The sequence below is a fragment of the Streptomyces sp. NPDC001903 genome (assembly GCF_042891345.1).
GTDB lineage: Bacteria > Actinomycetota > Actinomycetes > Streptomycetales > Streptomycetaceae > Streptomyces.
On record NZ_JBIASZ010000010.1, the window covers coordinates 168,509 to 225,246 of the forward strand.

The 56,738-nt window shown below is 71.8% G+C and carries 50 protein-coding genes and 1 riboswitch (1 of these 51 cut by a window edge); of the genes, 32 read left to right on the forward strand and 18 right to left on the reverse strand.

The genetic code is table 11. The annotated features are described in order from the left end of the window. Together lpdA and ACFYZS_RS22915 are read right to left on the reverse strand one after the other, a co-directional pair. A protein-coding gene (lpdA, locus tag ACFYZS_RS22910; protein WP_030863427.1) for a dihydrolipoyl dehydrogenase crosses the window boundary here: on the reverse strand, nucleotides 1–309 show its start. It extends 1,080 nt beyond the left edge of the window; 309 of the gene's 1,389 nt are visible here — the first part of the coding sequence; the start codon lies at nucleotides 307–309; the stop codon falls past the left edge of the window. 310 nt (nucleotides 310–619) lie between these two features. Continuing rightward, nucleotides 620–2,152, reverse strand: a complete 1,533-nt coding sequence (locus ACFYZS_RS22915; RefSeq protein WP_385191246.1) for a leucyl aminopeptidase — start codon at nucleotides 2,150–2,152, stop codon at nucleotides 620–622. Nucleotides 2,153–2,498: 346 nt separating this feature from the next. Between ACFYZS_RS22915 and ACFYZS_RS22920 the strand changes: the two genes are divergently transcribed. The 5 genes from ACFYZS_RS22920 to ACFYZS_RS22940 all read left to right on the forward strand — a co-directional run bounded on the left by ACFYZS_RS22920 (nucleotide 2,499) and on the right by ACFYZS_RS22940 (nucleotide 9,271). Next, nucleotides 2,499–4,529, forward strand: a complete 2,031-nt coding sequence (locus ACFYZS_RS22920; RefSeq protein ID WP_389015552.1) for a hypothetical protein — start codon at nucleotides 2,499–2,501, stop codon at nucleotides 4,527–4,529. 91 nt (nucleotides 4,530–4,620) lie between these two features. Beyond that, nucleotides 4,621–6,162, forward strand: a complete 1,542-nt coding sequence (gene pelF, locus ACFYZS_RS22925; protein ID WP_389015555.1) for a GT4 family glycosyltransferase PelF — start codon at nucleotides 4,621–4,623, stop codon at nucleotides 6,160–6,162. Beyond that, nucleotides 6,159–7,697 (forward strand): hypothetical protein, encoded by a 1,539-nt coding sequence (locus ACFYZS_RS22930; protein ID WP_389015558.1) that lies wholly within the window; start codon nucleotides 6,159–6,161, stop codon nucleotides 7,695–7,697. Before pelF ends, ACFYZS_RS22930 begins: the two co-directional genes overlap by 4 nt. An 87-nt stretch (nucleotides 7,698–7,784) precedes the next feature. After that, nucleotides 7,785–8,432: a spherulation-specific family 4 protein gene (locus ACFYZS_RS22935; RefSeq protein WP_389015560.1), complete on the forward strand. Its 648-nt coding sequence runs from the start codon at nucleotides 7,785–7,787 to the stop codon at nucleotides 8,430–8,432. Then, complete coding sequence (locus ACFYZS_RS22940; RefSeq protein ID WP_389015563.1) at nucleotides 8,429–9,271, forward strand: endo alpha-1,4 polygalactosaminidase; 843 nt, start codon at nucleotides 8,429–8,431, stop codon at nucleotides 9,269–9,271. Before ACFYZS_RS22935 ends, ACFYZS_RS22940 begins: the two co-directional genes overlap by 4 nt. A gap of 4 nt (nucleotides 9,272–9,275) precedes the next feature. Here the strand turns inward: ACFYZS_RS22940 and ACFYZS_RS22945 are convergent, their stop codons facing one another. From ACFYZS_RS22945 to ACFYZS_RS22965, 5 genes are all read right to left on the reverse strand, one after another. Beyond that, nucleotides 9,276–10,448: a sensor histidine kinase gene (locus tag ACFYZS_RS22945; RefSeq protein WP_389015854.1), complete on the reverse strand. Its 1,173-nt coding sequence runs from the start codon at nucleotides 10,446–10,448 to the stop codon at nucleotides 9,276–9,278. 85 nt (nucleotides 10,449–10,533) lie between these two features. Then, entirely contained in the window at nucleotides 10,534–11,268 is a 735-nt protein-coding gene (locus tag ACFYZS_RS22950; protein ID WP_389015566.1) for a hypothetical protein, read from the reverse strand. Next, nucleotides 11,265–12,980: a phosphatidylglycerol lysyltransferase domain-containing protein gene (locus ACFYZS_RS22955; protein ID WP_389015857.1), complete on the reverse strand. Its 1,716-nt coding sequence runs from the start codon at nucleotides 12,978–12,980 to the stop codon at nucleotides 11,265–11,267. The genes ACFYZS_RS22950 and ACFYZS_RS22955 overlap by 4 nt, the downstream gene beginning before the upstream one ends. Nucleotides 12,981–13,202: 222 nt before the next feature. Then, the gene (cobT, locus tag ACFYZS_RS22960) at nucleotides 13,203–14,285 is read right to left on the reverse strand and encodes a nicotinate-nucleotide--dimethylbenzimidazole phosphoribosyltransferase (RefSeq protein ID WP_389015568.1); all 1,083 of its coding nucleotides are present in this window, start codon (nucleotides 14,283–14,285) and stop codon (nucleotides 13,203–13,205) included. Nucleotides 14,286–14,356: 71 nt separating this feature from the next. Beyond that, a complete protein-coding gene (locus ACFYZS_RS22965) occupies nucleotides 14,357–15,586 on the reverse strand; it encodes a bifunctional adenosylcobinamide kinase/adenosylcobinamide-phosphate guanylyltransferase (protein WP_389015571.1) in 1,230 nt (409 codons plus the stop codon). A gap of 114 nt (nucleotides 15,587–15,700) precedes the next feature. Here ACFYZS_RS22965 and ACFYZS_RS22970 point away from each other — a divergent pair, with 114 nt between their 5' ends. Continuing rightward, nucleotides 15,701–15,913, forward strand: coding sequence for a hypothetical protein (locus tag ACFYZS_RS22970; protein ID WP_389015573.1), 213 nt, complete (start codon nucleotides 15,701–15,703; stop codon nucleotides 15,911–15,913). 86 nt (nucleotides 15,914–15,999) lie between these two features. Here the strand turns inward: ACFYZS_RS22970 and ACFYZS_RS22975 are convergent, their stop codons facing one another. Together ACFYZS_RS22975 and ACFYZS_RS22980 are read right to left on the reverse strand one after the other, a co-directional pair. Further along, nucleotides 16,000–16,758 carry a class I SAM-dependent methyltransferase gene (locus ACFYZS_RS22975; RefSeq protein WP_389015860.1) on the reverse strand — a complete coding sequence of 253 codons (759 nt, stop codon included), beginning with the start codon at nucleotides 16,756–16,758 and terminating at the stop codon, nucleotides 16,000–16,002. A 50-nt stretch (nucleotides 16,759–16,808) separates the two neighbouring features. Then, the gene (locus tag ACFYZS_RS22980; protein ID WP_389015576.1) at nucleotides 16,809–17,417 is read right to left on the reverse strand and encodes a DUF3043 domain-containing protein; all 609 of its coding nucleotides are present in this window, start codon (nucleotides 17,415–17,417) and stop codon (nucleotides 16,809–16,811) included. Between the two features lie 260 nt (nucleotides 17,418–17,677). Between ACFYZS_RS22980 and ACFYZS_RS22985 the strand changes: the two genes are divergently transcribed. Both ACFYZS_RS22985 and ACFYZS_RS22990 read left to right on the forward strand, forming a co-directional pair. After that, nucleotides 17,678–18,475, forward strand: a complete 798-nt coding sequence (locus tag ACFYZS_RS22985) for a PspA/IM30 family protein (protein WP_389015579.1) — start codon at nucleotides 17,678–17,680, stop codon at nucleotides 18,473–18,475. Nucleotides 18,476–18,488: 13 nt separating this feature from the next. Continuing rightward, on the forward strand, nucleotides 18,489–18,767 hold the full coding sequence (locus ACFYZS_RS22990; RefSeq protein WP_389015582.1) for a hypothetical protein: 279 nt from the start codon (nucleotides 18,489–18,491) through the stop codon (nucleotides 18,765–18,767). Between the two features lie 106 nt (nucleotides 18,768–18,873). Here ACFYZS_RS22990 and ACFYZS_RS22995 read toward each other — a convergent pair whose 3' ends face one another. Beyond that, a complete protein-coding gene (locus ACFYZS_RS22995) occupies nucleotides 18,874–19,644 on the reverse strand; it encodes a hypothetical protein (RefSeq protein ID WP_389015584.1) in 771 nt (256 codons plus the stop codon). An 87-nt stretch (nucleotides 19,645–19,731) separates the two neighbouring features. Here ACFYZS_RS22995 and ACFYZS_RS23000 point away from each other — a divergent pair, with 87 nt between their 5' ends. The 3 genes from ACFYZS_RS23000 (at nucleotide 19,732) to ACFYZS_RS23010 (ending at nucleotide 24,610) form a co-directional block, all read left to right on the forward strand. After that, nucleotides 19,732–20,565 (forward strand): adenosylcobinamide-GDP ribazoletransferase, encoded by an 834-nt coding sequence (locus tag ACFYZS_RS23000; protein WP_389015587.1) that lies wholly within the window; start codon nucleotides 19,732–19,734, stop codon nucleotides 20,563–20,565. Nucleotides 20,566–20,603: 38 nt separating this feature from the next. Continuing rightward, a complete protein-coding gene (locus ACFYZS_RS23005) occupies nucleotides 20,604–21,302 on the forward strand; it encodes a response regulator (protein ID WP_389015590.1) in 699 nt (232 codons plus the stop codon). Between the two features lie 164 nt (nucleotides 21,303–21,466). After that, nucleotides 21,467–24,610, forward strand: coding sequence for an efflux RND transporter permease subunit (locus ACFYZS_RS23010; protein ID WP_389015592.1), 3,144 nt, complete (start codon nucleotides 21,467–21,469; stop codon nucleotides 24,608–24,610). Between the two features lie 78 nt (nucleotides 24,611–24,688). Here ACFYZS_RS23010 and nadA read toward each other — a convergent pair whose 3' ends face one another. Continuing rightward, nucleotides 24,689–25,876: a quinolinate synthase NadA gene (gene nadA / locus ACFYZS_RS23015; protein WP_389015595.1), complete on the reverse strand. Its 1,188-nt coding sequence runs from the start codon at nucleotides 25,874–25,876 to the stop codon at nucleotides 24,689–24,691. A gap of 318 nt (nucleotides 25,877–26,194) precedes the next feature. Here nadA and erpA point away from each other — a divergent pair, with 318 nt between their 5' ends. Next, a complete protein-coding gene (gene erpA / locus ACFYZS_RS23020) occupies nucleotides 26,195–26,551 on the forward strand; it encodes an iron-sulfur cluster insertion protein ErpA (protein ID WP_030010511.1) in 357 nt (118 codons plus the stop codon). Between the two features lie 75 nt (nucleotides 26,552–26,626). Here the strand turns inward: erpA and ACFYZS_RS23025 are convergent, their stop codons facing one another. Further along, the gene (locus ACFYZS_RS23025) at nucleotides 26,627–28,093 is read right to left on the reverse strand and encodes a hypothetical protein (RefSeq protein ID WP_389015598.1); all 1,467 of its coding nucleotides are present in this window, start codon (nucleotides 28,091–28,093) and stop codon (nucleotides 26,627–26,629) included. 98 nt (nucleotides 28,094–28,191) lie between these two features. After that, nucleotides 28,192–28,398 (reverse strand): hypothetical protein, encoded by a 207-nt coding sequence (locus ACFYZS_RS23030; RefSeq protein ID WP_389015863.1) that lies wholly within the window; start codon nucleotides 28,396–28,398, stop codon nucleotides 28,192–28,194. A 166-nt stretch (nucleotides 28,399–28,564) separates the two neighbouring features. Here ACFYZS_RS23030 and ACFYZS_RS23035 point away from each other — a divergent pair, with 166 nt between their 5' ends. Continuing rightward, entirely contained in the window at nucleotides 28,565–29,542 is a 978-nt protein-coding gene (locus ACFYZS_RS23035) for a carbohydrate kinase family protein (protein WP_389015601.1), read from the forward strand. A gap of 33 nt (nucleotides 29,543–29,575) precedes the next feature. Here ACFYZS_RS23035 and ACFYZS_RS23040 read toward each other — a convergent pair whose 3' ends face one another. After that, on the reverse strand, nucleotides 29,576–30,955 hold the full coding sequence (locus ACFYZS_RS23040; protein WP_389015604.1) for a cysteine desulfurase/sulfurtransferase TusA family protein: 1,380 nt from the start codon (nucleotides 30,953–30,955) through the stop codon (nucleotides 29,576–29,578). Between the two features lie 283 nt (nucleotides 30,956–31,238). Here ACFYZS_RS23040 and coxB point away from each other — a divergent pair, with 283 nt between their 5' ends. From coxB to ACFYZS_RS23060, 4 genes are all read left to right on the forward strand, one after another. Next, nucleotides 31,239–32,228, forward strand: coding sequence for a cytochrome c oxidase subunit II (coxB, locus tag ACFYZS_RS23045; RefSeq protein ID WP_389015607.1), 990 nt, complete (start codon nucleotides 31,239–31,241; stop codon nucleotides 32,226–32,228). After that, on the forward strand, nucleotides 32,225–33,955 hold the full coding sequence (gene ctaD / locus ACFYZS_RS23050; protein WP_389015611.1) for a cytochrome c oxidase subunit I: 1,731 nt from the start codon (nucleotides 32,225–32,227) through the stop codon (nucleotides 33,953–33,955). The genes coxB and ctaD overlap by 4 nt, the downstream gene beginning before the upstream one ends. Further along, nucleotides 33,952–34,350, forward strand: coding sequence for a cytochrome c oxidase subunit 4 (locus ACFYZS_RS23055; protein WP_383343959.1), 399 nt, complete (start codon nucleotides 33,952–33,954; stop codon nucleotides 34,348–34,350). The genes ctaD and ACFYZS_RS23055 overlap by 4 nt, the downstream gene beginning before the upstream one ends. A 116-nt stretch (nucleotides 34,351–34,466) precedes the next feature. After that, the gene (locus tag ACFYZS_RS23060; protein WP_389015614.1) at nucleotides 34,467–35,714 is read left to right on the forward strand and encodes an Ig-like domain-containing protein; all 1,248 of its coding nucleotides are present in this window, start codon (nucleotides 34,467–34,469) and stop codon (nucleotides 35,712–35,714) included. Between the two features lie 109 nt (nucleotides 35,715–35,823). On the opposite strand, the gene ACFYZS_RS23065 is transcribed toward ACFYZS_RS23060, so the two are convergent. Beyond that, nucleotides 35,824–36,225, reverse strand: coding sequence for a hypothetical protein (locus tag ACFYZS_RS23065; protein ID WP_030863504.1), 402 nt, complete (start codon nucleotides 36,223–36,225; stop codon nucleotides 35,824–35,826). A 199-nt stretch (nucleotides 36,226–36,424) separates the two neighbouring features. On the opposite strand from ACFYZS_RS23065, the gene ACFYZS_RS23070 reads away from it, so the two are divergent. The 7 genes from ACFYZS_RS23070 (at nucleotide 36,425) to ACFYZS_RS23100 (ending at nucleotide 44,278) form a co-directional block, all read left to right on the forward strand. After that, complete coding sequence (locus ACFYZS_RS23070) at nucleotides 36,425–37,045, forward strand: heme-copper oxidase subunit III (RefSeq protein ID WP_030863506.1); 621 nt, start codon at nucleotides 36,425–36,427, stop codon at nucleotides 37,043–37,045. Between the two features lie 76 nt (nucleotides 37,046–37,121). Further along, nucleotides 37,122–37,931: a c-type cytochrome gene (locus ACFYZS_RS23075; RefSeq protein ID WP_389015618.1), complete on the forward strand. Its 810-nt coding sequence runs from the start codon at nucleotides 37,122–37,124 to the stop codon at nucleotides 37,929–37,931. Next, nucleotides 37,928–38,986 (forward strand): Rieske 2Fe-2S domain-containing protein, encoded by a 1,059-nt coding sequence (locus ACFYZS_RS23080; RefSeq protein ID WP_389015621.1) that lies wholly within the window; start codon nucleotides 37,928–37,930, stop codon nucleotides 38,984–38,986. Before ACFYZS_RS23075 ends, ACFYZS_RS23080 begins: the two co-directional genes overlap by 4 nt. Next, nucleotides 38,983–40,611: a cytochrome bc complex cytochrome b subunit gene (locus tag ACFYZS_RS23085; RefSeq protein ID WP_389015624.1), complete on the forward strand. Its 1,629-nt coding sequence runs from the start codon at nucleotides 38,983–38,985 to the stop codon at nucleotides 40,609–40,611. The genes ACFYZS_RS23080 and ACFYZS_RS23085 overlap by 4 nt, the downstream gene beginning before the upstream one ends. 167 nt (nucleotides 40,612–40,778) lie before the next feature. Next, nucleotides 40,779–41,843: an anthranilate phosphoribosyltransferase gene (gene trpD, locus ACFYZS_RS23090; protein ID WP_389015626.1), complete on the forward strand. Its 1,065-nt coding sequence runs from the start codon at nucleotides 40,779–40,781 to the stop codon at nucleotides 41,841–41,843. Nucleotides 41,844–41,937: 94 nt separating this feature from the next. Further along, nucleotides 41,938–42,054: riboswitch (SAM riboswitch) on the forward strand. Between the two features lie 231 nt (nucleotides 42,055–42,285). Further along, the gene (locus tag ACFYZS_RS23095) at nucleotides 42,286–43,683 is read left to right on the forward strand and encodes an aminotransferase class V-fold PLP-dependent enzyme (RefSeq protein ID WP_389015629.1); all 1,398 of its coding nucleotides are present in this window, start codon (nucleotides 42,286–42,288) and stop codon (nucleotides 43,681–43,683) included. Between the two features lie 13 nt (nucleotides 43,684–43,696). Next, a complete protein-coding gene (locus ACFYZS_RS23100; RefSeq protein WP_389015632.1) occupies nucleotides 43,697–44,278 on the forward strand; it encodes a ferredoxin in 582 nt (193 codons plus the stop codon). A gap of 15 nt (nucleotides 44,279–44,293) precedes the next feature. On the opposite strand, the gene ACFYZS_RS23105 is transcribed toward ACFYZS_RS23100, so the two are convergent. Continuing rightward, entirely contained in the window at nucleotides 44,294–44,575 is a 282-nt protein-coding gene (locus ACFYZS_RS23105) for an Lrp/AsnC ligand binding domain-containing protein (RefSeq protein WP_030291798.1), read from the reverse strand. Continuing rightward, on the reverse strand, nucleotides 44,572–45,294 hold the full coding sequence (locus ACFYZS_RS23110) for a rhomboid family intramembrane serine protease (RefSeq protein ID WP_389015635.1): 723 nt from the start codon (nucleotides 45,292–45,294) through the stop codon (nucleotides 44,572–44,574). The genes ACFYZS_RS23105 and ACFYZS_RS23110 overlap by 4 nt, the downstream gene beginning before the upstream one ends. A gap of 127 nt (nucleotides 45,295–45,421) precedes the next feature. Here ACFYZS_RS23110 and ACFYZS_RS23115 point away from each other — a divergent pair, with 127 nt between their 5' ends. The 8 genes from ACFYZS_RS23115 (at nucleotide 45,422) to ACFYZS_RS23150 (ending at nucleotide 54,709) form a co-directional block, all read left to right on the forward strand. After that, on the forward strand, nucleotides 45,422–45,661 hold the full coding sequence (locus ACFYZS_RS23115; RefSeq protein WP_008738811.1) for a hypothetical protein: 240 nt from the start codon (nucleotides 45,422–45,424) through the stop codon (nucleotides 45,659–45,661). A 40-nt stretch (nucleotides 45,662–45,701) separates the two neighbouring features. Next, nucleotides 45,702–47,066, forward strand: coding sequence for an NYN domain-containing protein (locus tag ACFYZS_RS23120; protein WP_389015866.1), 1,365 nt, complete (start codon nucleotides 45,702–45,704; stop codon nucleotides 47,064–47,066). A 254-nt stretch (nucleotides 47,067–47,320) separates the two neighbouring features. After that, nucleotides 47,321–48,349 (forward strand): NlpC/P60 family protein, encoded by a 1,029-nt coding sequence (locus tag ACFYZS_RS23125; protein WP_389015638.1) that lies wholly within the window; start codon nucleotides 47,321–47,323, stop codon nucleotides 48,347–48,349. Nucleotides 48,350–48,600: 251 nt separating this feature from the next. After that, entirely contained in the window at nucleotides 48,601–49,644 is a 1,044-nt protein-coding gene (locus tag ACFYZS_RS23130) for an NlpC/P60 family protein (protein ID WP_389015641.1), read from the forward strand. A gap of 36 nt (nucleotides 49,645–49,680) precedes the next feature. After that, entirely contained in the window at nucleotides 49,681–50,814 is a 1,134-nt protein-coding gene (locus tag ACFYZS_RS23135; RefSeq protein ID WP_389015643.1) for a hypothetical protein, read from the forward strand. Between the two features lie 135 nt (nucleotides 50,815–50,949). After that, entirely contained in the window at nucleotides 50,950–52,092 is a 1,143-nt protein-coding gene (locus ACFYZS_RS23140; protein ID WP_389015646.1) for a glycosyltransferase family 4 protein, read from the forward strand. Between the two features lie 129 nt (nucleotides 52,093–52,221). Continuing rightward, entirely contained in the window at nucleotides 52,222–52,983 is a 762-nt protein-coding gene (locus ACFYZS_RS23145) for an SDR family NAD(P)-dependent oxidoreductase (RefSeq protein WP_389015869.1), read from the forward strand. Nucleotides 52,984–53,092: 109 nt separating this feature from the next. Further along, nucleotides 53,093–54,709, forward strand: a complete 1,617-nt coding sequence (locus ACFYZS_RS23150) for a GMC oxidoreductase (protein ID WP_389015648.1) — start codon at nucleotides 53,093–53,095, stop codon at nucleotides 54,707–54,709. A gap of 13 nt (nucleotides 54,710–54,722) precedes the next feature. Here the strand turns inward: ACFYZS_RS23150 and ACFYZS_RS23155 are convergent, their stop codons facing one another. Continuing rightward, on the reverse strand, nucleotides 54,723–56,519 hold the full coding sequence (locus ACFYZS_RS23155) for an AMP-dependent synthetase/ligase (protein WP_389015650.1): 1,797 nt from the start codon (nucleotides 56,517–56,519) through the stop codon (nucleotides 54,723–54,725). Nucleotides 56,520–56,738: the final 219 nt, after the last annotated feature.

Sequence of the window (56,738 nt, forward strand, 5' to 3'; positions counted from 1 at the left end):
CTGCAGGCCCTTGTACAGGCCCGAGATGACCTCGTCCTTGTACTTCTGCACACCCGCGATGTCGATGCCCTCGAAGGTGGCCTTCACGCCGAACTGGGCGGCTTCGCGCGCCTGGTCCGCGATCTCGCCCGCGTGGAGCAGTGCCTTCGTCGGGATGCAGCCGTTGTGCAGGCAGGTGCCGCCGAGCTTGTTCTTCTCGATCAGGGCAACGTCCAGACCCAGCTGGGATGCGCGCAGAGCCGCGGCGTAACCGCCACTGCCACCGCCGAGGATCACTAGGTCGAAAACGGTGCTGGCGTCGTTCGCCACGTCACGTCCTCCATGCATGTGCGCCGGGCACCGGTCCTCTGTGACCGGGCGGCGGCTGGTAATCGGCCGCTAGTTGTTCGGCCCTGTGGTGGGGGCCCTGTCCTGCCGAGAACCCATCTTCGCATTTGTCGGGGGAACGCGGGACGCCGGGCCCATGATGTGGCAGGTCGTTCTGCCCGAAGTAGGGGTTACCAGTGCGTAGAAACCTACGGATTTCGTTGTCAGTGAACATGCCTCAAGCCTTGATCGAGTGCTCGACCAAGGCTTGAGGCATGTCACACAGGGCGCTGCGGGGCCCGCGGGGGGCGGGTCAGCCCAGGTCGCCGGTGGCCGTGCGCTCGGCCAGCCGCACCAGGGTGCGCACGGCGGAGCCGGTGCCGCCCTTGGGGGTGTAGCCGTACGGGGCGCCCTCGTGGAAGGCCGGGCCCGCGATGTCGAGGTGGGCCCAGGTGATGCCCTCGCCGACGAACTCCTGGAGGAAGAGGCCGGCCACCAGGCCGCCGCCCATCCGGACACCCATGTTCGCGATGTCGGCGGTGGGGGAGTCCATGGTCTTGCGCAGGTCCTCGGGGAGCGGCATCGGCCAGGAGGCCTCGCCGACCTCCTCCGCGATCTCGTGGATCGCGGTGCGGAAGGCGTCGTCGTTGGCCATGATCCCGAAGGTGCGGTCGCCCAGGGCCAGCACCATGGCGCCGGTCAGGGTGGCGACGTCGACGATCGCGTCGGGGTTCTCCTCGGAGGCCTTGGTCAGCGCGTCGCCCAGGACCAGGCGGCCCTCGGCGTCCGTGTTCAGGACCTCGACGGTCTTGCCGCTGTACATGCGCAGCACGTCGCCGGGCTTGGTGGCGGAGCCGGAGGGCATGTTCTCGGCGAGCGCGAGCCAGCCGGTGACGTTGACCTGGAGGCCCAGCTTGGCGGCGGCGATGACGGCGGCGAAGACGGCGGCAGCGCCGGACATGTCGCACTTCATCGTCTCGTTGTGGCCGGCCGGCTTGAGGGAGATGCCGCCCGAGTCGTAGGTGATGCCCTTGCCGACGAACGCGAGGGTCTTCTCCGCCTTGGCGTGGGTGTAGGAGAGCTTCACCAGGCGCGGCGGGTTCTCGGAACCCTTGCCGACGCCCATGATGCCGCCGTAGCCGCCCTTGACCAGCGCCTTCTCGTCGAGGACCTGGACCTTGACGCCGTTCTCCTTGGCGGTCGCGGAGGCGACCGCGGCGAAGGCCTCGGGGGTGAGGTCGTTCGGCGGGGTGTTGATCAGGTCGCGGGCGACGTTGACCTCGGTGGCCACGACGGTCGCGCGCTCGGCGGCCGCCTTGTGTTCCTTGTCGCGCGGCTTGGCGCCGAGCAGGGCCACCTCGGCGAGCGGCTGCTTCGGGCCGCCGTTCTTGCCGGAGGCCTTCTTCTCGCCGCCCTGGTAGGCGGTGAAGGCGTACGCGCCCAGCAGCGCGCCCTCGGCGACGGCGGTGACGGCGGAGGCGTCGTCCAGGGGGAGGGCGAAGGCGGCCTTCTTGGAGCCGTGCAGCGCGCGGGCGGCGGCGCCGGCGGCGCGGCGCAGGGCCTCCTCGTCGTACGACTCGTCCTTCTCGGGGACGGGGCCGAGCCCGACCGCCAGCACGACCGGGACCTTCAGGCCGTCCGGCGCCGGCAGCTTGGTGGTCTCGCCTTCGGCGCCCGAGGCGCCGAGTGCGTCGAGCACGGCGGCGAGCTTTCCGTCGTACGCCTTGTCCACGGCCTCGGCGCCCGCGGCGACGACCGGGCCCTTGGGGCCCTTCGCCACGCCGACCACGAGGGCGTCGGCGCGCAGCGTCGCCGCGCCGGCAGTGCTGAGAGTCAGAGCAGTCACGGTGGTGAAGTCTCGCTTCCGTTTGTGTTGTGGGCCGAGTGGGTGGCCGGCCATCCACAGCGATCGTATTCCGGCCCGACGCCCGCCAGAAATGAGCCTACGCGTAGCCGCTCGTCCGCACGTCACTCGAAGGTTTGGCAAGTTGTTCGATCAAGACGCCGGGAGATTCACCCATCCGTGGTTTCCGCACCAGGTTTGTCCCTTGGACCTGACGAGGTCCGAGAGACTCGACCCACTCTCGCAAGGGGACGCGGGGTCCCTTTGCATGATTTCCACAGAGCCTCCTCGGCCCGGCCGACCGCCATAGGGCCGTAGTCGAGTGATGCCTGCGGGGGGAAAGGCCGAAATGGTCAACAAGAACCGGATGAACAGGGCTGCCGCCGCAATGGGGGTGGCGGCGCTGATGTCCGTGGCACTGCCCGCCGCGACCGCACACGCGGCCGCCGTGACACCGCGCATCGACCTGAAGGTGCTCGTCGTCGACGACGGCGGCAGCTCGGTCGACGCCATCACCGCGGAGCTCCGGGACACCGGAGTGCCGTACACCCGGGTCCTCCTGGGCAGCTCCGGGCGCCCGGTGATCAACGCCGGGTTCCTCGCCGACACCGTCGACGGCCGGCCGCGCGCCAAGTACCAGGGCGTCGTGCTGCCGAACGAGAACCCCTTCGGCGAGGGCTCGGCCGAGATGGCCGCGCTCAGCGCGTACGAGACGACGTACGGCATCCGCCAGGTCGACGCGTACACCTGGGCGCACCCGGGCGTCGGCCTCGAGTACACCGACAACGGCGGCTACAGCGGCCAGCTCGACGGCACGCAGGCCGCCGTCACCACCGCCGGCAAGGCCGGCCCCTTCGGCTACCTCGGCGGGCAGGTCGCCTTCGAGGACAACTCCGCCCTGGTCCCCGAGAGCTACGGGTTCATGGGCAAGCCGCGGGCCGGCTACACCAGCTACCTCGACGCCCCCGTCGCCGGCGGACGGGCCTCCCTGGTGGGCGAGTACGCCCACGACGGGCGCAGCGAACTGGTCGTCACCTTCGGGTACAACCAGTACCAGCAGCAGTTCCGGCTGCTCGCCCGCGGCATCGTCGACTGGCTCACCCAGGGGATCCACCTCGGCCAGGAGCGCAACTACTTCGCGGTCCACGTGGACGACGTCTTCGCCCCGGACGCCCGGTGGAGCAAGGACCTCAACTGCACGCCCGGCGACTACGCCTGCCCGGGCGGCGAGGGCAAGGAGAGCACCATCCGGATGACCGCCGCCGACGCCCAGTACGCGGCGCAGTGGCAGACGAGCAAGAACTTCAAACTCGACCTCCTCTTCAACGCCGGCGCCGGCGAGGAGTGGAAGGCCGAGAACGGCGGCACCGACGCCCTCACCGCGCAGCTGGTCGCCGACCGGGCCAAGTACCGCTGGATGAACCACACGTACTCGCACCCCTTCCTCGGCTGCGTCCAGGACACCGCCGTCGTCCCGTGGACCTGTACGAAGAACGCGGCGGGCGCCATCAACTGGATGAGCCGGGCCGACATCTCCGCCCAGATCCGCGACAACAACAACTGGGCCGCCGCCAAGGGCATCACCACCGACCGCACCGAGCTCGTCACCGGCGAGCACTCCGGCCTCAAGACCCTGCCGCAGCAGGCCCAGGACAACCCCAACCTGGCGGGCGCCCTCGCCGACAACGGGGTCAAGTGGGCGGGCAGCGACAGCTCGCGCGAGCCCGCGCAGCGCGCCGTCGGCGCCGCCCTGACCGTCCCGCGCTACCCGATGAACGTGTACTACAACACGGGCACCAACGCGGAGATGGCCGACGAGTACAACTGGATCTACACCAGTCGCGCCGCCGGCGGCAGCGGGGTCTGCGAGGACAACCCCGCGACCTCCACCTGCCTCCCGGCCCCGCTCGACACCGCCACCGGCTACCTGGACTACATCGTCCCCGCCGAGGCGCGGACCGCCCTGCGCCACGTCCTGGCCAACGACCCGCGTCCGCACTACGTCCACCAGTCCAACCTCGCCGAGGACCGCACCCTCTACCCGGTGCTCAACCAGGTCCTCGACACCTACCGCACGCTCTACGCGCCCAGCGCCCCGATCGTGAACCAGAGCATGAAGGACACCGGCGTCGAGCTCAGCCGCCGGGCCGCCTGGGACAAGGCCATCGCCAACAACCAGGTCACCGCCTACCGCATCGGCAAGGACGTCACCGTCAAGGCGCCCTCCGGAGTCCTCGCCCCGGTGACCGCTCCCACCGGCACGAAGAAGCAGCTCCTGCTGGGCGCCGCCGACTTCGGCACCGCCTACGCGGGCAGCCGCTCGGCGTGGACCTCGCCCGAGCTGCTGCAGAGCGCGGTCACCCTCAAGCTGCCCAGCTGACCACTGTCCGGCCTCGACACCGGGTACCACCCAGCGCCGGCGCTCCGCACACGGGCGCCGGCCCCTTTTCCGTCCTGGGGGGACACAGCACATGAGCCATGGGCGTCACGTCACCATGCTCACCGAAGGCACCTATCCGCACGTCCACGGGGGAGTCAGCACCTGGTGCGACCAGCTGGTACGCGGGATGCCGGAGGTCGACTTCAACGTCATAGCCCTGACCGGCTCCGGACGCGAGCCGGTCACGTGGGAGCTGCCCCGCAACGTCTACCGGCACACCGCCGTCCCGCTCTGGGGACCGGTGCCCGGCCGCGGCCGCCGCTCGGTGCTGCGGGGCAAGGCGCACCGCCGGTTCACGGCGACGTACGAAACCTTCCTGCTCTCCCTGCTCGATCCTCCCCCGGCCACCGTCGGGGGTGCCCCCGCCCACGGCGGCTTCTCCGAGGCCCTGCACGAACTCGCCGTCCTCGCCCGGGCCGGCCGCCTCGCCGCGGCCCTGCGCTCCGAAACGGTCCTGCGCCTGCTGATGGACGTGTGGACCCGGCCCGGCCTGCCCACCGCCGCCGCCGCGCCCACCATCCACGACGCGCTCACCGCCACCGACCTGATCGAGCACGCGCTGCGGCCGCTGTCCGTGCGGATCCCGCCCGACAGCGTCGCGCACGCGGTCAGCAGCGGGCTCGCCACCCTCCCGGCCCTCGCCGCCAAGTACCTCGACAAGGTGCCCTTCCTCCTCACCGAGCACGGCATCTACCTGCGCGAGCGCTACCTCGGCTACCGCACCGCCGAGCAGCGCTGGCCCGTCAAGGCCCTGCTGCTCGGCTTCTACCGGGAGCTCAACACCGAGGGCTACCGGCAGGCCGACCTCATCACCCCGTGCAACCAGTACAACCGCCGCTGGGAGGAGCGCGGCGGCGCCGCCCCCGACCGCATCCGCACGGTCTACAACGGCGTCGACCCGTACGCCTTCCCCGACGCCGGACCCGAACCCGAGGTGCCCACCCTCAGCTGGTGCGGGCGCATCGACCCGATCAAGGACCTCGAAACCCTCATCCGGGCCTACGCGTTCATGCGCGAGGAGCTGCCCGCCCTGCGGCTGCGCCTGTTCGGCCCGGTCCCGGCGGGCTGCGAGGCGTACAAGCTGCGCCTGGAGGAGCTCGGCGCCGAACTGGGGGTGGCCGACGGGATCTCGTACGAGGGCCGCATCGAGCAGGTGGCGCAGGCCTACGCGGCGGGCAGCATCGTGATGCTCTCCAGCATCAGCGAGGGCTTCCCCTTCAGCATCATCGAGGCCATGTCCTGCGGCCGCACCACCGTGTCCACCGACGTCGGCGGGGTGCGGGAGGCCGTCGGCGACACCGGGCTCGTGGTCCCGCCGCGCGAACCGGAGACCATGGCCCGCGCCGCCCTCGCCCTGCTCCGCGACGACGAACGCCGGGCCGAGCTGGGCCGCCGCTCCCGCAAACGGGTCGTCGAGAAGTTCACGCTCCACCAGTCCGTGGACGGCTTCCGGCACATCTACCGCGAACTCGCCGGCCAGCCGGTCCTGCCCGTCCGCGCGGGCGACGACTGGACGCAGCGGCTCGCCGACCCCTGGTACCGCGAACTCGCCGCCGACGGGAGCCTGTGGTGAGCGGATCCCTCTGGCTGCGCGTCCCCGGCGGGGACACCCTCCCCGCCATCCCCCGGCCCCGCCGCACCGGGCCGGGGGACCCCGGCCCGGCCGGCGACCCCATGGACCAACTCGCCGAACGCCTCGACGGGTTGATCGCGGCGGCCGTCCATCCCGACGAGATCGCCGCCGTCCTCGAATCCGACGGGATGACCGACGAGCACATCCGGCTCACCTACGGCCGCCACGACTCCTTCGGCCTCGCCGAGGAGCTCTACGCCCGGGTGCCCCGGGCCTTCCCGGAGCCGGAGCACGTCCCCGACCCCTGGAAGGTCTCCCTCACCGCCTGCCTGCTGCGCGGGGTCGTCTTCGCGCTGCCCGGTCTCGCCTACGTCCTGGGCGCCCCCCTGCTGGAGGGCCCCAAGGACCGGCTCGGGCTCCCCGCCGGGACGCTGACCCTGCTCGCCGGGGCACTCATCGGCTGGGTGTGGGACCAGACCCTGTCCCACCGCGCCTACACCTGGCTGGGCCTCGGCGACCGGGCCGCCGCCGGGCGGACCCTGCTCGTCGGGGCCCCCGTCGGGGCGGTGCTCGGCATCGCCGCCGCGCTCACCGTGCCCGGCGGGCCGCCGTTCAGCTACGCGTTCGCCGCGGGCCAGGCGCTGTACGTCGGCGCCGCCACCGTGCTGCTGGTCCTCGGGCGGGAGCGGGTCCTGCTCGCCGCGCTCGGCCCGATGGCCGCGGGGGCGCTGCTCGCCCTCTTCACCGACCTGCCCGTGCCCGTACGGGTGGGCCTGCTCGCGGCGTCCCTGCTGGCCGCCTGCACCCTCGCGGTACGGGAGCTGCCGGTGGCCGAGGGCGTACGGGCCGGGGTGCGCCGGATCCGGGACCGGGCCGGACACCGGCCCGGCGAGGGGCCGGTGCGCTGGCGGATGCTGCGGGGCGCCGAGGAGGACTTCGGGCCGCGCGGACCCCGGATCGGGGACTCCGTGCCGTACGGGATGTTCGGCCTCGGCACCGGCCTGCTGGTGCTGTACGCCGCCCTGGGGGAGGTGCTCGCCGGGGGTCCCGCCGAGGCCGTCGCCGCCCCCTCGGCGGTGGCGCTCACCCTCAGCATGGGTCCCGCCGAATGGCTGCTGCACCGGTTCCGCAGCGGGAGCCTGGCCGGGCTGCGGGCGGCCCGCTCGCCCCGGCAGTTCTGGCTGCGGATGCTCGGCACGCTGGGCCGCTGCCTCGCCGCGTACCTGGCGGTGCTGCTGGCCCTCGGGCTGGCCGGCACCCTGCTCTGGCCGGGCGCACCCGGACTGACCGGGGTCCGGGCCGCGACCCTGCTGCTGCTCGGCGCCGTCATGTGGACCGGGCTGCTGCTCCAGTCCTTCGGGGCGGTCCGGCCCGCGGCCGTGGTCTGCGCCTCGGCGGCGCTCGCGCAGAGCCTGGCGCTGCTGCTGGGGGTGGGGCAGCCGCGGCTGATCCAGCTCGTGGTGGCGGGCGCGGCCGCGGTCGTGCTGGGGACGCTCGTCTGCCTGCTGCTGGGGCGCGCGACGGCCCACCGCTGATCCCGCCGCCGATCCTGTCGATCGCGTACAACGTCCTCGTACAACGTGACTTGGTACAACGCGACCCCGTAGAAGAAGAAGGTCCTGATGCTGCTGGTGCCCCTCTACGAGCACCCCGCGGACCGGCCCGAGGACTGGGAGCTGCTGATCCGCTCCGCGGGCCGGCTGCACTCCGTGGTCCTCAACCCCGCCAGCGGGCCGGGCGAGGCCCCCGACGAGCGGTTCGCCGCCGTCGCGCAGCGGCTGCGCGACGCCGGGGTGCCCGTCCTCGGGTACACCGACACCGACTACGGGCGGCGCCCGCACTCCGCCGTGGTGCAGGACCTGCTGCGCCACCGCGACTGGTACGGCGCCGACGGGGCCTTCCTCGACCAGGCCTCCGCCGATCCGGCGCTGCTCTCGCACTACGGGCGGCTCGCCGTCGCGGCCCGGGCCGCGGGCGCCCGCACCCTCGTCCTCAACCACGGGGTCCACCCGCACCCCGACTACGCCGAACTCGCCGACCTGCTGGTCACGTTCGAGGGCCCCTGGGACGCCTACCGGGACGCCCCGGTGCCGCCGTGGACGGCCGACCACCCCGCCCAGCGGTTCTGCCACCTCGTGTACGCGGTCCCGCCGGGCGCGCCCGCCGCCGAGCTCGCCCGCCAGCGGCGGGCCGGGGTGCACTGCGCGGTCCCCGGGACCGGCGCGCACCCGTGGGGGACCCTCCCGTACGCCCTGGAGGCCGCCGGATGACCCGCTTGCCGCGCGGGGCGGTGAGGCGCGGCCGGGTCCTGCCGCTCCTCGTGCTGCTCGTCCTGGCCGCCTGCACCACCGAGGGGCAGGAGGAGCCGGACGACGTGTCGCCCGCCCCGGCGCCGGGGGAGCGCTGGCAGCCCGGGCCCGCGGTCAGCTGGCAGTGGCAGCTCACCGGGAAGCTGGACACCTCGGTGAAGGCGGCGGTGTACGACGTCGACGGCTTCAACACCACCAAGGAGCAGGTCGACTCCCTGAAGAAGGCCGGCCGGCGGACCATCTGCTACCTGTCCACCGGCGCCTGGGAGGAGTTCCGCCCCGACGCCGGGGCCTTCCCGAAGGCGCTGCTCGGCGAGGGCAACGGCTGGGAGGGCGAGCGCTGGCTGGACGTCCGGCGGCTGTCCGAGCTGGAGCCGCTGATGGCCAAGCGGTTCGACATGTGCCGCGAGAAGGGCTTCGACGCGGTGGAGCCCGACAACATGGACGGCTACCGCAACAAGACGGGCTTCCCGCTCACCGCCGAGGACCAGCTGGCCTACAACCGGCTGATCGCGAAGCTGGCGCACGACCGGGGGCTGGCGGTCGGGCTGAAGAACGACCTCGACCAGATCCCGCAGCTGGTCGGGGACTTCGACTTCGCCGTCAACGAGCAGTGCGCCGAGTACGACGAGTGCGAGCGGCTCACCCCGTTCATCGCGGCGGGCAAGGCCGTCTTCCACGTGGAGTACGAGGGCCGGATCGGCCAGTGGTGCGGGCAGTCGCGGGAGCTGAGGCTCAGCTCGCTGCAGAAGAAGTACGAACTCGGCGCCTGGCGGCAGTTCTGCCCGCCCGGCGACTGAGGGATCAGGCCACGGGGAGGACGGCGTGCACCCGGTAGCCGCCGCCGAACCGGGGCCCGGCGAAACAGGAGCCGCCCAGCGCCGTCGCCCGCTCGCGCATGCCGAGCAGCCCGTGGCCGCCGCCCGCGCCGTCGGCCTCCCCGGCCGCCGCGGTGCCCCCGTCGTCCAGCACGGTCACCTCCACCGAGGCGCCGACCCGGACCACGCTGACCTCGGCCCGGACCTCCGGCCCGGCGTGCTTGCGCACGTTGGTCAGCGCCTCCTGGATCACCCGGTACGCCGCCAGATCCACGGCGGCCGGCAGCGGGTCGCCGTCCCGGCCGAGCTCGACCATCACCTTCACCGGCAGCCCGGCGTGCCGGAAGGTGCCCACCAGCTCGTCCAGGACGGCCAGCCCCGGCGCCGGTTCGGTCGGCGCCTCCGGATCGCCGGACTGGCGCAGCAGCCCGACCGTGGCCCGCAGCTCGTTCAGCGCCGAGCGGCTGGCGTCCCGTACGTGGGCCAGGGCCTCCTTGGCCTGGTCGGGACGCTTGTCCATGACGTGCGCGGCCACCCCCGCCTGGACGTTGACCAGGGCGATGTGGTGGGCCACCACGTCGTGCAGGTCCCGGGCGATCCGCAGCCGCTCCTCGGCGACCCGCCGCCGGGCCTCCTCCTCGCGGGTCCGCTCGGCCCGCTCGGCCCGCTCCCGTATGGCGTCGATGAACGCCCGCCGGCTGCGCACGGCGTCGCCGGCGGCCGCGGCCATCCCGGTCCAGGCGAAGATGCCGATGTTCTCCTGCGCGTACCAGGGGAGGGGTCCGGCCAGCATGGCCACGCCCGTCAGCCCCGCCATCGTGAGCAGGGCGATGCGCCAGGTGGTGGGCCGGTCGGTACGGGAGGCCAGCGTGTACAGGGCGATCACCGTGGACATGGCGACGGGCGCCCGGGGCTCGCCGGTGGCCAGCTCCAGCAGGCACAGCCCGATGGTCACGGCGAGCACGGTACGGGTGTGCCGGCGCCGGAACACCAGCGCGGCCGCGCCCAGCACCATCAGCAGCAGGGAGAGCGGCTCGGGGGTCTGGGTCCCGAAGGTGGGCCCGTGCGGGCCGTGCGGATCGGCGAAGGAGCCGACGACCATGGAGACGAGCGCCCCGAGCGCGAGCACGGCATCGGTGGCCAGCGGATGGGACCGCATCCAGTGCCGGGTGGGGGCGAACGGCCCGAGGTCTGTCGTCACCCCGATACGGTACGGCCTGCTCCGCGCGGGGCGGACGGGCCCGTCAGGTGCCGGGACGCTGCGGGGGCAGCGGGGCCGCCGGGGGCGGGCGCCGGCCGAGGGGGACGCGGGAACGTTCCGGCCCCCACTTCGCGCGGACCACGCACACCGCCATGACGGCGGCGATGGCCGCGAGGTGCTCCTTGCCGGCCAGGTTGTCCTTGACCAGCACCTCGCCGATCATCACCGCGATCACGATCGCGCCGGTCAGGTACGCCCGGTACCGCCAGCACACGTAGATCGCGAGGCCGACCACCGCCGCCGAGGGCCCGGTGTCGTTGACGACGCGGTCGGACACCGGCAGGCCGAAGGGGTGGTCGGCCCCCAGCGAGAGCCCGATCCGGGCGTACGTGGTCCCGGCGAGGGTGGCGACGTAGCCGATGACCAGCGTGCGCCACCAGCCGATGCAGATCTCCGAGATCCCGAAGACCAGCAGGATCTGGGCGAGCGCCCCCCACACCGGCAGGTCGAGGGCGGGGACGAACAGGGACAGCGGGGTGCGCAGCACGGCCAGCCACAGCGGGTCGACGGCCTTCACCGATCCGAGGTTCTGGACCGGCTGGAACCCCCAGGACGTGTTCTGGACGATCTGGAAGACCGAGGTCAGGCAGACGGCCCCCAGGGTCATCGGGGCCGCCCGCCACTTGTCGCGGACCAGGGCGTCCCGGACGGTCCAGAACAGGGGCCCCCACTCGCGGCGGGCGAACCGCCGCAGGGGGGTGGTCGTCCAAGCCGTCAACGATTGGTCTCCAGATGTTTGCGGTTCAGCCACTTCGGCAGCCCGGGAGCCTCCAGGAAGCCCTCGGCCCGGCCCGCCGCGATACCGATCCGCAGCAGGTCGGAGCTCTTCTCGAAGAGCATGAACCGCGGTTCCCAGATCGGCCGGTATTTGGCGTTGGCCCGGTAGAGGGACTCGATCTGCCACCAGCGGGAGAAGAAGCTCAGCAGCGAGCGCCACATGCGCAGCACCGGACCCGCGCCGAGCTTGGACCCCCGCTCGAAGACGGAACGGAACATCGCGAAGTTGAGCGAGACCTGTGTGACGCCGATCTCCTTGGAGCGTTCGAGGAGTTCGATGACCATGAACTCCATCAGGCCGTTCTCGGAATCGCGGTCGCGGCGCATCAGGTCCAGCGACAGTCCCTTGGGGCCCCAGGGGACGAAGGACAGCACGGCGCGCAGATCGCCGTTGCCGTCGGTGCACTCCAGCATCACGCACTGGCCGTCGCCGGGATCGCCCAGTCGGCCCAGCGCCATCGAGAAGCCGCGCTCGGTCGCGCCGTCGCGCCAGTCGTCGGCGCGGGTGAGGAGCACGTCCATCTCGTCGGCCGGGATGTCGGCGTGGCGGCGGATCCGGACGGTGTAACCGGCGCGCTTGACGCGGTTGTAGGCCTGCCGGACGGTCCGCATGGCGCGGCCCTCCAGGGTGAACTCGTCGGTCTCGACGATGGCCTCGTCGCCCAGTTCCAGCGCGTCCAGTCCGTGGCGCGCGTAGATCTGCCCGGCTTCCTCGCTCGCGCCCATGACGGCCGGCACCCAGCCGTGCTCGCGGGCCTCGGCCAGCCAGGGCTCGATGGCGCCCGGCCAGGCCTCGGGGTCGCCGATCGGGTCGCCGGAGGCCAGCGAGACACCGCCGACGACGCGGTACGTGACGGCCGCCTTGCCGGTGGGGGACCAGATCACGGACTTCTCGCGGCGCAGCGCGAAGTAGCCGAGCGAATCGCGGTCGCCCTGCTTGGCGAGCAGCGCGCGCAGCTTCTCCTCGTCCTGCGCGGTGAGGGGGTCGACGGCGCGGCGCGAGCGGAAGGCGGCGAGCAGTACGGCGATCAGGAGCAGCGTGGACATGACGTTGATCACGATGTCCACCCAGCCGGGCGTGGTGATCGCGGCGTAGTCGCGGGCGTTCGGCTCCAGGGTGATCAGCCGCATCACGCCGTACCGCCAGCGGGCCAGGAACGTGGCCTCGGCGGCGTCCGGGTCGGTGTTGGCGGCGCCGACGATCAGCGCGGCGAGCAGCGAGGTGCACAGCAGGCCGACGGCGCCGACCGCGGTGGCCAGCTTGGGGTTGGAGCGGTCGCCCTTGGCGTAGAACTCGCGGCGGCCGAGCACCAGGGCGCCGACGAAGGCCGCGGTCAGGGCGAGCGAGACCCAGTTCTGGGTGTGGTCGCGGAACTCCGGGTAGCAGAGGTTGAAGTCACCGCTGGTGCACGGGGCGAAGGCGGCGGTGGCGAACGCCAGCAGCAGCATGCCGCTGAGCACCAGGTTCAGGATCCACGCGGCCCGCTTGCGGCGGCCCATGGTGACCGCGAGCAGCAGCGAGAACATGCCGGAGGCGAAGCCCGCCGTGAGCAGGTACGGGGTGTAGAAGTCGGCGGTGTTGTGCCGGCGCAGGTCCTGGCCGAGCGAAAGCCACACCGCGCTGAGGAAGTTGACGAAGGTGACGGCGCGCAGGTACCAGACCGCGAACGCGGCGCCGCGCCGCGAGCGGGCGGATCCCCGGCCGGTCTCCCGGCCGCCCCCTTCGTCCTTCCTGTCGTCTTTCCTGCTGGTCGTGTCCTTGCCGGACCCCTGGGCCGCCTTGGCGGCCTGTGCGGTGGTCCGGTCGATGTCTGCGCTGGTCAAGCGGGCCTCTCCCATGAAACGCGATCATATGGGGCGCCGCCGACCGGGCGCTCAGTCCTCCGGCTGCTCAGGCTCCTGCGGCTCCCCTGCCGTCTGCTCCGGGAGCTGCGCCGCGAGGGCGGCGGCCGCCTGGACCAAGGGGAGAGCCAGGAGTGCCCCGGTTCCTTCTCCCACAGTGACGCCGTGGTCGAGCACGGGGTTGAGTGCCATCCGGTCCAGGGCCTTCGTCTGGCCCGGCTCGCCGCTGGCCTGCCCGGCCAGCCACCAGTCGGGCGCCCGGAACGCGGCCCGCTGGGCCACGAGCCCGCACGCTGCTGAAACGACCCCGTCGAGGATGACCGGCGTACGGCGCACCGCGCACTGGAGCAGGAAGCCGGTGATCGCGGCCACGTCCGCACCGCCGACCGCCGCGAGCAGGGCCACCTGGTCGCCGAGGACCGGGCGGGCCCGGCGCAGCGCGTCGCGGATCGCCGCGCACTTGCGCATCCAGGTCAGGTCGTCGATGGGCCGCCCACCGCGTCCGGTGACCACGGAGGCATCGGTTCCGCACAGGGCCGCGACGAGCGTCGCCGCGACCGTGGTTCCACCGACGCTCAAGTCGCCCAGGACCACGAGGTCCGTGCCGGAGTCGGCTTCCTCGTCCGCGATCCGCTTCCCGAGCCGCAGGGCCGCCTCGGCCTCTTCGAGCGTGAGCGCGTCCTCGACGTCGATGCGCCCGCTGCCGCGACGCACCCGGTGGCGGACCACGTCCTCGGGCAGCAGCCCGGGCTCGCAGTCCAGACCGGCGTCCACGATCCGTACGCCGGCGCCCAGGCGCCCGGCGAGGATCGACACCGGGCTGTTCCCGTCGAGCACCGAGCGCACCAACTCGTGCGCGCCGCCCGCGGTCCGGGCGGACACCCCGGCGGCGGCGATCCCGTGGTCGGCGGCGAACAGCACGACGCGGGGCCGCTCCACCGGCCGGACGGGCACCCGTCCCTGCGCGGCGGCCAGCCACTCGGCGAGCTCGTCGAGCCGCCCCAGCGCCCCAGCCGGCACGGCCAGCCGCTCACGGCGTTCCTCGGCGTCACGCCGGACGCCCCCGTCGGGGCGCTCGATCAGATCGGAGAAGTCGTCGAGATTCAGCGTGGTCATCTGCCAGAGCGTACAGCGGGTAAGGCCCTCCCCAAGCCCCGTCCCGTGACCTCGCGGGACGGGGCCCGGGGTCACTCCTTCAGGACCAGCGCCTGCCCGGCCACGACCAGCAGGACGTGCTCGCACTCACCCGCCACCAGGCTGTTCAGGCGCCCCAGTTCGTCGCGGAACCGGCGCCCGGAAGCGGTCGCGGGAACGACCCCGGAGCCCACCTCGTTGCTGACCGCCACGACCGTACGGCGGGTCGCGCGCACCGCCGCCACCAGCTCCGCGACCCGCTCCCGCAGCTCCTTCTGGCCGCGCCCCGCCCAGACCGCGTCGTCCCAGGCCCCCGCCCGGTCCATCGCGTCCGTCAGCCACAGCGCCAGACAGTCGATCAGCAGCGGCGGCCCTCCCTCCACCAGCAGCGGCGCCAGCTCGCAGGTCTCCAGCGTCCGCCAGCTCGCCGGCCGCCGCTCCCGGTGCAGGCCGACCCGCGCCGCCCACTCCGCGTCGCCGTCCCGGGTGCCGCCGGTGGCCACGTACTCCACCTCCGGGAAGCCGGCCAGGCGCCGCTCGGCCTCGACGGACTTCCCGGAGCGGGCCCCGCCGAGCACCAGCGTCCGGCGCGGCAGGTCCGGCACCGCGTGGTACTCGCCGACCGTCACCGTCGTCCCGTCCGGCACCGCCCGCGCCCCGGCCGCCGCGCACCTGCGCTCCAGCTCCCGGCCCGGCGGGACGTCGTGGTCCAGGTGCACCGCGATCACGTCCGTGGTCGGCCCGGCGGCGCCGCTCGCCCGCAGCCGGGCCAGCGCCTCCGGCCGGCCCAGCACGTCCGCGAGCACCGTGTCGTACGGGCGCTGCCCGACGGCCCCTCCCCCAGATTCCGTCCGGGGGGACCCCCAGCCGGCAGGCGCCCCGCCGGGCGGCAGGTACAGCAGCCGGCTCCCGTCCGGGCCGGTCACCTCGTACCCGGTGCCCGGCGCGTCCATCGGCACCGCCCGCACCCGGTGCCCGCTGATCACCGCGAGCTCCCGGCCGTCCGGCACCCGCCCGGCGGCCGGCAGCCCCGGGGGCAGTTCGACCGGCGGCCCGTCGTGCGGATGGGTGAGCAGGACCTGCCGTACGCCGGCCAGTGAGTGGCCCGCACGGGCGCCGGCCAGCACCGCCCCGGGGGTCAGGTCGAGCAGCAGCGCGCCGTCGACGAGCAGGGAGGTCGCGGCGCGCGCCCGGGCGCCCACGGAGACCGCGCAGGCCGCGCAGGGACAGCCGGGGCGGGGCAGTCCTTCGGGTGTGCCGGTGCCGAGCAGAGTGAGTTCCACAGGAAGATCCTCCCGCGTCCCCGAGACTGCTGCGCGCCCGGCTACTCTGCGGGCAGACTCAAGGGGAGCAGCGTGCGGGAACGTGCGAGCAGCGGACGAGCAACGGAGGCGGACATGGCGTGGACGTGGCGGTTCGAGACGGCCGACGGCAGCGAGACGACCCCGGCGGTCGAGCCGGAGGAGTTCACCACGCAGGGCGACGCGGAGTCGTGGATCGGCGAGGTGTGGAAGGAGCTGCTGGACGGCGGCACCGAGACGGTGAAGCTGTCCGACGACAACGGCACCGAGCTGTACACGATGAGCCTGCGCGCGGCGCTCGACGCCTGAGCGGCGGCCGCTGACGCGAGAAGCCCGGACCCCGCGCGGGGTCCGGGCTTCTGTCGTGCCTCAGGTTCTCCGGGGCCTCGCGGAGGTCAGCCCCGCACGCCGCACAGGTGCAGCAGCGCGGCGACCCCGCGGTACGGGTCGGTCCGCCCGGCGCGGTCCTCGGCGGCCAGCAGCCGCTCCAGCTCCTCGTCCGGGGGCAGCTTCTCCCCGACCTCGGTGCCGTCGGTGAAGACGCGCACGCCGTACCAGGCCGACAGCGGGGCGCCGATCCCGGACAGCGTGGCGGTGAGCCCGGCCAGCCGGTCCGCCCGTACGTCCAGACCCAGCCGGTTCGTGTAGTCGACGGTGTCGAAGGCGGCCAGCGCGGCCGACCAGTCGGCGCCCAGCCCGGGCCGCATGGCGAGGGCGTCGCCGTTGCGCACGAGCAGGGACAGCAGTCCGCCGGGCGCCAGCATCCGGGCCAGCCCGGCCAGCATCGCGTCCGGCTCGGGCACGTACATCAGTACGCCGTGGCAGAGCACCACGTCGAAGCTGCCCGGCAGGAAGTGCGCGCCGGTCTCGCGGCCGTCGCCCTCCAGGAGCTCGACCCGGTCCTGGATCCCGGCGGGCTCGGCCGCCAGCGCCTCCCGGGCCACGGCGAGCATGGCGGGATCCTGCTCGAGTCCGGTGACCTTGTGCCCGGCGCGGGCCAGACGCAGCGCCTGGGTGCCCTGGCCCATGCCGACGTCGAGGACGCGCAGCCGCTGCCCGACCGGGAAGCGGTGCGCGATCTGTTCGTCGACCTGCCGGCCCACGAGTTCCTGGCGGACGGCGTTGCGCAGTCCGCCCAGTCCCTCGAGCCACAGCCTGGCGCCCGGTGCGAAGCCGTCCCCCGACCCTCCGGGCTTCCCTCCGCTCAGGGCCGTTCCCCGCGCTTGACCTGCGGCTTCGGCAGACGGAGCCGGCGCATCTGGAGGGTGCGCATCAGGCCGTACGCCACCGCGCCGCGGCGCGGCTCGTCGGGGAAGCGCTCGGCGAGGGCCTTGCGCAGCCGGAAGCCGAGGGCGACGGAGTCGACGAGGATCAGGGCGATCACGGCGAGCCACAGCAGCAGCGCGATGTTCTGGATGGACGGCACCCGCACCATGCTCAGCACCAGGATGATCACTGCCAGCGGCAGGAACATCTCGGCGACGGAGAAGCGGGAGTCCACGTAGTCGCGGACGAACTTGCGCACGGGGCCCTTGTCGCGGGCCGGCAGATAACGCTGGTCGCCGTTGGCGAGGGCCTCGCGCTGCTTGGCCATCTCTTCGCGACGGCGCTCGCGGGCGCGCTTTGCATCCTCCTTGCGATTGCCGGTCGATGCCACGACGGCCTTGCGCTGCGACTGGGCCACAGCACGCTTCGGCGTCGGGCGGCCCTTCGGGGCCTGCGGGTCACGGGGCTGCGAGAGGTCGGCGCTCACCTTGTCGGTGGCGGCGGCCTTCTCTTCCTTGGAGGAACGGCTACCAAACACAAAACCCAAGCCTACGTGGTCGCGGCCGGGTACCCCACTCTGCCGGGGAACGATCCGGCAACGGCGGGCGTCTTCCCTGTGCAGGGTTCGTGACGCGGGCGTGCTCGGGGGAGCACCTACTCCCTACGCCTGACATGGGCGGAGTGGAGTCGTCCTGGAGGAGGAGCGCATCCGTACACGAACAGTGCGGTAATGGAGACAGGGCCCGTACTGTGGGTCCTGTCGGTGACCTGGAGCACAGTCCGTCTAGAAGGGGGCGCGCGAAGCCCATGAGCGGTGTCATGAAGCGTATGGGGATGATCTTCCGCGCGAAGGCGAACAAGGCCCTGGACCGGGCCGAGGACCCGCGCGAGACCCTCGACTACTCGTACCAGAAGCAGCTGGAGCTGCTGCAGAAGGTGCGCCGCGGCGTCGCCGACGTGGCGACCTCCCGCAAGCGCCTGGAGCTGCAGCTCAACCAGCTCCAGGGCCAGTCGGCCAAGCTGGAGGACCAGGGCCGCAAGGCCCTCGCCCTGGGCCGGGAGGACCTGGCCCGCGAGGCGCTGTCCCGGCGCGCCTCGCTGCAGCAGCAGGTCAGCGACCTGGAGGTGCAGCACCAGACCCTCCAGGGCGAGGAGGAGAAGCTGACGCTGGCCGCGCAGCGCCTGCAGGCCAAGGTGGACGCCTTCCGTACGAAGAAGGAGACCATCAAGGCGACGTACACGGCGGCGCAGGCGCAGACCCGCATCGCGGAGTCCTTCTCCGGCATCTCCGAGGAGATGAGCGACGTCGGCCTGGCCATCCAGCGGGCCGAGGACAAGACGGCCCAGCTCCAGGCCCGGGCCGGCGCGATCGACGAGCTGCTGGCCTCCGGCGCCCTCGACGACCAGAGCGGCCTCGGTTCCAAGGACGACATCCAGGCCGAGCTGGACCGCCTCTCGGGCGGTACGGACGTGGAGCTGGAGCTCCAGCGGATGAAGGCGGAGCTGGCCGGCGGCCCCTCGGCGCAGCAGCAGGCCATCGAGGGCGGTGCCCAGGGCAACGCCCAGCAGTCCTCCCAGACCCAGCACCGCTTCGACAAGCAGTAGGACGGGGTCCGTCATGATTGTCCGCATCATGGGGGAAGGCCAGGTGAAGGTGGCCGACGGCCACTTCGCCGAGCTCAACAAGCTGGACGACGAGCTGCTCGCGGAGATGGAGAGCGGCGACGAGGAGGGCTTCCGGCGCACGCTGGGCGCGCTGCTCGGCGCCGTACGGCGGCTGGGCGAGCCCCTGCCGGACGACGCCCTGGAGCCGTCCGAGCTGATCCTCCCCGCGCCGGACGCCTCGCTCGACGAGGTCAGGGAGATGCTCAGTGACGACGGCCTGATCCCGGGCTGACCTCGGACGCGGACCCGGCCGACCCCCAGCTCAGCGGGGGGTCGGCCGGGTCTTCGCATGTCCGGGGGCGTCCGGGGGCCGGGCCCGCCCGGATCCGCCGGACACCCTAGTGCTTGGTCGGCTTCGAGACCGGCGCCCGCTCCGGGTCCGGGGTGCCGCCGATGAAGTTCTCGAACTTGCGGCGCGGGACCGCCCAGCGCCGGTCGTGGTGGAAGGCGCGCAGATTGGCCTTGGCGCGGGCCCGCGGGCGTTTCGCGTAGAACCTCTTCGCGTACGGGGAGCCGGGCCGGGCCAGCCGGATCGCCCCGATCAGCGCCAGGAAGGGGATGACCGTACCGAAGAAGGCGGTGCGGGCCTTGCCCTTCCACAGGGCGATCAGGGCCAGGAAGAAGTTGGTGGCGGTGTTCATGATGATGAGCCCGCGGCTCTGCCGCTCCTCGGCGGTCAGGTCGTTGACGCCGAACGGCAGGAACCCGCCCAGCACCAGCGCCACCAGCGCGGCCGTCAGGACCACGATCTCGACGCTCTTGCGGCCCTGCTCGCTCCAGTAGACGTCGTCGAGGTGCAGGATCAGCGCGAACTCGTCCAGTACGAGTCCCGCGCCCAGTCCGAAGATCACGGCGGAGAGCATGGCGCCGAAACCGTGCCGGCCGCTGCCGACGGCCCCGAACCCGCCGATGATCACGAGGATGACCCCGGGCACCACGTGGTGGATGTGCATGCCGCCCGGAGTGATGTTCTTGAACGGCCCCCGCCCCGCCCTGATCATCCGCGTGATCACACGGGTGATCAGGAACGAGAGGACGAACGAGAGCAGGGCCAGGAGCAGCGGGAGTTTGCCCGGCTCGACGATGTTCCGGTACCACCAGTGACCCATACCGCCGGCTCCCCTGTCGTGGCAGCTCCCCATTTTTCCCGTATGGGGCAATTTACCGCTCGTTGCGAGCAGGTAGCGTTCGCGCCGATGAAAGATTCGTTCGACGACCAACAGCCCGAGCCGCCCCTGACGCCGCCCGACGAGCGCGCCTCGCTGCGCGACGGCGTGCGCTTCGCCTTCGGCACGCTCACCGTGCTGCCCGCCCGCATCACCCGCTGGGACCGGCCCGCGGCCCGCACCGGCATGGCCTGCGCACCGCTCGCCGGGCTCGTCGTGGGCGTCCTCGCGGCCGTGCCGGGGGTGGTGCTGCTCGTCCTGGGCGGCGGACCCCTGCTCGCGGCCGCCGTCACCGTCGCCGTACCGGCAGGACTGACGCGGGCGCTGCACCTCGACGGACTCGCCGACACCGCCGACGGGCTGGGCAGCGCGAAGCCGGCCGCGGCGGCGCTGCGGATCATGAAGCAGTCCGACATCGGCCCCTTCGGGGTGGTGGCGCTGCTGCTGGTCCTGCTGGTCCAGGCCGGCGCGCTGGCCGACCTCTACGCCGAGAGCTGGGTCCACGGGGCGCTGGCCACGGTCATCGCGGCCGTCACCGCCCGGTTGGCCATGACGCTGGCCTCCCGCGACGGCGTACCGCCGGCCCGTCCCGAGGGGCTCGGGGCGGCCGTCGCCGGGGTGCTCCCCAAGCGCTCGGCCGCCGCTCTCGCCGCATTGGTGACCGTCCTGGCCGGGGTCGCCGCCCTGCCGGTGGGGCCGGGCGCCGCCGTCCAGTGCGCGGGCGCGGTCCTGATCGCCCTGGCGACGGCGGAGCTGCTGCTCCGCCGGTGCGTACGCCGCTTCGACGGGGTCACCGGCGACGTCTTCGGAGCCCTCGCCGAGATCGCGGCGACCACCGCCCTCGTCGTCCTGGCCCTGGGCTGACCGCACTCCCCGGGGAGGGGACCGCGTAGGGTGCGGGCGTGGAAGAGACGCCGACGACCATCAGGGTGCTGCTCGCCGACGACCAGGCCCTGCTCCGCAGCGCGTTCAAGGTGCTGGTCGACTCCGAGCCCGACATGGAGGTCGTCGCGGAGGCCTCCGACGGCGCCCAGGCCTGCGCGCTCGCCCGGCAGACCCGGCCGGACGTGGTCCTCATGGACATCCGGATGCCCGGCACGGACGGGCTCGCCGCCACCCGCATGATCAGCTCCGACCCCGAACTGGCCGCCGTCCGCGTCGTCATGCTGACGACCTTCGAGGTCGACGAGTACGTGGTCCAGTCCCTGCGGGCCGGGGCCTCCGGCTTCCTCGGCAAGGGCGCCGAGCCCGAGGAACTCCTCAACGCCATCCGCGTCGCCGCCGCCGGCGAGGCGCTGCTCTCCCCGGCCGCCACCAAAGGGCTCATCGCCACCTTCCTCGCCCAGGGCGGCGGCGCCGACCCCGGCGCCCCCGCCGCGCACGCCGAACGGCTCGCCGCCCTGACCGTCCGCGAGCGCGAGGTGCTCGTCCACGTCGCCGCGGGACTGTCCAACGACGAGATCGCCGGACGGCTCGAGGTCAGCCCGCTCACCGTCAAGACCCACGTGAACCGGGCCATGGCCAAGCTGGGCGCCCGCGACCGGGCCCAACTGGTGGTCATCGCCTACGAATCGGGACTGGTCCGCCCCCGCGCCGAGTAGCACCGCGGCCCGCGCGGAGTACGGCCGCGTACTGCGGACGCGGTATGCGGCGCATAAAGACGCGGCACCTGGGAGCGACGCAGTGCCGCCCCGGCATGCGGAAGGCTGAAGGCCCGCGGCCTTCAGGCCCAGCCCCGCGCACGCCACTGCAGAGAGATCCCGCCATGTCCTGGCTGTCCCGCTTCAGCCTGGCCCAAAGAGCGCTGATCGGCCTCGTGTCGATCACCGCACTGCTCTTCGGCGCCATAGCCATCCCGCAGCTCAAGCAGCAGCTGCTGCCGTCCATCGAACTGCCGATGGTGTCCGTGCTCGCGCCCTACCAGGGCGCCTCGCCCGACGTGGTGGAGAAGCAGGTCATCGAACCGATCGAGGCCACCCTCAAGGGCGTCGACGGCATCACCGGCATCACCTCCACCGCCAGCGAGGGCAACGCCCTCATCATGGCCAAGTTCGACTACGGCGACGAGGGCACCAAGCAGCTCGTCGCCGACGTCCAGCAGGCCGTGAACCGGGCCCGCGTACGGCTGCCGGCCGAGGTGGACCCGCAGGTCGTGGCCGGCTCCACCGACGACATCCCGACCGTCGTCCTCGCCGTCACCTCGGACAAGGACCAACAGGCCCTCGCCGACCAGCTCGGCCGCTCCGTCGTCCCCGTCCTGGAGGACATCGAGGGCGTCGGCCAGGTCAGCGTCGACGGGGTCCAGGACCTCCAGGTCGCCGTCACCCCCGACAACGCCAAGCTCGCGGCGGCCGGCCTCGACGGCGCCGCCCTCGCCCAGGCCCTCCAGGCGGGCGGCGCCACCGTCCCCGCCGGCTCCTTCGACGAGGCCGGCAAGAACCGGACCGTCCGCGTCGGCGGCGGCTACACCTCCCTCGCCCAGCTCCAGGACCTGCGCCTGAGCGCCGGCCCCGGCAAGCCGGCCGTACGCCTCGGCGACGTCGCCACCGTCACGCAGGAGCCCGCCAAGGCCGTCTCCCTGACCCGCACCAACGGCAAGCCCAGCCTCGCCCTCGTCCTCACCATGGACAAGGACGGCAGCGCGGTGGCGATCTCCGACGCCGTCCGGGACAAGCTGCCCGAGCTGCGCTCCGCACTCGGTTCCGGCGCCGAGCTGACCGTCGTCAGCGACCAGGGCCCGCCCGTCGCCAAGTCCATCTCCGGCCTCACCACCGAGGGCCTGCTCGGCCTGCTCTTCGCGGTGATCGTGATCCTGGTCTTCCTGGCCTCGCTGCGCTCCACGCTGGTCACCGCGGTCTCCATCCCGCTGTCCGTGGTCCTCGCGCTGATCGTGCTGTGGACCCGCGACCTGTCGCTCAACATGCTGACCCTCGGCGCCCTCACCATCGCCATCGGACGCGTCGTCGACGACTCGATCGTGGTCCTGGAGAACATCAAGCGCCACCTCGGCTACGGCGAGGAGCGCGAGGCCGCGATCATCGCCGCGGTCAAGGAGGTCGCCGGCGCGGTCACCTCCTCCACGCTCACCACCGTCGCCGTCTTCCTGCCGATCGGCTTCGTCGGCGGCATGGTCGGAGAGTTCTTCGGCCCGTTCTCCCTCACCGTCGCCGCGGCCCTGCTGGCCTCGCTGATCGTCTCCCTGACGGTCGTCCCGGTGCTCTCGTACTGGTTCCTGCGCGCCCCGAAGGGCATCGACCCGGCGAACGCCGAGAGCGTGGCGAAGGCGCGGCGCGAAGCCGAGGAGAAGGAGGCGAAGAGCCGCCTCCAGGGCTTCTACGTACGGATCCTGGGCCTGGTCACCCGCCGCCGGATCGCCACCCTGGCGGTCGCGGTCGTCGTCCTCGTCGCCACCTTCGGGATGGCACCCCTGCTGAAGACCAACTTCTTCGACCAGGGCGAGCAGAGCGTCCTGACGGTCAAGCAGCAGCTGCCCCCGGGCACCTCGCTGGCCGCCTCCGACGCCGCCAGCCGGCGGGTCGAGAAGGCCCTGACCGAGGTCGAGGGGGTCAAGGACTACCAGGTCACCGTCGGCTCCTCCGGCTTCCTGGCCGCCTTCGGCGGCGGCACGGGCTCCAACCAGGCCTCGTACCAGGTCACCCTGGAGGACTCCGGCGACTCCGAGGGCGTCAAGAAGCGCATCGAGGACGCGCTCGGCAAGCTCGACGGCATCGGCGACACCGGCATCTCCGCGGGCGGCGGCTTCGGCAGCCAGAACCTGAGCGTGGTCGTCAAGGCCGGCCAGGCGGACGTCCTCGCCAAGGCCGCCGAGCAGGTCCGGGCCGAGGTGGCCACGCTCGACGACGTCACCGACGTACAGAGCGACCTCTCCCAGTCCGTTCCCCGCATCTCGGTGACCGCCACCCCGAAGGCCGCCGAGGCGGGCCTGAACCAGGCCGCCCTCGGCGCGATCGTCGCCCAGGCCGTACGGGGCAACCCGGCGGGCAAGGCCGTACTGGACAACACCGAGCGGGACATCGTCATCAAGTCCGCGCAGCCGGCCACCACCCTGGCCGAGCTGCAGGCGCTCCCCGTCGGCCCCCTCAAGCTCGGCGACGTCGCCGAGGTCAAGGAGGTCCCCGGCCCGGTCTCGATGACCCGGATCGACGGCGCCCGCGCCGCCACGGTTACCGCGAAGCCGGTCGGCGACAACACCGGCGCGATCGGCGCCGAGCTGCAGACGAAGATCAAGGCGCTGGACCTGCCGGAGGGGGCCACGGCCACCATCGGCGGCGTCTCCTCGGACCAGGACGACGCCTTCGCCTCCCTGGGCCTGGCCATGCTCGCGGCCATCGCGATCGTGTTCATGCTGCTCGTGGCCACGTTCCGGTCGCTGATCCAGCCGCTCATCCTGCTGGTGTCGATCCCGTTCGCGGCGACCGGAGCGCTCGGCCTGCTGCTGGTGACCGGCACCCCGCTGGGCGTCCCGGCGATGATCGGCATGCTGATGCTCATCGGCATCGTCGTGACCAACGCGATCGTCCTGATCGACCTGGTCAACCAGTACCGGGCCCAGGGGCTCGGGGTGGTCGAAGCCGTCATCGAGGGCGGCCGGCACCGCCTGCGCCCGATCCTCATGACGGCCCTCGCGACGATCTTCGCGCTGCTCCCGATGGCGCTCGGCGTCACCGGCGAGGGCGGGTTCATCTCGCAGCCGCTCGCCGTGGTCGTGATCGGCGGCCTGGTCAGCTCGACCCTGCTGACGCTGCTCCTCGTACCGACCCTCTACACGATGATCGAGCTCCGCAAGGAGCGCCGCCGCGCGAAGCGCGAGGCCAGGCGCACGGCCCGGCTGACCGTGGTCCCGGCCCCGGACGAGTCCTCGGACGAGGAATCCCCGGTCAGGGTCTGACGCACGGTCCGGTGAACGGCGAAGGCCGCCCCTCCCCGAGCGGGGAGGGGCGGCCTTCGGGCGTCCGGGAGGCGAGGGCTACGGGAGGGCGAGCATGCGCTCCAGGGCGAGCTTCGCGAAGCTCTCCGTCTCCTTGTCGACCTGGATCTGGTTGACGAGGGTGCCCTCGGCCAGGGACTCCAGGGTCCACACCAGGTGGGGGAGGTCGATGCGGTTCATCGTCGAGCAGAAGCAGACCGTCTTGTCGAGGAAGACGACCTCCTTGTCCTCCGAGGCGAATCGGTTCGCCAGACGGCGGACGAGGTTCAGCTCGGTGCCGATGGCCCACTTGGAGCCGGCCGGGGCCGCCTCCAGCGCCTTGATGATGTACTCCGTCGAGCCGACGTAGTCCGCGGCCGCGACGACCTCGTGCTTGCACTCGGGGTGGACGAGGACGTTCACGCCGGGGATGCGGGCGCGCACGTCGTTGACCGAGTCGACCGAGAAGCGGCCGTGCACCGAGCAGTGGCCGCGCCACAGGATCATCTTGGCGTCGCGCAGCTGCTGGACGGTCAGGCCGCCGTTGGGCTTGTGCGGGTTGTAGAGCACGCAGTCGTCCAGGGACATGCCCATGTCGCGGACGGCGGTGTTGCGGCCCAGGTGCTGGTCCGGCAGGAACAGCACCTTCTCGCCCTGCTCGAAGGCCCACTCCAGGGCCTTCTTCGCGTTGGAGGAGGTGCAGATCGTGCCGCCGTGCTTGCCGGTGAACGCCTTGATGTCGGCGGAGGAGTTCATGTACGAGACGGGGACCGTCGCACCGGCTATGCCGGCCTCGGTGAGCACGTCCCAGCACTCGGCGACCTGCTCGGCGGTGGCCATGTCGGCCATCGAGCAGCCGGCGGCCAGGTCCGGCAGGACGACCTTCTGGTCGTCCGAGGTCAGGATGTCCGCGGACTCCGCCATGAAGTGGACGCCGCAGAAGACGATGTACTCGGCCTCCGGCTTGGCGGCCGCGTCCTTGGCCAGCTTGAAGGAGTCGCCGGTGACGTCGGCGAACTCGATCACCTCGTCACGCTGGTAGTGGTGGCCGAGGATGAAGACCTTGTCCCCGAGCTTCTCCTTGGCCGCGCGGGCGCGCGCGACCAGGTCCGGGTCCGACGGCGACGGCAGGTCGCCGGGGCACTCCACCCCGCGCTCGCTCTTGGGGTCGGCCTCACGGCCGAGCAGCAGCAGGGCAAGGGGCGTCGGCTGGACGTCCAAAGGCTGGGCGGTGGTCACGACACGCACCCTTTCTGTTCCGCGACAAGGGACTTCCGAAGCAGGGCTTCTGAAGCCGGATTCGACTTCTCGTCTATTTGACGTTATCTATGATAGCCGCTTCACGTCACTTTGACGATGCCGATAGTGTCGATGTGACGAATTCGCCCGGGATGACCGCACGCGGTCCGTCAGGTCCACCCCCGCGCGAGGGTGTGCGAGCATGGAAATCTGAAACATGCGTCGGGTCCGGAATGAATCCGCGGCCCCGCTCGTTGCCATCGACGGCAAGAGTCCGACGTTTCCCTGCCTTGGGTGGGGAGCCGCCCACTTCGGGAGTGAATGCAGATGTCCGTACAGGACGACAAGACCACTGTGAGCGACGGCATCCTCCTGTCCGACGCCGCCGCCGAGAAGGTCAGGACCCTGCTGGAGCAGGAAGGCCGCGATGACCTGGCGCTCCGCGTCGCCGTCCAGCCCGGTGGTTGCTCCGGCCTGCGCTACCAGCTCTTCTTCGACGAGCGTTCCCTCGACGGCGACGTCGTCAAGGACTTCGACGGCGTGAAGGTCGTCACGGACCGGATGAGCTCCCCGTACCTCCACGGTGCCTCGATCGACTTCGTCGACACCATCGAGAAGCAGGGCTTCACGATCGACAACCCCAACGCCACCGGCTCCTGCGCCTGCGGCGACTCCTTCAGCTAAGCCTGGAGCGAGTGCGGACACACGGGAGGCCCCCGGCACCATCGGTGCCGGGGGCCTCCCGTCGTGCGGGACGGGCTACTGCCGGGGGAGCGGCTTGCCCGAGGTCGCGTCGATCACCTTGCGCTCGCCCAGCGGCTGCTGGAGGGTCGCCGACACGCTCATGTCCTGGGCGAGCATGATGCAGGCCCGGCCCGGCTCGTTCGGGGTGTCCGTGATCCGCACCGTCACCGATCCGGCCTCCTCCCGCGCCTCCAGGGCGTAGGTGCTGCACACCCCGCCCCAGAAGTTCACGGTCAGCTTCCGGTCGGCCTCCTGGTACGAGACCCCCGGCACGGTCCGCCCGCCCTTCGGGGCCGACGGCACGGCCGTCGCGTCCTCACCGGCCGGCTGGGCCACCGTGCGGCCGGGCCCGCCGTTGCCGCCGGCCACCTCGAACAGCCAGGCCGGGACCAGGCCGCGCGTGCCGTCCACGGTCCCCGGCGCCAGCCCGAGCACCGCACCCTTCACGGTCTCGGTCCGCGGCGGCTTCATCGGCCGCGGCTCCGGGTTGCAGGGCGGCGTGTCCCCGGGGCCGACCGGGGTGTCCGGGGTCAGCGGGACCGAGGTCGCGCAGCCGCTGGGGCCGGGGTCCGTACCCCCGGATCCGGCCGAGGACCGGTTCAGCCGGGCCAGCGCCTCGACGGCCCCGACCACCTGCTGCTCCGCGGCGCGTACCGGCGCCTTCAGCTCACCGCTGCCCGCCACCACCCGGGAGTCCGCGCCCACGCTGACCTTCGTGGACCAGCCCTGGGTGGGCAGCCCGCCGATCACCGGGTCGGCCGTCACCACCCGTACGGAGCCCTGCGTGAGCCGGGCGTCCAGCTTGGCCCCGCTCTGGCCCAGCGCGGCGAGCACCGGGGCGGCGGCGGCCTTGGCGGCCTCCTCGCTCACCGGGGTGCCGCCGCTCTTGGCGTCCGTCCCGGCCGGCGCACCGTTCCCGGCCGCGCCGTCCGCCTGGGGGAGGGTGGCCGGGCCGCAGGTGTCCTTGCCGCGCTTGCAGTCGTCACCGGTGCCCCCCGTCCCCTGGAAGCGGGAGAAGTTCCAGGTCCCGGGGGCCTTGGAGTTCACCGTGAGCCGGGGTCCGGTGCCGTCGGCGCCCTCCCCGGCCTGCCAGGTCCCGCCGGTGAGCCGCGGTGCCCCCGGGAGGCCCAGGGCCGTCGCGAGCCGCGCCGCCTCCTCGGAGGTGACCTCGCCGGTCGCGGCGAAGGACGGCGCGGACGCCGGGGCCTCGGGGAGCTTCACGTCGGCCCGGTACGTCACCCCGCCGCCGTGCGGGTCCGGCTCGCCGGGGGCGATGCCCGGCCCGGAGGGGCTCGGCGCGACGCGGGGCGCCGAGGCCGCGCTGTCACCCGTACGGGAGCCCGGCCCGCCGTCGCCGGAGGCGGCGGACGCCCAGTACGCCGTACCGCCGCCCGCGAGCAGGACGGCGGCCGCGATCGAGCCGATGGCCCAGGCCGGCCGCCGCCGTGTGCCGCGTGATGTGTCGGGTTGTTCGGTGGTCACCGCTTGCTCCTTCGCCCTCGCCGCAGTGGCTGATGCGGCTGTGACGGAACAGACGGCGAACCGGTTCCCCGGTCCCTGACCGGCCGACCGGCCGGGCGCTACTCCCCGTACTCGGCCGTCGAGGCGATCAGGCGGGCCGAGGCCGGCGGAACGCTGATCCCGTGGATCTGCGAGGGCGCCACCCGGTCCGGCCGGGGGTCCGCCGGGACCGCCCAGTGCGGGGCCATCCTGGCGCAGTCACCCAGCAGCCGTGCGAAGCCGGGCCGCGTGTCGGCGGCGCCCTTCTCGGCGCCTTCCTTGGACATGCCCGCGTACCCGAAACCATCGGTGTAGGTCATGGGGGCACGGTAGGCACGGCTCGGCCGGCGAAGAAAGACCTACTACGGGGTAGTTTCGTGCGGTCGGCGACCGGGCAGCGACCGGGTAGTTTTGACTGTCCCCCTCGCCGTCCTCCGCAGGAGCGTCCACGCCGTGCGTATCGCAGTCACCGGCTCCATCGCCACCGACCACCTCATGACCTTCCCCGGCCGCTTCGCCGACCAGCTCGTCGCGGACCAGCTGCACACGGTCTCCCTCTCCTTCCTCGTCGACAACCTCGACGTGCGCCGGGGCGGCGTCGGCCCGAACATCTGCTTCGGCATGGGCCAGCTCGGCACCCGCCCGATCCTCGTCGGCGCGGCCGGGTACGACTTCGACGAGTACCGCGCGTGGCTGGACCGGCACGGCGTCGACACCGAGTCCGTGCGGATCTCCGAGGTGCTGCACACCGCGCGCTTCGTGTGCACCACGGACGCCGACCACAACCAGATCGGCTCCTTCTACACGGGCGCGATGAGCGAGGCCCGCCTGATCGAGCTGAAGGCCGTCGCCGACCGGGTGGGCGGGCTCGACCTCGTCCTCATCGGCGCCGACGACCCCGAGGCGATGCTGCGCCACACGGAGGAGTGCCGCACGCGCGGGATCCCGTTCGCGGCGGACTTCTCGCAGCAGATCGCGCGGATGGACGGCGAGAACATCCGCACGCTGATGGAGGGCGCGACGTACCTCTTCTCGAACGAGTACGAGAAGGGCCTGATCGAGTCGAAGTCCGGCTGGACGGACGCGGAGATCCTGGGCAAGGTCGGCACGCGCGTGACCACGCTGGGCTCGCGGGGCGTGCGGATCGAGCGGGTCGGCGAGGAGCCGATCGTGGTCGGCTGCCCGGACGAGACGGCGAAGGTGGACCCGACCGGCGTCGGCGACGCGTTCCGCGCCGGGTTCCTGACCGGCCTCGGCTGGGGCGTGGGGCTGGAGCGGGCGGCCCAGGTCGGCTGCATGCTGGCCACGCTCGTGATCGAGACGCTGGGCACCCAGGAGTACACCCTGGCCCGTGCCCACTTCATGGAGCGCTTCACGAAGGCGTACGGCGAGGACGCGGCCTCCGAGGTCCGCGCCCACCTCGCGGCGTAGCACCCGCTCCTCGGACGCCGGCGGCGCTGAACGTCAGACCCGCCGGCGGACCGTGTACGCGACCCCCGCCGGGCGCGGGGCCTCGCCCACGTACGTGTGGCCGCGCATCGTGCACCAGGCCGGGATGTCCAGGCGGGCCACCTCGTCGTCCGACAGGACGGTGACGGTGCCGCCGACCGGGACCGTGCCGATCGCGCGGGCCAGCTCGATCACCGGCTGGGGGCAGCGCAGCCCCAGGGCGTCGATCTCCAGCGCGTCCGACACCGGCGCCACGGCCGCCGGTTCGACCACGCCGAGCGTGGCGCGGACCCCCGCCACCACCCCCGGCAGGACCTCCAGGAAGCCGTTCACCTCCTGCGCCGTCGTCCCCGGCGGCAGGGAGACCCGTACGTTCCCCTCCGACAGCACGCCCATCGCCCGGAGCACGTGACTCGGGGTCAGCGTGGAGCTGGTGCAGGAGGAGCCGGAGGAGACGGACCAGCCCGCCCGGTCCAGCTCGTGCAGCAGCGTCTCGCCGTCGACGTACAGGCAGGAGAACGTGACCAGGTGCGGCAGCCGCCGCTCCGGGTCCCCGACCACCTCCACGTCCGGCACCAGCCGGGCCACGCGCCGCCGGATGCGGTCCACCAGGATCCGCAGCCGGGCCGCCTCCGCGTCGGCCTCGGCCCGTACGGCGCGCAGCGAGGCGGCCGCCGCCACCACGGCGGGGAGGTTCACGAAGCCGGGGGAGCGGCCCGACTCCCTTTCGTCCGCGGGGAATTGCGGCGAGAAGCGGACGCCCTTGCGGACCGCCAGCAGTCCGACCCCGGCCGGTCCGCCCCATTTGTGCGCGCTCGCGGTGAGCAGCGACCAGCCGCCCTCCACCGGACCCCAGCCCAGCGACTGCGCCGCGTCCACGAGCAGCGGGACCCCGGCCGCCGCGCACACCTCGGCCACCTCCGCGACCGGCTGGACCGTGCCCACCTCGTGGTTGGCCGACTGGAGGCAGGCCAGGGCCGTCGACGCCTCCAGCGCGCGGGCGTATCCGTCCGGGGACACCGCGCCCGCGCGGTCCACCGGGACGCGGGTCACCGTCCCCCCGGCGGCCTCGTGCGCGTCCGCCGCGTGGAGTACAGAACTGTGTTCGACCGCCGATACGACCAGATGACCGCCGACGCGCCGGCGCCCGGCGAGCGCTCCCGCGACCCCCGTGTGAACCGCGTGCGTCCCCGAAGGAGTGAACACGAGCTCGTCGGGGCGACAGCCCACGGCCTCCGCCGCCGCCTCGCGCGCCGCGTCCAGCAGCAGCCGGGCGCGCCGGCCCTCCCGGTAGAGCCGGGCGGGGTCCGCCCAGCCCTCGTCCAGGGAGGCCTGCAACGCCTGCCGGGCCACGGGGTGCAGGGGAGCGGCGGACGCGGTGTCGAAGTACGGCATCGGGCCACGCTAACCGGCCGCCGGCGGCGTTCGAGGTCAGGGGCCGTCAGATGGCCTCCGGAGGCCGCCATTCAGGGGGTGTTGGGCCGTCCCCCGTACGGCGGATCCATCCCTTCGGGGGCAGTAGCGGCGCGTTGGGCACCCTCCCCGCGCGACCCCAAATAGCGTCCAGTAGGGTTTGGTCCGCATAAACATCCAAACCCCTGCCTGCGTCAGGGCCGGCGACCGACCCGAATACGGCCGCGGCCGGCCGCGCGGGCCGAGACTCTCGGGAAGGCGCTACGTGAGTCCCTACGGCTCCGACCGCTCGCCGCGGCGCCCGATGCGGCGGAAGCTGCTGCAGGCGCTGACTGCGGGCGCGGTCCTGGCGACCGCCACTGGTTGCTCGTACAACTGGCAAGACTTCCCCCGGCTCGGAATGCCCTATCCGGTCACGGAGGAGGCGCCTCGCATCCTGTCCCTGTGGCAGGGGTCGTGGGCAGCTGCCCTCATCACGGGCATCCTGGTCTGGGGCCTGATCATCTGGAGCGTCATCTTCCACCGGCGCAGCCGGACGAAGGTGGAGGTCCCCCCGCAGACCCGGTACAACATGCCCATCGAGGCGCTGTACACCGTGGTCCCGCTCATCATCGTCTCGGTGCTCTTCTACTTCACCGCGCGCGACGAGTCGAAGCTGCTCGCCCTCACCCCGAAGCCCGCGCACACGATCAACGTGGTCGGCTTCCAGTGGAGCTGGGGCTTCAACTACGTCGAGAACGTCGACGGCGATGCGGCGACCCCGAAGGCGGGCGAGGTTCCCAAGGCGCTCGCCAACATCCCGGACCGCTTCACCAAGGAATTCCCCGCGGGCGCCGAAGGCGTCTACGAGAAGGGCACTCCTGCGGACGTGAACCTGGAGAAGGCGGCCGAGGGCGTCAAGTACCCCGGCCCCACGCTCTGGCTGCCCAAGGGTGAGAAGGTTCGTTTCATCCTGTCGTCGAACGACGTCATCCACTCCTTCTGGGTGGTCCCCTTCCTGTTCAAGCAGGACGTCATCCCGGGGCACACGAACGTCTTCGAGGTCACCCCGTCCCAAGAGGGCATCTTCATGGGCAAGTGCGCCGAGCTCTGCGGCGTCGACCACTCCCGGATGCTCTTCAACGTCAAGGTCGTCTCGCCCGAGGCCTACCGGGCGCACCTCAAGGAACTGGCCGAGAAGGGGCAGACCGGCTTCCTCCCGGCCGGCATCAAGCAGACTGACCCGGCCCGGAATGCGGAGACGAACAAACTGTGAGCATCCTCAACGAATCTCAGGGTGCCGCCGCCGACTCGTATGAAAACGAGCTGCCGGTGCGGCGCAAGCAGCCGGGCAATGTCGTCGTGAAGTGGCTGACCACTACCGACCACAAGACCATCGGCACGATGTACCTGGTCACGTCGTTCGTGTTCTTCATCATCGGCGGCGTGCTGGCGCTCCTCATGCGCGCCGAGCTGGCTCGTCCGGGCACGCAGATCATGTCGAACGAGCAGTTCAACCAGGCGTTCACCATGCATGGCACGATCATGCTGCTGATGTTCGCCACCCCGCTCTTCGCGGGCTTCGCGAACTGGATCATGCCGCTGCAGATCGGCGCGCCCGACGTGGCGTTCCCGCGGCTGAACATGTTCGCGTACTGGCTGTACCTCTTCGGCTCGACCATCGCGGTGGCCGGCTTCGTGACGCCGAACGGCGCCGCCGACTTCGGCTGGTTCGCCTACTCCCCGCTGTCGGACGCGGTCCGCTCGCCGGGCATCGGCGCCGACATGTGGATCATGGGTCTGGCCTTCTCCGGCTTCGGCACGATCCTCGGCTCGGTCAACTTCATCACCACGATCATCTGCATGCGCGCCCCCGGCATGACGATGTTCCGCATGCCGATCTTCACCTGGAACGTGCTGCTGACCGGTGTCCTGGTCCTGCTCGCCTTCCCGGTGCTGGCCGCCGCGCTCTTCGCGCTGGAGGCCGACCGCAAGTTCGGCGCCCATGTGTTCGACGCCTCCAACGGCGGCGCATTGCTCTGGCAACACCTCTTCTGGTTCTTCGGACACCCAGAGGTGTACATCATCGCGCTGCCGTTCTTCGGAATCGTCTCCGAGATCATCCCGGTCTTCTCGCGCAAGCCGATGTTCGGTTACATCGGCCTGATCGCCGCGACGATCGCGATCGCCGGCCTCTCCGTGACCGTGTGGGCCCACCACATGTACGTCACCGGCGGTGTGCTGCTGCCGTTCTTCTCCTTCATGACCTTCCTGATCGCGGTACCGACCGGTGTGAAGTTCTTCAACTGGATCGGCACCATGTGGAAGGGCTCGCTGTCCTTCGAGACCCCGATGCTCTGGACGATCGGCTTCCTGGTCACCTTCACCTTCGGTGGTCTGACCGGCGTCATCCTGGCCTCGCCCCCGATGGACTTCCACGTCTCCGACTCGTACTTCGTCGTCGCGCACTTCCACTACGTCGTCTTCGGCACCGTGGTGTTCGCGATGTTCGCCGGCTTCCACTTCTGGTGGCCGAAGTTCACGGGCAAGATGCTGGACGAGCGCCTCGGCAAGATCACCTTCTGGACGCTGTTCATCGGCTTCCACGGCACGTTCCTGGTGCAGCACTGGCTGGGCGCCGAGGGCATGCCGCGCCGTTACGCGGACTACCTCGCGGCCGACGGCTTCACCACCCTGAACACGATCTCGACGATCAGCTCGTTCCTGCTGGGCATGTCGATGCTGCCGTTCATGTACAACGTCTGGAAGACGGCGAAGTACGGCAAGAAGGTCGAGGTCGACGACCCGTGGGGCTACGGCCGTTCGCTCGAGTGGGCGACGTCCTGCCCGCCGCCGCGGCACAACTTCCTCACCCTGCCGCGGATCCGTTCCGAGTCGCCCGCGTTCGACCTGCACCACCCTGAGATCGCAGCCCTCGACCACCTCGAGGACCACAGCGTCGCCGCCAAGGCCGTCACCGGTGGCAAGGAGGCCGGCAAGTGAAGATCCAGGGCAAGATGTTCCTCTGGCTCTCCTTCTTCATCCTGATCATGGCCGTCGTGTACGGCGTGTGGTCGAAGGAGCCCGTCGGAACCACCGCGCTCTTCCTGGCCTTCGGCCTGAGCGTCATGATCGGCTACTACCTGGCCTTCACGGCCAAGCGCGTCGACGAGATGGCCCAGGACAACCTGGAGGCCGACGTCGCCGACGAGGCGGGCGAGCTGGGGTTCTTCTCCCCGCACAGCTGGCAGCCGCTCTCGCTGGCCATCGGTGGCGCGTTCGCGTTCATGGGCGTCGTCTTCGGCTGGTGGCTCATGTACTTCTCGGCCCCGATCATCCTGATCGGCCTGTGGGGCTGGGTGTACGAGTACTACCGCGGTGAGAACCAGAACCAGTAGGACCGCAGCACCGAGACAAGACCCGGGGCCCGGACACCTCCAATGGAGGAGTCCGGGCCCCTCGTTTGCAGTCACCCCGCGCGCAGCAATGGTCATACCTTCATAGCGTGGGCTCCATGAAGCACTCACCGCGTCTTTGGACGGTACTCGGCTGCTCCGTGCTGGTGGCCTCCCTCGGGGCCGGCGCCACCGCTTGCGGGCCCGGAGACAATCCGCTGTCCGCCCGCCCGTACGACGCGGGCGACCAGGTCGTCTTCAACCAGCCGCCGGGCGGCAGGCCCGTCGACCCCGAGAAGCCCCTGGAGATCACCGCCAAGGGCACCGGCGGCAGCCGGATCACCGACGTGTCCGCCGTGGACGGCCAGGGGCGGCGCCTCGCGGGCGAGCTGAGCGCCAAGGGCGACCGCTGGCACAGCACGGCCCCGATGGCGGCCGGCGTCCATTACACGGTCCTGGTGAACACCGAGGACGAGCGCGGCGCTCCGGGGCAGCGCAGGCTGACGTTCGAGACCACTCCGGCCGAGAAGGTCCTCAAGGTCGAATTCGGGCCGGACGAGGGCAAGTACGGCGTCGGACAGCCCCTCACGGCCGTGCTGAACGAGCCCGTCACGGACAAGGCCGCCCGGGCGATCGTGGAGCGGGGCCTGGTCGTCAGCCTGCCGCCGGGCGTCGAGGGCGCCTGGCACTGGGTGGACGACAAGAACCTGCACTTCCGCCCGAAGGATTACTGGCCCGCGCACTCCACCGTCTCCGTACGGAGCAATCTGGAGGGCATCAAGATCACGGACGAGCTCCACGGGGCCGCCACCACGCCGTTGACGCTGGAGATCGGGGACCGCGTCGAGGTCACCACGGACGCCTCCGCGCACTACCTGACGTTCGAGCGCAACGGAGAAGTGATCAACACCATTCCGGTGACCACCGGAAAGCCCGGCTTCTCCACCCGCAACGGGGTCAAGGTGGTGCTCGGCAAGCAGTACTTCGTCCAGATGCGCGGCGACACCGTCGGCATCGGCGGCAGCGAGTACTACAACCTGCCCGTCTACTACGCGACCCGCGTCACCTGGAGTGGTGAATACGTGCACGCCGCACCGTGGTCCGTCGACTCGCAGGGCTCCGAGAACGTCAGCCACGGCTGCACCGGCATGAGCACGGGCAATGCCGCCTGGTTCTACGAGAACATCACCGAGGGCGACATCGTCCGGGTGATCAACAGCATCGGCGACGACATGGAGCCCTTCGGCAACGGCTTCGGCGACTGGAACCTGGACTGGAAGGAGTGGCGCGACGGCAGCGCCCTCCTCAAGGGCACCCAGGAAGGCCGCAGTCCGATCGACCAGGCCCGGCTGCGCCCGCAGGTCTGAGTCCGGCTGACCCGCGCTCCGGACGCGGGCCGGGCGGGCCCGCCCGGCCCGGCACCGGCGCACCGAAGTCCGTTCGTACGGATGACGGCGCGCCGGCGGCGGCCGCGCGTCAGGCGGCCGACGACAGCCGGGAACGCACGAGGCCCGCCAGGGCGTCCGCGAACTCCACCGGGTCGACCGGAAGGGTCACCGCCGCGTCCGCGCGGCTCCAGGTGGCCAGCCAGGCGTCCTGCGGACGCCCCATCAGCAGCAGTACCGGCGGGCACCGGAAGATCTCGTCCTTGATCTGCCGGCACACGCCCATGCCGCCGGCCGGGACCGCCTCCCCGTCCAGCACGCAGACGTCGATCCCGCCCGCGTCCAGCTCGCTCAGGACGGCCGGGAGCGTGGCGCATTCCACGAACTCGACCGGCGGCAGGTCGGCGGCCGGCCTGCGCCCGGCCGCCAGCCGCACCTGCTCGCGGGTGCTCGCGTCGTCGCTGTAGACCAGAACCCGTGCAGTCGACCGCATTTCGTTCCTCCACGGTGCCGTGAATCACGTTGATGTTGCGCGGGATGCTACTCCGTCCGACCCGGTGTCAACATCGGTTCGGACAGCCTCGCCGATGAAGGTCCCGGGGCCGATCTGATGGGCCGTTCGGGCCTTGCACACGCCCCTGACACTCCGAACGGCACCCCCCGGGGTGAGGGCGGGATAAGCGACCGACATAATGTCGGTCGTGGCGACAGCAACGACAGTAGATACCGGGCACGCGCACCCGACGGTCAACCGGCCGAACCTCGTCAGCGTCGGAACCATCATCTGGTTGAGTTCCGAGCTGATGTTCTTCGCGGCCCTCTTCGCGATGTACTTCACCCTGCGATCCGTGACAGGTGCCGAGTACTGGTCAGAGCAGGCTTCGGCCTTGAATCTGCCCTTCTCGGCGACGAACACGACGATCCTGGTGCTTTCCTCCCTCACCTGCCAGCTCGGCGTTTTCGCCGCCGAGCGCGGTGACGTGAAGAAGCTCCGGTCGTGGTTCATGATCACATTCGTCATGGGTGCGATCTTCATTGGCGGCCAGGTGTTCGAGTACACCGAGCTGGTCAAGCACGAGGGCATGTCTCTCAAGTCAGGTCCGTACGGCTCGGTGTTCTACCTGACCACCGGCTTCCACGGTCTGCACGTGACGGGCGGTCTCATCGCCTTCCTGCTGGTCCTCGGCCGGACGTACGCGGCCAAGAGGTTCACCCACGAACAGGCCACGTCGGCCATCGTCGTGTCCTACTACTGGCACTTCGTCGATGTCGTCTGGATCGGCCTCTTCGCGACGATCTACCTGATCAAGTAGCGAACACGTCACCGGGCAAGACCCGGCACTCCATCCAGAAACACCGACGCAGAAGATCCTGACACCGGGGTAATCCGTGAAAAAGCTCTCCGCACGACGACGCCATCCGCTGGCGGCGGTCGTCGTTCTACTCCTCGCGCTGGCGGCCACTGGGGGGCTGTACGCCGCCTTCGCCCCCGCGGGCAAGGCGCAGGCCGATGAAACCGCCCAGTCCCTCGCCATCGAGGAGGGCAAGAAGCTCTACGCCGTGGGCTGCGCAAGCTGCCACGGAACCGGCGGTCAGGGTTCCACTGACGGCCCCAGCCTGGTCGGCGTCGGCTCCGCGGCCGTCGACTTCCAGGTGAGCACGGGCCGCATGCCCGCCCAGCAGCCCGGCGTGCAGGTGCCGAAGAAGCCGGTCATCTACGACCAGGCGCAGATCGACCAGCTCGCCGCCTACATCGGCTCCCTCGGTGCCGGCCCCATCGTGCCGACCGAGAAGCAGTACGACCCGGCGGGCGCCAACATCGCCAGGGGTGGTGAGCTCTTCCGCAACAACTGCGCGCAGTGCCACAACTTCACCGGCGAAGGCGGCGCGCTGACGAACGGCAAGTACGCCCCGAACCTCGAGGGCGTCTCGCCGAAGCACATCTACGAGGCCATGCTCACCGGCCCGCAGAACATGCCCTCCTTCCCGGACAGCACCATGCCGACGAAGGAGAAGAAGGACATCATCGCGTACCTCCAGCACGTGAACGGCGATGAGTCGACCAGCCCCGGTGGTCTCAAGCTCGGTGGCCTCGGCCCCGTCTCCGAGGGTCTGTTCGGCTGGATCTTCGGTCTGGGTGCGCTGATCGCTGTCGCCGTCTGGGTCGCGGCCCACACCGCTAAGGCCAAGAAGTCATGAGTAGCCAAGACATTCCCGAAGAGAAGCACCTGCCGAGCGAGCAGGGCGACGCGCACCACGGTGGCGTAGCAATCGCGGACGACCCGTTCGCAGACCCGGGCCTGCCGGTCCACAAGCCCCGTATCCAGGACATCGACGAGCGGGCCGCGAAGCGCTCCGAGCGCACCGTGGCGATGCTGTTCACGCTGTCGATGCTGGCCACGATCGGCTTCATCGCCTCGTACGTGACCCTCCCGGTCGACAAGATCGTCTACATCTTCCCGATCGGGAAGGTGAGCGCGCTGAACTTCGCGCTCGGTCTGACCCTGGGCACGGCCCTCTTCTGCATCGGCGCGGGCGCGGTCCACTGGGCCCGCACCCTGATGTCCGACGTCGAGGTCGCCGACGAGCGCCACGAGATCGCGGCGCCGCCGGAGCTCAAGGCGAAGGTCATGCAGGACTTCGCGGACGGCGCGCAGGAGTCGGGCATCGCCCGCCGCCCGCTGATCCGCAACACCATGCTGGGCGCGCTGTCGATGCTGCCGCTGTCCGCTCTCATGATCATGCGCGACCTGGGCCCGCTGCCCGAGGAGAAGCTGCGCAAGACCGTGTGGGCCAAGGGCAAGCTGCTCATCAACGACAACACGAACGAGCCGCTGCGTCCCGAGGACGTGCTGGTCGGTTCGCTGACCTTCGCCAGGCCCGAGGGCCTGGAGGAGGCGCAGCACGACTTCCAGACGCAGATCGCCAAGGCCGCCCTGATGATCGTCCGCATCAAGCCGGAGGACATCAAGGACAAGCAGGAACTCGAGTGGTCCCACGAGGGCATCGTGGCCTACTCGAAGATCTGCACCCACGTCGGCTGCCCGATCAGCCTGTACGAGCAGCAGACCCACCACGTGCTCTGCCCGTGCCACCAGTCCACCTTCGACCTCTCCGACGGCGCCCGAGTCATCTTCGGTCCGGCCGGCCACGCGCTTCCGCAGCTGCGGATCGGCGTGAACGGTGAAGGCTTCCTCGAAGCGCTCGGCGACTTCGAAGAGCCCGTCGGTCCTGCATTCTGGGAGCGCGGATGAGCACTGCCACTGACACGAAGCGCTCGGCGCCCTCCAAGGGCGAGCGGGTAGCGGACTGGGCCGACGGACGCCTGGGCATCTACAGCCTGGCCAAGTCCAACATGCGCAAGATCTTCCCGGACCACTGGTCCTTCATGCTGGGTGAGATCTGCCTCTACAGCTTCATCATCATCATCCTCACGGGTGTGTACCTGACGCTGTTCTTCCACCCGAGCATGAACGAGGTCGTGTACCACGGCTCGTACGTGCCGATGCAGGGCGTCCAGATGTCCGAGGCTTTCGCCTCGACGCTGGACATCAGCTTCGACGTCCGCGGTGGTCTGCTGATCCGCCAGATCCACCACTGGGCGGCGCTGATCTTCGTCGCGGCGATGCTCGTGCACATGATGCGCGTGTTCTTCACCGGCGCGTTCCGCAAGCCGCGCGAGGTCAACTGGATCTTCGGCTTCCTGCTGCTGGTCCTCGGCATGTTCACCGGTTTCACCGGTTACTCCCTGCCGGACGACCTGCTCTCGGGCACCGGTGTCCGCTTCATGGAGGGCGCGATCCTGTCCGTGCCGATCGTCGGCACGTACCTGTCGTTCTTCCTCTTCGGCGGCGAGTTCCCCGGCGGCGACTTCGTCGCGCGGTTCTACTCGATCCACATCCTGCTGCTGCCCGGCATCATGATGGGCCTGCTGGTGGCCCACCTGATCCTGGTCTTCTACCACAAGCACACCCAGTTCGCGGGTCCCGGCAAGACGAACAACAACGTCGTCGGCATGCCGCTGCTGCCGGTCTACATGGCCAAGGCCGGAGGCTTCTTCTTCCTGGTCTTCGGTGTCATCGCGGCCATCGCGGCGATCGCCTCGATCAACCCGATCTGGGCGCTCGGCCCGTACCGGCCGGACCACGTGTCCACCGGCGCGCAGCCCGACTGGTACATGGGCTTCTCCGAGGGCCTCATCCGTGCGATGCCCGGCTGGGAGATCAACCTCTGGGGCCACACGCTCGTCCTGGGCGTGTTCATCCCGCTGGTGATCTTCCCGCTGGTCCTGGCCACGATCGCGGTGTACCCGTTCATCGAGTCCTGGGTCACCGGGGACAAGCGCGAGCACCACATCCTGGACCGCCCGCGCAACGTCCCGACCCGTACGGCCTTCGGTGTGGCCTGGCTGACGTGGTACGTCATCCTGCTGATCGCCGGTGGAAACGACATGTTCGCGCAGTACTTCCACCTGTCGATCAACAACATCACGTGGTTCGCCCGCATCGGCTTCTTCGTCGGCCCGGTCATCGCCTTCGTCATCACCAAGCGGATCTGCCTCGGCCTCCAGCGCCGGGACCGGGACAAGGTGCTGCACGGTCGCGAGACCGGCATCATCAAGCGCCTGCCGCACGGTGAGTTCGTCGAGGTCCACGAGCCGCTGACGCAGGGCAAGCTGCACACGCTGACCGCGCACGAGCAGTACAAGCCGGTCGAGATCGGCCCGACGGTCGACGAGAACGGCGTCGAGCGCAAGGTCGGCCGCATGGAGAAGCTCCGCGCGAAGCTCAGCAAGGGCTACTACGCGGAGGACAGCCAGATTCCGAAGCCCACGGTGGAGGAGTACAAGGAGATCCAGAGCGGCCACGGCCACCACTGATCCCGCTTGAGGGACTGATTCAGGTCAGTCCTGGTGTCGCCACGGCAAGAGCCCCGTCCAGTGTCCGGACGGGGCTCTTTGCCGTCCCCGGGGCTGGATAGGCTGAACCCCTTACCTTTCGACGTGGAACCCGACATCGGGTGGCCGACCAACAGCAGGAGCGGACCATGAACGTTGCGACCCCGGCAGGCGGCGACAGCGTGGCGGCCCGCGGCTGGCCGGGCGTCCTCGACGCCCTGCTGACCGGTCAGGACCTGAGCGCGGACGAGACCGCCTGGGCCATGGACCGGATCATGCGCGGGGAGGCCACGGACGCCCAGATCGCCGGCTTCGTGGTGGCGCTGCGGGCCAAGGGGGAGACGGTCGCGGAGATCAACGGCCTCGTACGGTCGATGTACGGGCACGCCAACCTGATCGAGGTGCCGGGCCGGACGGTGGACATCGTCGGCACGGGCGGCGACGGGGCCAAGACGGTCAACATCTCGACGATGTCCTCCATCGTGGTGGCCGGTACGGGCGCGAAGGTGGTCAAGCACGGCAACCGGGCCGCGTCCTCCGCGAGCGGCTCCTCGGACGTGCTGGAGAAGCTCGGGGTCAACCTGGACCTCACCCCGCAGCGGGTGGTCGAGGTCGCGGAGGAGGCCGGCATCACCTTCTGCTTCGCGGTGAAGTTCCACCCGGCGCTGCGGCACGTGGCGGCGGCGCGCAAGGAGCTGGGCATCCGGACCACGTTCAACTTCCTGGGCCCGCTGACCAACCCGGCGCGGGTACGGGCACAGGCCACGGGCGTGGCGGACGCGCGGGTGGCCCCCATCGTGGCGGGCGTGCTGGCGGAGCGGGGCTCCTCGGCGCTGGTGTTCCGCGGGGACGACGGCCTGGACGAGCTGACGACGACGGCGACCTCCCGGGTGTGGTGGGTCCGCGACGGCCGGGTGCAGGAGCAGTCCTTCGACCCGCGCGACGTCGGCATCCCGCTGGTGGACGTCTCGGCGCTGCGGGGCGCGGACGCCTCGTACAACGCGGACGTGGCCCGTCGGCTGCTGGCCGGCGAGCCGGGCCCGGTGCGCGAGGCGGTCCTGCTGAACTCGGCGGCGGCCCTGGTGGCCCTGGATCCGGGTACGGAGCCCCTGGAGGACCAGATCCGCGCCGCGATCGCCCGCGCGGCGGAGTCCATCGACTCGGGCGCGGCCAAGGCGGCGCTGGACCGCTGGGTGGCGGCCAGCAACGCGTAGCCACTGATCGTTTCCGGCCGGGGCCCCGGTTCCGCGTATCACCATGCGGACCGGGGTCTTGCGCGTGGGGGATCTTGTGGCAGGATGCTGACCAGGTCACGAGTGACAGCGTTTTGGCCCCGGCTTGCTGTCCGGCAACCCTCCTTCCGTGGCGGGGTGCCCCGGGTGATGACCAGGTCGCAGGCAGAAAGGCCTGCGGCAAGCGCGGATCCCTCGACACCAGGGGTCCTGGTCTCTCGAGGAGCTTTTCCGTGAGCAAGCGAATGCGATAGGGCGACTCCGCCCCTTCTTCACCCTCCGTGCGGTCCCGAGTCGTCCGCGCGTCGAGGCAGTTCCCGTACCACTGGCCGTGTGCCGATGCGCCGTCGCGCACCCGCGCATCCGTGCACCCGTGTACGGGCTTTCCGAAGCCATTCAGCCTGTCCTGCCGGGAGATACCGCCATGTCCACGTACCCGAACACCGCCGCCGCCGCCGTCGTCGTCACCGCAACCGCCACCGCCGACCCCGCCTGTGCCGAGCCGCTGCCGGTCCTCGGCCGGGACGTCACCGTGCCGCTCGTCACCGGCGGCGAGGTGACGTACGCGGCCCTCGACTACGCGGCCAGCGCCCCGGCGCTGCAGCGGGTCTGGGACGACGTCGCCGCGTACGCCCCGTACTACGGCAGCGTGCACCGCGGTGCGGGCTACCTCTCCCAGCTGTCCACGGACCTCTTCGAGCAGAGCCGGGCGACGGTCGCCGAGTTCCTCGACTGCCGTCCGTCCGATCAGGTGATCTTCACCCGGTCCACCACCGACTCGCTGAACCTGCTCGCCGCCGTGCTGCCGGCCGGCTGCCAGGTGTTCGTCTTCGAGACCGAGCACCACGCCTCGCTGCTGCCGTGGGGGGACGCGCAGGTCACCTACCTCAACGCGCCGCGGACCCCGGCCCAGGCGGTGGAGACCCTGGAGCGGGCGCTCGCGGAGCGCGATCCCCACGGTCCGGCGCTGGTCTGCGTCACCGGCGCGTCCAATGTCACCGGTGAGCTGTGGCCGGTGAAGGAGCTCGCCGCCGCGGCGCACGCCCACGGCGCGCGGATCGTCCTGGACGCCGCCCAGCTGGCCCCGCACCACCCCGTTTCCGTGCAGGAGCTGGACGTGGACTGGGTGGCCTTCTCCGGGCACAAGCTGTACGCGCCCTTCGGCTCGGGCGTGCTGGCCGGCCGCGCGGACTGGCTGCAGCAGGCGGAGCCGTACCTGGCCGGGGGCGGCGCCTCCCGCAAGGTCGCCCGCCGCGCGGACGGCGGCGTCGACGTCGAGTGGCACACGACGGCGGCCCGCCACGAGGCCGGCTCCCCGAACGTGATCGGGGTGTACTCGATCGCCTCCGCCTGCAAGGCGCTGACCGAGGCGGGCTTCGAGGGCCTCGTCGCCCGCGAGCGGCACCTGATCTCCAAGGTTCGGGACGGCCTGGCCGAGGTCCCGGCCGTCCGGATCCTGTCCCTGTTCGGCGACGAGGCCCCGCGGGTCGGCGTCATCTCCTTCGTGGTGGACGGCTGGAACAGCTCGCACTTCGCGGCGGCGCTGTCGGCGGAGTACGGGATCGGCGTCCGCGACGGCCTGTTCTGTGCCCACCCGCTGGTCCGCACCCTGCTGGGCAGCGAGCCGCAGGCCCAGGGCGAATGCGGAGCCCCCGAGGCGGCCCCGGGCGAGCGCTCGCTGAACGCGATCCGGGTCAGCTTCGGCGCCGGCACCCCGGACGAGCACGTCGACCGCTTCGTCGGCGCCGTGAAGGAGCTGGTGGCCGACGGGGCGAAGTGGCGCTACCGCACCGAGGAAGGCCGCTGCGTCCCGGCCGTATGAGACGGTACGGACCATGACGTACTGGGATCCGATACCGACGCTGCGCGCCTGCGCGGAGGGTGAGCCGCTCCCCGGCCTGGCGCAGTGGGTGCCCGTCTACAACGCGTCGTGGGGTGCCTGGCCCGACGCGTGGCCGGAGCGCAACTGGCGCAACGTGCCCGGACCGTTCTACGGGGCGGCGACCGACACGTGCTGGGTGGGCCGCGGGGTCGCACCGGATCACATCCTGTACGACGACGAGTACGGCCAGGAGTTCGTCTACCGCCAGCCGCGCACGCCCGAGGAGACCCACCGGGTCATGGCCGCCGCCTGGCAGGACCCGATGGCCGGCTTCGAGTGCGACGGCGATGCCCACTGGACCCCGGAGCTGGTCCGGGACTGGTGGCGCGACCGGGGCCGGGTCCGCGCGTGGGCCGACGCCCTGGACCGGACCTGGTCCGTGTCGCAGGACGAGCACCGGCGCGAGGCCGCCGCAGGGGCACGGGCGTACGTCGCCCACATCGACCACGGCCTGGGCGACTACCTGCGCGGCTACCTGTTCTGGCTCCAGGAGGCCCGCCCCGCGCGGCCGGGGGAGGCCCTGCCCGCGCTGTGAGGGCCGCGCCTGCTGCTACGCGTCGAGGCCGATGGCGAAGGCCGCTTCCAGGTCGTGCTGGGAGTAGGTGCGGAAGGCCACGTGGGTGTCCGTCGCCTCGACGCCCGGGATCTTGCTGATGCGGCCCGGGATGATGTCCGCCAGGTTCTCGTGGCGGGCGACGCGGACCAGCGCGATGAGGTCGTACGTCCCCGTGACCGAGTAGACCTCGCTGACGTTGTCCAGCGCGGCGATGGACTCGGCGATCTCGGGGATGCGGTCCACGCTGGTCTTGATGAGCACGATCGCGGTGATCACGGCTGGCTGTCTCCCTCGGTGGCCGTCGCTGGTCGCCTCACTCTAGTCGTACGCCGATAGCGCACCCACGCGTAGACGAACCCCAGCGAGAAGCCCACCAGGTGGGCGAGGTAGGCCACCCCGGGGCCGCTGCCGGCGCGGTGCGCCGCCACCCACTGGAGGGCGAACCAGAACAGCAGGACCAGCCAGGCGGGGAAGCGCAGGGGGAGGAAGAGCAGGAAGGGGAACAGGCTCGTCACGCGGGCGCGCGGGAACAGGCACAGGAAGGCGCCGAGCACCGCGGAGATCGCGCCGGACGCACCCACCAGCGTCTGCGCCGACGAGGCGTTGGCCGCCGCGTACGCCGCCAGTGCCAGGTAGCCCGTACAGATGTAGAACGACAGGAACTCCGGCCGCCCCATCCGCTCCTGGGTCATCACGCCGAAGACGTACAGGAACAGCATGTTGCCGAGCAGGTGCAGCCAGCTGCCGTGCACGAACAGGGCGGTGAGCGGTGTCAGCAGGGCCCGCACCGAGCCGGTGAAGAGCTCGTCCGGGACCACGCCCCAGCGCCGGAAGTACGCGGTCCCCGTCTCCACCAGCCGCTCGCCCGTCCCGTAGGAGGGGTTCAGCCCCGAGGCGGGGCCGCACAGGAACACCACGCAGCAGCCGGCGATCAGCGCGTGGACGACCACCGGGCCCCGGGCGGCCTCCCGGAGGGCCTGCCACTTTACGATCATGCGATCGAGCATGACCCAAGCGAACCCGCCCGGAGCACCGGCAGGCCGTAGGGTTACGTGCTGCGGTCCGGCGATTGACGCGGACGGCGGCTTTAATTGAATCAGCTACGAAGGAGAGAGCGGCCTGATGACGGTTCCCCTGCCGACCGACACCACCCGGTGGCGCTGCACGCTGTGCGGCAACCTCACGCGTTTCGACGTCACTCGTTCGTCGAAGGTCGTGGAGTACGTCCACCTGGACCTTGCCGGGGAGCCCAAGGTCGAGGAGCGCGAGGTGGTCAATGAGACCATCGAGTCGGTCCGCTGCCGGTGGTGCAACGCGGTGGACCAGATCGAGCTCGTGGACAGGCCGGGCGCGGACTCCTGACGGAGCCCCGCCCACAGGTGAATGACGGTAGGGGTGACGGATTGTGGAGCCAGCAAGCGGCGCTGAGCCGGCCGACGCGGCCGGCGACGCCGCCGAGGTGCTCGACCGCCCGCTGCCGGAAGGCGTGCGGCGCCGGGTCGTCGCGCTCGTCTCGGACGCCTTCGGCGGACTGACGGTCGCGGACCTCCCGGCGCAGCTGCGCCAGTACGCCCGGTTCACCCCGACCCGGCGCGCCAAGTTCGCCGGCAACGCGATGGCCGCGGCGGTGGAGACGGATGCCGTCTTCCGGGGCCGCGTCGCCGAGAAGCTGCGCGAGGCGCAGGCCGAGCTGACCGGTGCGCTGGAGTCCGGCGCCCCGCCCGCCGCCGCGGACCCGCTGGACGTGGCGGCGGCCGCGTACGTCCTGCGCCCGGCCGGCTGGGTGAAGCTGGTGGCCGCCGCGGGCGAGGAGGCGCAGCGCGCCGACGCCGAGCGGGTCGGCGAGGAGACGCGGCGCGAACTGGACCGGCTGCGCGAGGAGCTGGCCCACGCGCGGGACGCGCAGCGCCTGGGCGGAGAGCAGGTGCGGGCCGAGCTGGACGGGGCGCGCAGGGAAGCGGAATCGCTTCAGCGCAAGCTGCGCAGCGCCCAGAGCGATGTGAAGCGCGGCGAGGCGGCCCTGCGCAAGGTCACCGCCGAGATCGACGGGATCCGGGCCGAGGCGGCCGCGCAGGTCGCCGCCGCCGAGAGCGAGACCCGGCGCCTCAAGTCCCGCCTCGCGGAGGTGGAGACGGCGCTGGAGACCTCCCGCCGGGCCACCCGCGAGGGCCGCAGCGTCGAGGACATGCGGCTGCGGCTGCTGCTGGACACCGTGCTGGACGCGGCCCAGGGGCTGCGCCGCGAGCTGGCGCTGCCGCCGGTCTCGACGCGGCCGGCCGACACCGTGGACGCGGTGGAGCCGGGCCGGATGACCCCGAAGGACATCGCGGCGCGCGCCCTGTCGGAGACGGATCCTGCGCTGCTGGACCAGCTGTTGGCGCTGCCGCAGGCCCATCTGGTGGTCGACGGCTACAACGTGACGAAGACCGGCTATCCGACGATGCCCCTGGAGAAGCAGCGGCTGCGGCTGCTGGGCGGGCTGTCGATGCTGGCCGCGCAGACGGGCGCGGAGATGACCTGTGTCTTCGACGGCGCGGAGCTGGCGGCCCCGGTGCTGCTCGCGCCGCCCCGCGGGGTGCGGGTGCTGTTCTCCAAGCCCGGTGTGACGGCGGACGAGCTGATCCGCCAGCTGGTGCGCGCGGAACCGCCCGGCCGGCCGGTGGTCGTGGTCTCCACCGACCGCGAGGTGGCCGACGGCGTGGCGAAGGCCGGAGCCCGGCCCGTGACGTCCGCTTTGTTGCTGAAGCGGCTTTCGCGCGTTTCGTAACTCCTCGGTGGAATGCCCGTTTTGGCGAGGCCGACAGGGAACGTACCGTCAAGTGCCCTGCACAGAGCGTGGGCTGTAGGTAAAGAACCTGGTCGGCAGCCAAGTTTTTTCCCGGCAGGATTTGAACTGATCACAGCGAGGTCACTAGGGTCGGCTCAAACCTTCGTGCGGTAGGTCACCCATTCGGGGTGCCGGCGGGGTTGTCGCCGAGCTGCGTTCCCTTCGGCGGCTCTAGGAAGAAGGAGCTCGCCTTCGTGGCGTCCCACCGTCGACCCAAGCAGCCGACCCGCACTCGTGTGACCGTGCTGACCGCCACGGCCGCCGCGGCCGTCGCCCTCTCCGCCCACGGCGCCTCCGCCGCTCCGGCCCAGCCGAGCAAGGACGAGGTCAAGTCGAAGGTCGACGCCCTCTACGAGGAGGCGGAGCAGGCCACCGAGAAGTTCAACGGGGCCAAGCAGCGCCAGGAGAAGCTCGAGAAGGAGATAGGCCAGCTCCAGGACCAGGTCGCCCGCGGCCAGGACGAGCTCAACCAGCTGCGCACCACGCTGGGTTCGATGGCCAGCGCCCAGTACCGCACCGGCGGCATGGACCAGTCCGTCGCCCTCTTCCTCTCCGGCGACCCCGAGACCTACCTCGACAAGGCCTCCACGCTCGAGCAGTTGAGCGGCAAGCAGGTCGAAGCCGTTCAGAAGATCCAGGCCAAGCAGCGCTCCCTCGCGCAGCAGCGCCAGGAGGCCTCCGGCAAGCTCGCGGACCTCGACGCCACCCGCAAGGAGCTCGGCGAGAAGAAGAAGGCCTCGCAGGACAAGCTCGCCGAGGCCCAGGCCCTCCTCAACACCCTGACCGCGCAGGAGCGCGCGGCCATCAAGGACGAGGACTCCCGCGCCAGCCGCGGCGCCGGCGACCGCGTCGACCTCGGCGACGTCAAGGCCTCGGGCCGCGCCGGCGCCGCGCTGGCCGCCGCCAAGACCAAGCTGGGCAGCGCGTACGTCTCCAGCGCCACCGGCCCGAACGCCTTCGACTGCTCGGGGCTGACCCAGTGGGCCTACAAGCAGGCCGGCGTCAGCATCTCGCGCACCACCTTCACCCAGATCAACGACGGCACGCGCATCGGCCAGAGCCAGCTGCAGCCCGGCGACCTGGTGTTCTTCTACTCGGACCTGCACCACGTCGGCCTGTACGCGGGCAACGGCCAGGTCCTGCACGCCTCCAACCCGCGCGGTGGCGTCAAGTACGAGGCCATGGGCAACATGCCGTTCCAGTTCGGCGTCCGCGTCGGCTGACACGCCCCGAGGGCATCGCGCCCTCCGCGGGACGCGCCGTACGCCGCCCATCCGGGCGAATTCCGCGGCTCCGCTGTGACCACACGCCCCGCCGGTGACCTGCGTCTCCGGCGGGGCGTCGGCGTGCGCGCCCTCCGGAGGTCGTTGGCCGGGGTGTGGCGGCGCGGTTACTGTCTGCCAGCGCGGAACCCGGCACACGGCCGTCCACGGGGGGCGGACCCGGTCCCGCGCAGCGGAAGGGAGCGGTTCCAGTGGCGTCCCATCGTCGGCCCGGGCTCGGCAGCCTCGACAGGAACACCAAGGTCACCGTCCTGACCGCCGCCGCGGCCACCGCCGCCGCAGCCATGACGGGCGCGACGGCGAGCGCGGCCCCCGCCCTGCCGCAGGAGCCCGCGGCGAGCGCCCGCGCCCAGGTCGACCGGCTCTTCGAGGAGGCCGAACAGGCCACCGAGCGCTACAACCGGGCGGGCGAGCGGGCCGACCGGCTCCGCACCGAGATCGGCCGGGCCCAGGACGCACTGGCCCGCGGCCAGGACCGCATCAACACCATGCGCGGCCTCCTCGGCACCTTCGCCGGAGCCCAGTACCGCTCCGGCGGCATCGACCCCGCCGTCGAGCTGATGCTCTCCGAGAACCCGGACGAGTACCTCGACAAGGCCTCCCAGCTCGACCGGCTGACGGACCGCCAGGCCCGGCAGCTCGACGAGCTGCGCAAGGAGCAGCGCCGGCTGGGCCAGCAGCGCCACGAAGCCTCGCAGAAGCTCGCCGAGCTCGACACCGTACGGGCCGACGTGGCCCGCCAGAAGCGCGCCGTCACCGCCAAGCTGGCCGAGGCCCGCCGGCTCCTCAACGCCATGCCCACCCAGGAGCGGGCCGACTTCGAGCGGGCCTCGCGCTCGGGCGGGCGCCCCGACGGCCTGCCCGAGCCGAACTCCCTCGGTCCCTCCTCCGGCCGCGCCGCGACCGCCGTGATGGCCGCCCGGGCCGCCGTCGGCCGCCCGTACATCTGGGGCTCCACCGGGCCCTCCGGATTCGACTGCTCCGGGCTGATGGTGTGGTCGTACCGGCAGGCGGGGGTCTCCCTGCCGCGCACCTCGCAGGCCCAGCGGTACGCGGGCCGCCAGGTCCCGCTCTCACAGGCGCAGCCGGGCGACCTGGTCACCTACCGCTCCGACGCCAGCCACGTCGGCATGTACGTCGGCAACGGCCAGGTCGTGCACGCCCCGTACCCGGGGGCGCGGGTTCGCTACGACCCGGTCGGGATGATGCCGGTGTCCTCCGTGACCCGTCCCTGAGCCGCCCCCGGCCCGGGCCCTGCGTACGATCGTCGGATGTCCCCGGTCCGTCGGCCCCTCCTCGTGCGCGCACTGCCGCTCCTGCTGAGCGTGCTGCTCGCCGGATGCGGGTCGCCCGCGCCGCGGGACGCCGCCGAGGGGGACATCCGGGAGGCCGTCGCCGCCTGGTCGCGGACGCCGCCCGCGCAGCTCGCCGGGATCCCGCTGGAGGGATGGGCGTACGAGGTGTCCGCGGTCCGGCGCAGCGGCGAGCGGGCCACCGCCCGGGCGGAACTGCACTACCGGCTCGCCGGCTACGACGCCGCCCCGGCCGGTTCCGCCCGCGAGGTGCTGCTGAGCCGCGAGGGCGCGCAGGGCGGGGCGTGGAGGGTCACCGGTGACCGGGCCGCGCCGGGCGCGCCGCCGCAGCTGTGGGACCAGGGCCCGGTGGAGGCGGTCAAAGGCGCCCACGCGCTGGTGCTCGGCGTCGGAGCGTCCCCGCAGACCCTGTCCGAGATCGCCGCGCAGGCCGAGCGGGCGGTGCCCGCGGCGAGCGCGGCCTGGCCCGGGGCGTGGGCGGGCCGGGTGGTGGTGCTGGTGCCGGGCTCGCTGGAGCGGATGGCGCAGCTGCTGGGGCGGCCGGCCGCCGAGTACCGGGGCATGGGCGCCGTCACCACGGGCCGGGTGGGCGCCGGGGCCGCCCCCGCCGACCGGGTCGTCGTCAACCCGCAGGGCTGGGCGGAGCTCAGCGCGGCGGGCCGGGGCGTCGTCCTGACCCACGAGGTCACGCACGTGGCCACCCGGGCCGCGACCACCGCCCGGACCCCGCTGTGGCTGTCGGAGGGCTTCGCGGACTGGGCGGCGTACCGCGGCGGGGCCACCACCGTGCAGCAGGCCGCGCCCGCACTGGGCCGGGCGGTCCGCGGCGGGCAGCTGCCGGCCGCGCTCCCCGCCGACGGGGCGTTCGCCTTCGGCGGCGACCCGGAGGCGCTGGCCCGCGCGTACGAGGGCGCCTGGCTGGCCTGCCGGCTGATCGCGGCCAAGTGGGGCGACGCCACGCTGGTCCGCCTCTACGAGCGGGCGGGCCGCGAGCCCCTCGCGACGGCCCTGGAGGAGACCATCGGCGGCGATCTGCCCGGCCTGACCCTGGCCTGGCAGGCGAGCCTGCGCCAGGAGCTGGGCACACCCTAGGGGGTGTTCGCGAAGTCCCGCCTGTCCCGCGGCGCTACTTCGCGGACACCCCCTGAGCGGCGCCTTGAGGCTGCCCCGCCCGGGCCGCGGCCGGCGAGGGGGCGGTGCGGGAGCGTCCGGTACTGTCGGCAGGCGATGCACAAGACGCTGATCGTGACCAACGACTTCCCGCCGCGACCGGGCGGCATCCAGGCCTTCCTGCACAACATGGCACTGCGGCTGGATCCCGACCGGATCGTCGTCTACGCCTCCACCTGGAAACACGGCGCGGAGGGCCGCGAGGCCACGGCCGCCTTCGACGCCGAGCAGCCGTTCCAGGTGGTCCGCGACCGTACGACGATGCTGCTGCCGACCCCGCGGGTGACCCGGCGGGCCGTCGGGCTGCTGCGCGAGCACGGCTGCGAGTCGGTGTGGTTCGGGGCGGCGGCCCCGCTCGGGCTGATGGGCCCGGCGCTGCGCCGCGCCGGGGCGAAGCGGATCGTGGCCACCACCCACGGGCACGAGGCGGGCTGGGCGCAGCTGCCGGCGGCGCGGCAGCTGCTGCGCCGGATCGGCGAGGGCACGGACACGCTGACGTACCTGGGCGAGTACACCCGCTCGCGGATCGCCTCGGCACTGACCGACCGGGCCGCGGCCCGGATGGTGCAACTCCCGCCGGGAGTGGACGAGAAGACCTTCCACCCCGGATCGGGCGGCGCGGAGGTCCGCGCGCGGCTGGGGCTGTCGGACCGGCCGGTGGTGGTCTGCGTCTCGCGGCTGGTCCCGCGCAAGGGGCAGGACACCCTGATCGAGGCGATGCCGCGGATCCTGGCCGCGGTGCCGGACGCCGTACTGCTGGTGGTCGGCGGGGGCCCGTACGAGGCGGCCCTGCGGGCGCTGGCGGTCTCCACCGGGGTCGCGGACTCGGTGGTCTTCACGGGCGCCGTCCCCTGGGCCGAACTGCCCGCCCACTACGGCGCCGGGGACGTCTTCGCGATGCCGTGCCGGACCCGGCGGGGCGGGCTGGACGTGGAGGGTCTCGGCATCGTCTACCTGGAGGCCTCGGCGACCGGCCTGCCGGTGGTCGCGGGCGACTCCGGCGGGGCGCCGGACGCGGTGCTGGAGGGCGAGACGGGCTGGGTGGTCCGGGGCGGCGTCCCCGAGGACGCGGCGGACCGCGTGATCGCCCTGCTCCGGGACCCGGAGCTGCGCCGCCGCATGGGCGAGCGGGGCCGCGCCTGGGTCGAGGAGAAGTGGCGCTGGGACCTGCTCGCCGAGCGGCTGCGCGAACTGCTCTGACACCCCCTGGGGGCGATCGCACCGACCCGGGCGCGTCGGCGGTACGGCCGGGCGGCTGCCGACGGACACTGGCGGCATGTCTGCGGACGTGCCCGACCGCGGGCGCGCCGGTGAGGAGCGGTGAGGACGATGGACGACGTGCTGCGCGGCACCGTGGCCCTGGTGACCGGGGCTTCGAGCGGGATCGGCCGGGCGGCCGCCCTGACGCTCGCCGCGAAGGGCGCCGCCGTCGCGCTCACCGCACGGCGCGCGGAGCGGCTCACGGAACTGGCGGCCCAGATCGAGGCCGGCGGCGGCGCCGCGCTCGTCCTGCCCGCCGACATCGCCGAAGAGGCCGAGGCCGCGCGGGTGGTGGAGCGTACGGTGAAGGAGCTCGGGCGCCTCGACACCCTGGTCAACAACGCCGGCCTGATGCTCCTCGGGTACGCCACCGAGTCGCCGCTGGCCGACTGGAAGCGCACGGTGGACGTCAACCTGACCGCCCTGATGCACACCACGCACGCGGCCCTGCCGCACCTCGTCGCCGCCGCCGGGGACGGCCCCCGGCAGGTGGCCGACATCGTCAACGTGTCCTCCCTGGCGGGCCGCCGGGCCGCGGCCACGGCCACGGCGTACTGCGCCACGAAGTTCGGCGTGGTCGCCTTCAGCGAGGCGCTGCGCCAGGAGCTGGCGCCGCAGCACGTGCGGGTCTGCGTCGTCGAGCCCGGGGCCGTGGACACCGAGCTGCGCGGGCACAACTCCCCGGAGATGCAGCAGGCGCTGACGCAGATGTTCGGGGGGATCGAGCGGCTGGAGGCGCAGGACATCGCGGACGCGATCGCGTACGGCGTCACGCGGCCGCGGCGGGTCGCGGTGACGGAGATGGTGGTCCTGCCGACCGAGCAGGTGTGAGCGGTGATCCTCCGTGTGAGCGGTGATCCTCCGCCACACCTGACTGTTCCTCAGATGTCTGTCAACACCGCCTCTGGGTGGACGGCCCGATTCCGCCCATGATGCGGCCATGACACCTCACCTGACGCGCCGTCACTTCCTGGGTATCGGCGCCCTCCAGACCGCCGCGGCCCTCGGCTTCACCCGCATCGGGCTCCAGTCGGCGGCCGCCGCCGAGCCCCCCGCCGCGCAGTACGCCCCCGCCATCGTCGTGGGCTCCGGCTACGGCGCGGCCGTCGCCGCCCTCCGGCTCGGGCAGGCCGGCGTACGGACCGTCGTCCTCGAGATGGGCCGGCTCTGGAACACCCCCGGACCGGACGGCAAGGTCTTCCCCTCCACCTCCGCGCCCGACCAGCGCTCCATGTGGTTCCGCACCCGCACCGAGGCCCCGCTCGCCCAGTTCCTCTGGCTCGACGTGGTCAACCGGGACATCAGCCCCTACCCCGGCGTCCTCGACCGCGTGAACCACGGAGACATGTCCGTCTACGTCGGCCGCGGAGTCGGCGGCGGATCCCTCGTCAACGGCGGCATGGCCCCGACGCCCCGGCGCTCGTACTTCTCCGAGGTGCTGCCGCAGGTCGACGCGGACGAGATGTACGGCACGTACTACCCGCGGGCGCGCGCCATGCTCGGCGTCAACGACATCGACCCGGCCTGGTTCGAGTCCACGGAGTGGTACCGGTTCGCCCGGATCTCCCGCAAGCACGCCCAGAACACCGGCCTGAAGACCACCTTCGTGCCCAACGTCTACGACTTCGGGTACATGCAGCGCGAGGCCGCCGGCACCGCCACCCGCTCCGCCCTCGCCGGCGAGGTCATCTACGGCAACAACTTCGGCAAGAAGAGCGTCGACAAGACCTACCTCGCGGCCGCGCTCGGCACCGGCAACGTCACCATCGAGACCATGCAGCGCGTGGTCGGCGTCCGCCAGGACCCGGCCGGCGGCTACGTGCTCACGGTCCGCACCAGCGATCTGACGGGGAAGGTCACCCAGGTCAGGGAACTCGGCTGCAAACAGCTCTTCCTCGGCGCCGGCAGCCTCGGCACCACCGAGATCCTGCTGCGCGCCCGCGAGCGGGGCACCCTGCCCGGGCTCAACGGGAAGGTCGGACTCGGCTGGGGCCACAACGGCAACATCATGACCGCGCGCGCCAACCACCTGTGGGACACGGTCGGCTGCAACCAGGCCACCATGCCGGCCCTGGGAATCGACGACTGGGACAACGCCGCCAACCCGGTGTTCGCCGAGATCGCCCCGCTGCCGATGGGCTTCGAGCACTGGATCTCGATGTACCTGGCCATCACCAAGAACCCGGAGCGCGGGCACTTCACGTACGACGCGGCCACCGACTCGGCGCGGCTCAACTGGCGGCGCGACCAGAACACCCCGTCGGTCCAGGCCGCCAAGAACCTTTTCGACCGGATCAACCGGGCCAATTTCACGATCTACCGGTACGACCTGTTCGGCGACAACAGGAACTTCGCCGACAACTTCACGTACCACCCGCTCGGCGGCTGCGTCCTCGGCGACGCGACCGACAATTACGGCCGCGCCAAGGGCCACCAGGGGCTGTACGTCGTCGACAGCTCCCTGATCCCGGGCTCGCTCGGGGTGAACCCGTTCGTCACCATCACCGCGCTCGCCGAGCGGAACATGGCGCGGATCCTCGCGGAGGACCCGCGCTGAACGCCACCCGGCCTCAGCCGCGGTACAGGGCCTCGATCTCGTCCGCGAAGTCCTTCGCCACCACATTCCGCTTCAGCTTCAGCGAAGGCGTGATGTGACCCGACTCCTCCGTGAACTGGGAGGGCAGAATGCGGAATTTCCGCACCGATTCCGCCTTGGAAACCGCCGCGTTGCCGTCGTCCACGGCCTGCTGGACGGCGGCGATGAGGTCCGCGTCCTCGCGCAGCTCCGCCGCCGTGACCCCGGCCGGCTTGCCGTGCTCCGCGGCCCAGCGGCCGAGGAACTCCTCGTCGATGGTGACCAGCGCGGCCACGAACGGCCGTGCGTCGCCGACCACCATGCACTCCGCGACCAGCGCGTGCGCCCGGATCCGGTCCTCGATCACCGCGGGGGCCACGTTCTTGCCGCCCGCCGTGACGATGAGCTCCTTCTTGCGGCCGGTGATCGCGAGGTAGCCGTCCTCGTCGAGGGTGCCGACGTCGCCGGTGTGGAACCAGCCGTCGGTCAGCGCCTCGGCGGTCGCCGTCTCGTTCTTCCAGTACTCCTTGAAGATGTGCTCGCCGTGCAGCAGCACCTCGCCGTCGTCGGCGATGCGCACCACGGAGCCCGGCAGCGGCTGGCCGACCGTACCGATCTTCGTGCGGTCCCACGGGTTGAACGCGGTGGCCGCGCAGGACTCCGTCAGGCCGTAGCCCTCCAGGACCGTGAAGCCGATGCCGCGGAAGAAGTGGCCGAGCCGCTCGCCCAGCGGGGCGCCGCCGGAGATCGCGTACTCGCCGCGCCCGCCGAGGACCGTGTGCAGCTTGCTGTAGACCAGCTTCGAGAACAGCTTGTGCTTCAGCTTCAGGCCGAAGGACGGGCCGCCCGGGGCGTCCAGCGCCCGGCTGTACGCGATCGCCGTCTCGGCCGCCGCGTCGAAGATCTTGCCCTTGCCGTCGGCCTGGGCCTTGGCGCGCGCCGAGTTGTAGACCTTCTCGAAGACGCGCGGCACGCCGAGGATCAGCGTGGGACGGAAGGACTGCAGCTCGTCGGTGAGGTTCTTGATGTCCGGTACGCAGCCCAGGCGGATCGGCGCCAGTACGGCCGCCACCTCCACCAGGCGCCCGAAGACGTGCGCGGCGGGCAGGAAGAGCAGCACGGAGCACTCGCCGGTGCGGAAGAGCGGGCTCAGCCGCTCCACCACGTTGCCGCACTCGGCGAAGAAGTTGCGGTGGGTCAGCACGCAGCCCTTGGGGCGGCCGGTGGTGCCCGAGGTGTAGACGATGGTCGCCGGGTCGTCGGCGTTCGCGAGCGAGCTGCGCTCGTCGACCGCGGTGTCGGTGACCTCGCTGCCGGCGGCCTTCAGCGCCGCGAGCGCGCCCTGCTCGATCTCCCAGACCTCGCGCAGCTCCGGCAGCCGGTCGCGCAGCGAGGCCACGGCCGCGCTGTGCGCCGGGCTCTCGACGATCACGGCGACGGCGCCGGAGTCGCCGAGGATCCACTGGATCTGCTCGGGCGAGCTGGTCTCGTAGACGGGGACGGTGACGCCGCCCGCGCTCCAGATCGCGAAGTCGAACAGCACCCACTCGTAGCGGGTGCGGGAGATGAGGGCGACGCGGTCGCCCGGCTGGATGCCGGCCGCGATCAGGCCCTTGGCGGCGGCGCGCACCTCGGCGAGGAATTCGGTCGCCGTCACGTCCTGCCAGCCGCCGTCGACCTTGCGGCCCATGACTGCGGTGTCGGGATGCTGAGCGGCGTTGCGGCGGATGAGATCCGTCAGGTTCCCGTCCGACGGGACCTCGTACAGGGCCGGAAGGCTGAACTCGCGCAAGACTGCTGCTCCTCTGGGCGCCATCGCCACCATGTGGACCGACCGGACGTTACCCACCGGTAGTGGGTTCCGGATAGAGGGAACCGGCCAGATGTTCCGTGCGTCACATGACACGGCTCTGCCATGCCGACAGTAGTCGACCCCGTTTGCGACTCGGAAGTAACCGCAGGTAGGCCGCTTGTGCAGGCCCCTCTACCCGCGGCTCCCGGGCGCCCCTAG

Bases quoted from the DNA above. Each gene is read 5' to 3' on its own strand.
- ACFYZS_RS22920 (WP_389015552.1), top strand. From the start codon at position 2,499: ATGGTCAACAAGAACCGGATGAACAGGGCTGCCGCCGCAATGGGGGTG.
- pelF (WP_389015555.1), top strand. From the start codon at position 4,621: ATGAGCCATGGGCGTCACGTCACCATGCTCACCGAAGGCACCTATCCG.
- ACFYZS_RS22935 (WP_389015560.1), top strand. From the start codon at position 7,785: ATGCTGCTGGTGCCCCTCTACGAGCACCCCGCGGACCGGCCCGAGGAC.
- ACFYZS_RS22940 (WP_389015563.1), top strand. From the start codon at position 8,429: ATGACCCGCTTGCCGCGCGGGGCGGTGAGGCGCGGCCGGGTCCTGCCG.
- ACFYZS_RS22945 (WP_389015854.1), bottom strand. From the start codon at position 10,448: ATGCGGTCCCATCCGCTGGCCACCGATGCCGTGCTCGCGCTCGGGGCG.
- cobT (WP_389015568.1), bottom strand. From the start codon at position 14,285: ATGACCACGCTGAATCTCGACGACTTCTCCGATCTGATCGAGCGCCCC.
- ACFYZS_RS22970 (WP_389015573.1), top strand. From the start codon at position 15,701: ATGGCGTGGACGTGGCGGTTCGAGACGGCCGACGGCAGCGAGACGACC.
- ACFYZS_RS22985 (WP_389015579.1), top strand. From the start codon at position 17,678: ATGAGCGGTGTCATGAAGCGTATGGGGATGATCTTCCGCGCGAAGGCG.
- ACFYZS_RS22990 (WP_389015582.1), top strand. From the start codon at position 18,489: ATGATTGTCCGCATCATGGGGGAAGGCCAGGTGAAGGTGGCCGACGGC.
- ACFYZS_RS22995 (WP_389015584.1), bottom strand. From the start codon at position 19,644: ATGGGTCACTGGTGGTACCGGAACATCGTCGAGCCGGGCAAACTCCCG.
- ACFYZS_RS23000 (WP_389015587.1), top strand. From the start codon at position 19,732: ATGAAAGATTCGTTCGACGACCAACAGCCCGAGCCGCCCCTGACGCCG.
- ACFYZS_RS23010 (WP_389015592.1), top strand. From the start codon at position 21,467: ATGTCCTGGCTGTCCCGCTTCAGCCTGGCCCAAAGAGCGCTGATCGGC.
- erpA (WP_030010511.1), top strand. From the start codon at position 26,195: ATGTCCGTACAGGACGACAAGACCACTGTGAGCGACGGCATCCTCCTG.
- ACFYZS_RS23030 (WP_389015863.1), bottom strand. From the start codon at position 28,398: ATGTCCAAGGAAGGCGCCGAGAAGGGCGCCGCCGACACGCGGCCCGGC.
- ACFYZS_RS23040 (WP_389015604.1), bottom strand. From the start codon at position 30,955: ATGCCGTACTTCGACACCGCGTCCGCCGCTCCCCTGCACCCCGTGGCC.
- ACFYZS_RS23060 (WP_389015614.1), top strand. From the start codon at position 34,467: ATGAAGCACTCACCGCGTCTTTGGACGGTACTCGGCTGCTCCGTGCTG.
- ACFYZS_RS23065 (WP_030863504.1), bottom strand. From the start codon at position 36,225: ATGCGGTCGACTGCACGGGTTCTGGTCTACAGCGACGACGCGAGCACC.
- ACFYZS_RS23070 (WP_030863506.1), top strand. From the start codon at position 36,425: ATGTCGGTCGTGGCGACAGCAACGACAGTAGATACCGGGCACGCGCAC.
- ACFYZS_RS23080 (WP_389015621.1), top strand. From the start codon at position 37,928: ATGAGTAGCCAAGACATTCCCGAAGAGAAGCACCTGCCGAGCGAGCAG.
- ACFYZS_RS23085 (WP_389015624.1), top strand. From the start codon at position 38,983: ATGAGCACTGCCACTGACACGAAGCGCTCGGCGCCCTCCAAGGGCGAG.
- trpD (WP_389015626.1), top strand. From the start codon at position 40,779: ATGAACGTTGCGACCCCGGCAGGCGGCGACAGCGTGGCGGCCCGCGGC.
- ACFYZS_RS23095 (WP_389015629.1), top strand. From the start codon at position 42,286: ATGTCCACGTACCCGAACACCGCCGCCGCCGCCGTCGTCGTCACCGCA.
- ACFYZS_RS23100 (WP_389015632.1), top strand. From the start codon at position 43,697: ATGACGTACTGGGATCCGATACCGACGCTGCGCGCCTGCGCGGAGGGT.
- ACFYZS_RS23110 (WP_389015635.1), bottom strand. From the start codon at position 45,294: ATGATCGTAAAGTGGCAGGCCCTCCGGGAGGCCGCCCGGGGCCCGGTG.
- ACFYZS_RS23115 (WP_008738811.1), top strand. From the start codon at position 45,422: ATGACGGTTCCCCTGCCGACCGACACCACCCGGTGGCGCTGCACGCTG.
- ACFYZS_RS23135 (WP_389015643.1), top strand. From the start codon at position 49,681: ATGTCCCCGGTCCGTCGGCCCCTCCTCGTGCGCGCACTGCCGCTCCTG.
- ACFYZS_RS23140 (WP_389015646.1), top strand. From the start codon at position 50,950: ATGCACAAGACGCTGATCGTGACCAACGACTTCCCGCCGCGACCGGGC.
- ACFYZS_RS23145 (WP_389015869.1), top strand. From the start codon at position 52,222: ATGGACGACGTGCTGCGCGGCACCGTGGCCCTGGTGACCGGGGCTTCG.
- ACFYZS_RS23150 (WP_389015648.1), top strand. From the start codon at position 53,093: ATGACACCTCACCTGACGCGCCGTCACTTCCTGGGTATCGGCGCCCTC.